Annotated in this window: 57 protein-coding genes (1 of these 57 cut by a window edge); 34 read left to right on the top strand and 23 right to left on the bottom strand. The window is 68.5% G+C overall.

Features of this window, described 5'->3' with window-relative positions:
- Positions 1–3, top strand: partial view of an efflux transporter outer membrane subunit gene (locus tag F3J10_RS09970; protein WP_167241976.1) — the 3' end only. 1464 nt of this gene lie to the left of the window's left edge; the window shows 3 of its 1467 coding nt (coding positions 1465–1467); the start codon falls outside the window, past its left edge; the stop codon is at positions 1–3.
- 135 nt (positions 4–138) lie between these two features.
- A complete protein-coding gene (locus tag F3J10_RS09965) occupies positions 139–675 on the top strand; it encodes a carboxymuconolactone decarboxylase family protein (RefSeq protein ID WP_036028655.1) in 537 nt (178 codons plus the stop codon).
- A 144-nt stretch (positions 676–819) separates the two neighbouring features.
- Here F3J10_RS09965 and F3J10_RS09960 read toward each other — a convergent pair whose 3' ends face one another.
- A complete protein-coding gene (locus F3J10_RS09960) occupies positions 820–1107 on the bottom strand; it encodes a hypothetical protein (RefSeq protein WP_025099366.1) in 288 nt (95 codons plus the stop codon).
- 298 nt (positions 1108–1405) lie between these two features.
- Here F3J10_RS09960 and F3J10_RS09955 point away from each other — a divergent pair, with 298 nt between their 5' ends.
- The 6 genes from F3J10_RS09955 to F3J10_RS09930 all read left to right on the top strand — a co-directional run bounded on the left by F3J10_RS09955 (position 1406) and on the right by F3J10_RS09930 (position 6839).
- On the top strand, positions 1406–2476 hold the full coding sequence (locus F3J10_RS09955; RefSeq protein WP_167241975.1) for a phytoene/squalene synthase family protein: 1071 nt from the start codon (positions 1406–1408) through the stop codon (positions 2474–2476).
- 277 nt (positions 2477–2753) lie between these two features.
- On the top strand, positions 2754–3140 hold the full coding sequence (locus F3J10_RS09950) for a VOC family protein (protein WP_167241974.1): 387 nt from the start codon (positions 2754–2756) through the stop codon (positions 3138–3140).
- Between the two features lie 75 nt (positions 3141–3215).
- On the top strand, positions 3216–4316 hold the full coding sequence (locus F3J10_RS09945; protein ID WP_167241973.1) for an alkene reductase: 1101 nt from the start codon (positions 3216–3218) through the stop codon (positions 4314–4316).
- Between the two features lie 67 nt (positions 4317–4383).
- Entirely contained in the window at positions 4384–4950 is a 567-nt protein-coding gene (locus F3J10_RS09940) for an ester cyclase (protein ID WP_167241972.1), read from the top strand.
- A gap of 67 nt (positions 4951–5017) precedes the next feature.
- Complete coding sequence (locus F3J10_RS09935) at positions 5018–5728, top strand: SDR family oxidoreductase (RefSeq protein ID WP_029950627.1); 711 nt, start codon at positions 5018–5020, stop codon at positions 5726–5728.
- A gap of 187 nt (positions 5729–5915) precedes the next feature.
- Positions 5916–6839, top strand: coding sequence for a LysR family transcriptional regulator (locus F3J10_RS09930; RefSeq protein ID WP_166912710.1), 924 nt, complete (start codon positions 5916–5918; stop codon positions 6837–6839).
- A 37-nt stretch (positions 6840–6876) separates the two neighbouring features.
- On the opposite strand, the gene F3J10_RS09925 is transcribed toward F3J10_RS09930, so the two are convergent.
- From F3J10_RS09925 to F3J10_RS09915, 3 genes are read right to left on the bottom strand one after another with little or no spacing between them, the layout of a single operon-like run.
- Positions 6877–7056 (bottom strand): hypothetical protein, encoded by a 180-nt coding sequence (locus tag F3J10_RS09925; RefSeq protein ID WP_025099359.1) that lies wholly within the window; start codon positions 7054–7056, stop codon positions 6877–6879.
- Positions 7028–8035, bottom strand: coding sequence for a cytochrome d ubiquinol oxidase subunit II (cydB, locus tag F3J10_RS09920; RefSeq protein WP_013691586.1), 1008 nt, complete (start codon positions 8033–8035; stop codon positions 7028–7030). Before cydB ends, F3J10_RS09925 begins: the two co-directional genes overlap by 29 nt.
- A 38-nt stretch (positions 8036–8073) precedes the next feature.
- Complete coding sequence (locus F3J10_RS09915) at positions 8074–9498, bottom strand: cytochrome ubiquinol oxidase subunit I (protein ID WP_013691585.1); 1425 nt, start codon at positions 9496–9498, stop codon at positions 8074–8076.
- Positions 9499–10120: 622 nt separating this feature from the next.
- On the opposite strand from F3J10_RS09915, the gene F3J10_RS09910 reads away from it, so the two are divergent.
- The 5 genes from F3J10_RS09910 to ltaE all read left to right on the top strand — a co-directional run bounded on the left by F3J10_RS09910 (position 10121) and on the right by ltaE (position 13712).
- Entirely contained in the window at positions 10121–10489 is a 369-nt protein-coding gene (locus tag F3J10_RS09910; RefSeq protein WP_013691584.1) for a hypothetical protein, read from the top strand.
- Between the two features lie 14 nt (positions 10490–10503).
- On the top strand, positions 10504–11100 hold the full coding sequence (locus F3J10_RS09905; protein WP_167241971.1) for a YMGG-like glycine zipper-containing protein: 597 nt from the start codon (positions 10504–10506) through the stop codon (positions 11098–11100).
- A 12-nt stretch (positions 11101–11112) separates the two neighbouring features.
- Entirely contained in the window at positions 11113–11331 is a 219-nt protein-coding gene (locus tag F3J10_RS09900; RefSeq protein ID WP_167241970.1) for a hypothetical protein, read from the top strand.
- A 738-nt stretch (positions 11332–12069) separates the two neighbouring features.
- The gene (locus F3J10_RS09895; protein WP_227742705.1) at positions 12070–12528 is read left to right on the top strand and encodes a MarR family transcriptional regulator; all 459 of its coding nucleotides are present in this window, start codon (positions 12070–12072) and stop codon (positions 12526–12528) included.
- 167 nt (positions 12529–12695) lie between these two features.
- Positions 12696–13712 (top strand): low-specificity L-threonine aldolase, encoded by a 1017-nt coding sequence (ltaE, locus tag F3J10_RS09890; RefSeq protein WP_103693638.1) that lies wholly within the window; start codon positions 12696–12698, stop codon positions 13710–13712.
- Positions 13713–13805: 93 nt separating this feature from the next.
- On the opposite strand, the gene F3J10_RS09885 is transcribed toward ltaE, so the two are convergent.
- The 6 genes from F3J10_RS09885 to F3J10_RS09860 all read right to left on the bottom strand — a co-directional run bounded on the left by F3J10_RS09885 (position 13806) and on the right by F3J10_RS09860 (position 18528).
- On the bottom strand, positions 13806–14633 hold the full coding sequence (locus F3J10_RS09885; RefSeq protein WP_167241969.1) for a heme ABC transporter ATP-binding protein: 828 nt from the start codon (positions 14631–14633) through the stop codon (positions 13806–13808).
- Between the two features lie 23 nt (positions 14634–14656).
- Entirely contained in the window at positions 14657–15745 is a 1089-nt protein-coding gene (locus F3J10_RS09880; RefSeq protein WP_167241968.1) for an iron ABC transporter permease, read from the bottom strand.
- Positions 15745–15969 (bottom strand): hypothetical protein, encoded by a 225-nt coding sequence (locus F3J10_RS09875; protein ID WP_167241967.1) that lies wholly within the window; start codon positions 15967–15969, stop codon positions 15745–15747. Before F3J10_RS09875 ends, F3J10_RS09880 begins: the two co-directional genes overlap by 1 nt.
- A 409-nt stretch (positions 15970–16378) precedes the next feature.
- The gene (locus tag F3J10_RS09870) at positions 16379–16780 is read right to left on the bottom strand and encodes a DUF6232 family protein (RefSeq protein WP_025099352.1); all 402 of its coding nucleotides are present in this window, start codon (positions 16778–16780) and stop codon (positions 16379–16381) included.
- A gap of 124 nt (positions 16781–16904) precedes the next feature.
- Entirely contained in the window at positions 16905–17165 is a 261-nt protein-coding gene (locus F3J10_RS09865; RefSeq protein ID WP_025099351.1) for a DUF2866 domain-containing protein, read from the bottom strand.
- A gap of 205 nt (positions 17166–17370) precedes the next feature.
- A complete protein-coding gene (locus F3J10_RS09860) occupies positions 17371–18528 on the bottom strand; it encodes a porin (protein WP_025099350.1) in 1158 nt (385 codons plus the stop codon).
- Between the two features lie 259 nt (positions 18529–18787).
- Between F3J10_RS09860 and F3J10_RS09855 the strand changes: the two genes are divergently transcribed.
- Complete coding sequence (locus F3J10_RS09855; protein ID WP_084152529.1) at positions 18788–19648, top strand: MetQ/NlpA family ABC transporter substrate-binding protein; 861 nt, start codon at positions 18788–18790, stop codon at positions 19646–19648.
- Positions 19649–19824: 176 nt separating this feature from the next.
- On the opposite strand, the gene F3J10_RS09850 is transcribed toward F3J10_RS09855, so the two are convergent.
- From F3J10_RS09850 to F3J10_RS09840, 3 genes are all read right to left on the bottom strand, one after another.
- On the bottom strand, positions 19825–20940 hold the full coding sequence (locus tag F3J10_RS09850) for a succinylglutamate desuccinylase/aspartoacylase family protein (RefSeq protein ID WP_013691574.1): 1116 nt from the start codon (positions 20938–20940) through the stop codon (positions 19825–19827).
- Positions 20941–21140: 200 nt separating this feature from the next.
- Positions 21141–21923 (bottom strand): ABC transporter substrate-binding protein, encoded by a 783-nt coding sequence (locus tag F3J10_RS09845; RefSeq protein WP_025099348.1) that lies wholly within the window; start codon positions 21921–21923, stop codon positions 21141–21143.
- 301 nt (positions 21924–22224) lie between these two features.
- Complete coding sequence (locus tag F3J10_RS09840) at positions 22225–23145, bottom strand: LysR substrate-binding domain-containing protein (RefSeq protein WP_167233025.1); 921 nt, start codon at positions 23143–23145, stop codon at positions 22225–22227.
- A gap of 552 nt (positions 23146–23697) precedes the next feature.
- Between F3J10_RS09840 and katG the strand changes: the two genes are divergently transcribed.
- On the top strand, positions 23698–25836 hold the full coding sequence (gene katG, locus F3J10_RS09835) for a catalase/peroxidase HPI (protein ID WP_167241966.1): 2139 nt from the start codon (positions 23698–23700) through the stop codon (positions 25834–25836).
- A gap of 133 nt (positions 25837–25969) precedes the next feature.
- Positions 25970–27145, top strand: coding sequence for a GDSL-type esterase/lipase family protein (locus F3J10_RS09830; protein WP_167241965.1), 1176 nt, complete (start codon positions 25970–25972; stop codon positions 27143–27145).
- A 37-nt stretch (positions 27146–27182) separates the two neighbouring features.
- Here the strand turns inward: F3J10_RS09830 and F3J10_RS09825 are convergent, their stop codons facing one another.
- Complete coding sequence (locus tag F3J10_RS09825; protein ID WP_167241964.1) at positions 27183–28667, bottom strand: carbohydrate porin; 1485 nt, start codon at positions 28665–28667, stop codon at positions 27183–27185.
- Positions 28668–28762: 95 nt separating this feature from the next.
- Positions 28763–28984 carry a hypothetical protein gene (locus F3J10_RS09820; protein ID WP_167241963.1) on the bottom strand — a complete coding sequence of 74 codons (222 nt, stop codon included), beginning with the start codon at positions 28982–28984 and terminating at the stop codon, positions 28763–28765.
- 1030 nt (positions 28985–30014) lie between these two features.
- Between F3J10_RS09820 and F3J10_RS09815 the strand changes: the two genes are divergently transcribed.
- On the top strand, positions 30015–31667 hold the full coding sequence (locus tag F3J10_RS09815; RefSeq protein WP_167241962.1) for an NRAMP family divalent metal transporter: 1653 nt from the start codon (positions 30015–30017) through the stop codon (positions 31665–31667).
- Positions 31668–31744: 77 nt separating this feature from the next.
- On the opposite strand, the gene F3J10_RS09810 is transcribed toward F3J10_RS09815, so the two are convergent.
- Positions 31745–32644: a LysR family transcriptional regulator gene (locus F3J10_RS09810; protein ID WP_025099341.1), complete on the bottom strand. Its 900-nt coding sequence runs from the start codon at positions 32642–32644 to the stop codon at positions 31745–31747.
- 249 nt (positions 32645–32893) lie between these two features.
- Between F3J10_RS09810 and tam the strand changes: the two genes are divergently transcribed.
- On the top strand, positions 32894–33673 hold the full coding sequence (gene tam / locus F3J10_RS09805) for a trans-aconitate 2-methyltransferase (RefSeq protein WP_167241961.1): 780 nt from the start codon (positions 32894–32896) through the stop codon (positions 33671–33673).
- A 39-nt stretch (positions 33674–33712) separates the two neighbouring features.
- Here the strand turns inward: tam and F3J10_RS09800 are convergent, their stop codons facing one another.
- Positions 33713–34183, bottom strand: coding sequence for an Lrp/AsnC family transcriptional regulator (locus F3J10_RS09800; protein ID WP_025099339.1), 471 nt, complete (start codon positions 34181–34183; stop codon positions 33713–33715).
- A gap of 115 nt (positions 34184–34298) precedes the next feature.
- Here F3J10_RS09800 and F3J10_RS09795 point away from each other — a divergent pair, with 115 nt between their 5' ends.
- From F3J10_RS09795 to F3J10_RS09785, 3 genes are all read left to right on the top strand, one after another.
- Positions 34299–35045: an AzlC family ABC transporter permease gene (locus F3J10_RS09795; RefSeq protein ID WP_167241960.1), complete on the top strand. Its 747-nt coding sequence runs from the start codon at positions 34299–34301 to the stop codon at positions 35043–35045.
- Positions 35038–35337: an AzlD family protein gene (locus tag F3J10_RS09790; protein ID WP_025099337.1), complete on the top strand. Its 300-nt coding sequence runs from the start codon at positions 35038–35040 to the stop codon at positions 35335–35337. The genes F3J10_RS09795 and F3J10_RS09790 overlap by 8 nt, the downstream gene beginning before the upstream one ends.
- A 161-nt stretch (positions 35338–35498) precedes the next feature.
- Positions 35499–35939 (top strand): hypothetical protein, encoded by a 441-nt coding sequence (locus F3J10_RS09785; protein ID WP_167241959.1) that lies wholly within the window; start codon positions 35499–35501, stop codon positions 35937–35939.
- A 49-nt stretch (positions 35940–35988) separates the two neighbouring features.
- On the opposite strand, the gene F3J10_RS09780 is transcribed toward F3J10_RS09785, so the two are convergent.
- On the bottom strand, positions 35989–36576 hold the full coding sequence (locus F3J10_RS09780) for a TetR/AcrR family transcriptional regulator (RefSeq protein WP_025099336.1): 588 nt from the start codon (positions 36574–36576) through the stop codon (positions 35989–35991).
- Positions 36577–36740: 164 nt separating this feature from the next.
- Between F3J10_RS09780 and F3J10_RS09775 the strand changes: the two genes are divergently transcribed.
- From F3J10_RS09775 to F3J10_RS09765, 3 genes are all read left to right on the top strand, one after another.
- Positions 36741–37358, top strand: a complete 618-nt coding sequence (locus tag F3J10_RS09775) for an NAD(P)-binding domain-containing protein (protein WP_025099335.1) — start codon at positions 36741–36743, stop codon at positions 37356–37358.
- Between the two features lie 18 nt (positions 37359–37376).
- Positions 37377–38153 (top strand): SDR family oxidoreductase, encoded by a 777-nt coding sequence (locus tag F3J10_RS09770; protein WP_025099334.1) that lies wholly within the window; start codon positions 37377–37379, stop codon positions 38151–38153.
- 86 nt (positions 38154–38239) lie between these two features.
- Entirely contained in the window at positions 38240–38995 is a 756-nt protein-coding gene (locus tag F3J10_RS09765) for an SDR family oxidoreductase (protein WP_166912695.1), read from the top strand.
- 99 nt (positions 38996–39094) lie between these two features.
- On the opposite strand, the gene F3J10_RS09760 is transcribed toward F3J10_RS09765, so the two are convergent.
- On the bottom strand, positions 39095–39739 hold the full coding sequence (locus F3J10_RS09760; RefSeq protein ID WP_167241958.1) for a MarR family transcriptional regulator: 645 nt from the start codon (positions 39737–39739) through the stop codon (positions 39095–39097).
- 182 nt (positions 39740–39921) lie between these two features.
- On the opposite strand from F3J10_RS09760, the gene F3J10_RS09755 reads away from it, so the two are divergent.
- On the top strand, positions 39922–40941 hold the full coding sequence (locus F3J10_RS09755; protein WP_167241957.1) for a catalase family peroxidase: 1020 nt from the start codon (positions 39922–39924) through the stop codon (positions 40939–40941).
- Positions 40942–40965: 24 nt separating this feature from the next.
- On the opposite strand, the gene F3J10_RS09750 is transcribed toward F3J10_RS09755, so the two are convergent.
- Both F3J10_RS09750 and F3J10_RS09745 read right to left on the bottom strand, forming a co-directional pair.
- Positions 40966–41523: an ureidoglycolate lyase gene (locus F3J10_RS09750; protein ID WP_167241956.1), complete on the bottom strand. Its 558-nt coding sequence runs from the start codon at positions 41521–41523 to the stop codon at positions 40966–40968.
- Between the two features lie 65 nt (positions 41524–41588).
- The gene (locus tag F3J10_RS09745; RefSeq protein WP_017918479.1) at positions 41589–42077 is read right to left on the bottom strand and encodes an Lrp/AsnC family transcriptional regulator; all 489 of its coding nucleotides are present in this window, start codon (positions 42075–42077) and stop codon (positions 41589–41591) included.
- A 117-nt stretch (positions 42078–42194) separates the two neighbouring features.
- On the opposite strand from F3J10_RS09745, the gene F3J10_RS09740 reads away from it, so the two are divergent.
- The 8 genes from F3J10_RS09740 (at position 42195) to F3J10_RS09705 (ending at position 50738) form a co-directional block, all read left to right on the top strand.
- Positions 42195–43232, top strand: a complete 1038-nt coding sequence (locus F3J10_RS09740) for a histone deacetylase family protein (RefSeq protein ID WP_167241955.1) — start codon at positions 42195–42197, stop codon at positions 43230–43232.
- 95 nt (positions 43233–43327) lie between these two features.
- Complete coding sequence (locus F3J10_RS09735; protein WP_167241954.1) at positions 43328–44431, top strand: ornithine cyclodeaminase; 1104 nt, start codon at positions 43328–43330, stop codon at positions 44429–44431.
- Positions 44432–44454: 23 nt separating this feature from the next.
- The gene (locus F3J10_RS09730; protein WP_166912690.1) at positions 44455–45585 is read left to right on the top strand and encodes a branched-chain amino acid ABC transporter substrate-binding protein; all 1131 of its coding nucleotides are present in this window, start codon (positions 44455–44457) and stop codon (positions 45583–45585) included.
- 246 nt (positions 45586–45831) lie between these two features.
- Complete coding sequence (locus tag F3J10_RS09725) at positions 45832–46392, top strand: FcoT family thioesterase (protein WP_166912689.1); 561 nt, start codon at positions 45832–45834, stop codon at positions 46390–46392.
- Between the two features lie 87 nt (positions 46393–46479).
- Entirely contained in the window at positions 46480–47514 is a 1035-nt protein-coding gene (locus tag F3J10_RS09720; RefSeq protein ID WP_166912688.1) for a TauD/TfdA family dioxygenase, read from the top strand.
- Positions 47515–47539: 25 nt separating this feature from the next.
- Positions 47540–48409: a TauD/TfdA family dioxygenase gene (locus F3J10_RS09715; RefSeq protein ID WP_166912687.1), complete on the top strand. Its 870-nt coding sequence runs from the start codon at positions 47540–47542 to the stop codon at positions 48407–48409.
- Between the two features lie 88 nt (positions 48410–48497).
- Positions 48498–49157 (top strand): FMN-binding negative transcriptional regulator, encoded by a 660-nt coding sequence (locus F3J10_RS09710; RefSeq protein WP_166912686.1) that lies wholly within the window; start codon positions 48498–48500, stop codon positions 49155–49157.
- 345 nt (positions 49158–49502) lie between these two features.
- Positions 49503–50738 (top strand): MFS transporter, encoded by a 1236-nt coding sequence (locus tag F3J10_RS09705; RefSeq protein WP_025099172.1) that lies wholly within the window; start codon positions 49503–49505, stop codon positions 50736–50738.
- 42 nt (positions 50739–50780) lie between these two features.
- Here F3J10_RS09705 and F3J10_RS09700 read toward each other — a convergent pair whose 3' ends face one another.
- Positions 50781–51995, bottom strand: coding sequence for an L-dopachrome tautomerase-related protein (locus tag F3J10_RS09700; RefSeq protein WP_167241953.1), 1215 nt, complete (start codon positions 51993–51995; stop codon positions 50781–50783).
- Positions 51996–52121: 126 nt separating this feature from the next.
- On the opposite strand from F3J10_RS09700, the gene F3J10_RS09695 reads away from it, so the two are divergent.
- Positions 52122–53069, top strand: coding sequence for a LysR family transcriptional regulator (locus tag F3J10_RS09695; protein WP_025099174.1), 948 nt, complete (start codon positions 52122–52124; stop codon positions 53067–53069).
- Between the two features lie 15 nt (positions 53070–53084).
- Here F3J10_RS09695 and F3J10_RS09690 read toward each other — a convergent pair.
- Positions 53085–55534: cellulose synthase subunit BcsC-related outer membrane protein (locus F3J10_RS09690; RefSeq protein WP_205200230.1), on the bottom strand; the 2450-nt coding region annotated here is incomplete at its 5' end.

The following is a 55534-nucleotide window of genomic DNA, read 5'->3' as shown; positions in this document are numbered from 1 at the left end:
TGATGTGACGTGAGGGTGGATGTGATGAGACGAACGAGCATGAATGTGCGAGATGCGAGCATTAATCAACTCGCCTGACGCGCCTAAACTGGCTTCACCGTCACAGCCGTGACGACCCACTGAAACCAGGAGCGCACCATGTCCCGTCTGTCCACCCTCGCCGTCGCCGATGCAACCGGCAGCACCGCCGAACTGTTCACGAAGATCCGCAAGGCCGTCGGCAAGGTGCCGAACGCTTACGCGACGATCGGCACCCACCATCCCGAAGCGCTGGCCGCCATGCTCGGCATCGACGCGATCCTGGCCGGCGGCACGCTGAGCAAGGCCGAGATCGAGACGATCAAGCTCGCCGTCAGCGAGAACGCCGGCTGTGACTACTGTATTGCCGCCCATACGCTGGCCGGCAAGTTCGCCGGGCTGTCGCCGGAAGCGATGCGCCAGATCCGCGCCGGCGAGCCGACCGGCGACGTGAAGCGTGACGCGCTGGTGACCTATGTGCGCAGCGTGGTGAGCACGCGCGGCACGGTGCCGGCCGAGCAGCTCGACCACTTCATCGCGGCCGGCTTCACGGAACGTCAGGTGATCGAGGTCAGCCTGGCGATCGCGTCGATCACGTTCACCAACCTCGTGAATCGCGCCAACGATACGACGCTGGATTTTCCGGCGGTGGCGTGAGGGGAGGTAAGCGCGGCGAGCCTGGCCGAAAGGGCCGTGCCGCGTATCGGAAGGCCGGGGCCGCGGCGCGAGGGGTGACTCGCGCGGGCCCGCAAGGGGCCGGTGCCCGGCAGCCAGGCTGGCTGCGGGCCGCCGGCTTCGGCCTTATTGCGCGCGTTGCGCGAGGCCGGCCGTCAGCAGCTCGGTCAACAGGCCGGTCATGCCTTCGGGATGATCGGCCGCTTGCTTCTGCAGGTCCGCAACCAGCTCGACATTGAGCTTGCAGGCGAACGGCACCAGGCCTTGCGCCTGCTCGATGCGACGGCGCTCGCGCCGGTCGAGCGCGGCCGTGTCGGTCGCGCCCTTGCCGAAGCGCTGCGAGCTCGATGCCTTCATCGATTGCGTCAGCTTCAGCGCCTTGTTCTTTTCCAGATCCGTCTTCTTCATTGCCATCGTCGGCACCACCTTGGGTTCAAATGGGTGCGATTGTACGCATCGCGGTGGGGGAGCGGAGCGATAGGTCGTGGCTTGCTCGTATTTATGCGCAGTGGGGCGCTTTTTTGTTGCGCGCGTGTCCGGTACCGGCAAATCGGATGACTGGTGGTTTGTCCGAAATTTGTAGTACTTTTTCGGACACACTAAAAAAATAAAACTTTTTGCGCATAAACCGTCAACGCCCTCCCGCCACAGCCCCGGCCGCATTGCCGGCTACAATGCGGCAGCCCGGAATTCACGACTGATCCCATATCGCATGACCCAAGCTTCCCGCGCGTTCCTGCTCGGCCCCCTGCTGAAAGGGGTATCGCGCTCGTTCTACCTGACGCTCGCCGTGCTGCCCGTCGGCATGCGCGATCCGATCGGCCTGGCCTATCTGCTGGCCCGCGCGGCCGACACGATCGCCGACACTTCGCTGCTGCCGCCAGCGCGGCGCCTCGAATGGCTGCTGTCGCTGCGCGCGCAGGTCAATGGCCGGCCCGACGAGGCCGCGCTGCGCAGCATCGCCGCCGAGGTGGCGGGCCAGCAGACCGATTCCGACGAGAAGGTGCTGCTCGAGTCGCTGGGCCCGGCGCTCGGGATCCTGGCGCAGCTCGACGACGCCGATCGCGCGGCCGTGCGCGGCATCGTCACGACGCTGAGCGAGGGCATGGAGTTCGACCTGGTCACGTTCCCGGACGAAACCTCGGGGCAACTGGTCGCGTTGCCCGACGATGCCGCGCTCGATCGCTACACCTACATGGTGGCCGGCTGCGTCGGCGAGTTCTGGACCACCATGACCTTCCTGCACGAGCCCGGCGTGGTGAAGCGCGATGCCGACGAGATGAAGGCGCTCGGGATCCGCTTCGGCAAGGCGCTGCAGCTCACCAACGTGCTGCGCGATGCGGCCAAGGACCTGCGGATCGGCCGCTGCTACCTGCCCGCCGATCGCCTCGCGCGCGGGCGCATCGCGCCCGGCGACCTGCTCGGCCAGGATGCCTCGCAGCTCGCGCGTCCGGTGATGTTCGACCTGGTGCGCGTCGCGCTGGCGCATTACCGTGCCGGCATCGACTACACCTTCGCGATCCCGCCGCGCGCGATGCGGCTGCGGCTGGCCTGCATCTGGCCGATCGTGATCGGCTTGATGACCTTGCGGCTGCTGGTGTCGAACCCGAACTGGATCGAGCCGGGCCGCGCCTCGAAGGTGCGTCGCAACGAGGTCTACAAGGCGGTGGCGTGTTCGATCCCGCGTTCGCTCTCGAATGGCTCGCTGCGCCGCTGGTTCGATCGCCTGCTCGGCGATATCGAGCGAGTGCTCGACGCCGCCGTGGTCGCGCGTCACCGTTGAGACGAGGCGCGCCGGCGCAGTGAGCCGGCCGGTCTCGATATCGTCGAACAGCGGCGCGCCCTGCGCCCTGCATCCTCGCCTGCCTCGATCTCGAGCGCTTCGGCATTCGCCCGAAGCCTCGCTCCTCCCTCCCGCTTTTCCCTTCCGTCGCCCGTCGCTTGCTCGGCCTCCGCGATCTTTCCAAAAAATTTGAAAATACTTCAAGCGTTGGCCTAATTATCAATATCGACCGCCGTATTCAGAATGGGCACCAGTTCTTCACCGCCCAGGGCGAATCATGCAACTCGATCACGCGACCATCGTCACCGACCAGCTCGACAGCACCTGCCGCTTCCTGGCCGAGGTGGTCGGCCTGACGCGCGGCGCGCGTCCGCCGTTCGCGGTGGACGGCGGCTGGTTCTATGCCGCCGGCCGCCCGGTGATCCACGTGGTGCGCGCCACCGTGGCGGCCACGGCCGCGCGCAGCGTGCCGCGTATCGATCACGTCGCGCTGCGCATCGAGGATCGCGGCGAATGGCATGCCCTGGTCGAACGCCTGGACCATCGCGGCATCGGCTACCAGCTCAGCGAAGTGCCGCTGTCGAACGAGTTGCAGTTGTTCGTGGCGCTCGCGCCCGGCGTCGCCTTCGAATTCGTCACCGCGCTGGGCCCGGCCGCGTATTGAGCCCCGCGCAGGCCGCTTCCGTTTTCCCAAACCCGAATCCAGACCGATCCACTTCTCACCAGGAACACATCGATCATGAGCACTGCAGAACTTTTCAATCCCGCCAGACTGGCCGGTCGAGACACCGCCCACCGCATCGTGATGGCGCCGATGACGCGTGCCCGCAGCACCCAGCCCGGCGACATCCCGAACGCGATGAATGCGCGCTACTACGCGCAGCGCGCCTCGGCGGCGCTGATCGTGACCGAGGCCAGCCAGATCACGCCGCAGGGCAAGGGGTATTCGTTCACGCCCGGCATCCACAGCGATGCGCAGCGCGAAGGCTGGCGCCTGGTGACCGATGCCGTGCATGCCGAGGGCGGCCGCATCTTCCTGCAGCTGTGGCACGTCGGGCGCATGTCGCATCCCGATTTCCACGGCGGCGAACTGCCGGTGGCGCCCTCGGCGGTGCCCTTCGACGGCCAGATCTGGAAGGTCGATCCGGCCACCGGCATCGGCGCGATGGTGGAATGCCCGACGCCGCGCGAGCTGCGCCATGAGGAGATCCGGCAGATCGTGCAGGACTTCCGCCAGGCCGCGCGCAGGGCGATCGAGGCCGGCTTCGACGGCGTCGAGATCCACGGCGCGAACGGCTACCTGGTCGATCAGTTCCTGCGCACCACCTCGAACCGACGCGAGGACGAATACGGCGGCTCGCGCGAGAACCGCCTGCGCTTCCTGCAGGAGGTGGTCGACGCGGTGGCCGCGGAAGTGGGCGCCGAGCGCACCGCAATCCGCCTCGCGCCGTTCCTGACCGCGCGCGGCATGGCCTGCCCCGACATCCTGCCGACCATCCTCGACGCGGCGGCCTGGCTGCAGGCGCGCGGCATCGCCTACCTGCACCTGGTCGAGGCCGACTGGGACGATGCCCCGCAATTCACCGAAAGCTTCCGCCGCGAGATCCGCGAGCGCTTCGCGCGGCCGATCATCGTAGCGGGCAAGTACGACCTCGAGCGCGCCAACTGGGTGCTGGCGAACGGTTATGCCGATTTCATCGCGTTCGGACGCAAGTTCGTCGCCAATCCGGACCTGCCGCGACGGCTCGCCGAAGGCCTGCCGCTGGCCGATTTCGACGGCGCCACGCTGTTCGGCGGCGACGAGCGCGGCTACAGCGACTACCCGGCGCTGGCCCGCTGAGCGGCGCGCGGCTCTCGAATCACGATTCGCGAAGTTCACGAGCGATGGAACAAGGAGGGAATCCAGGATGAAAACCCGATCGATACCTGCCCGCGCGGGGCTGGCAGCCGCGGCCCTGGCGTTGACGACGACCTTCGCGTCGCCGGCCATCGCCGCCTCGAACGGCGACGATCAACTGGTGCAGCCCAGGCAGTTGATCGTCGACCATAGCCTGCCGCCGCAACAACTGGCCGCGCAGATTCGCGCGGCCCGGCTCTACGACACGTTCTGGACCACCGGCGACGAGGCACAGGCACGCGAGGCGCTTGCCCCCGACTTCATGGACCGCACCTTGCCGCCGGGTCGGCCGCAAGGCCTGGCCGGGCCGCTGGCGGCCTCGAAGGGGTTTCATGCCGCGGTGCCCGACGTGCATGCCGAGGTCGAGCAGATGATCGTGGCCGGTGACCGCGTGATCACGCACCTGCGCTTTCGCGGACACTTCAGCGGCAGCTTCCAGGGCATGCAGGGCAAGGGCCAGCCGGTCGACTTCATCGCCACCGACATCTACCGGATCCGCGACGGCCGGATCGCCGAGAACTGGCATCTGGAGGACAACCTGACGTTCCTGCGGCAACTGGGCGTCGTGAAGCCCTGAACCGGGGCGCATCGCGTGGGCGCCCGGGCGGGCGTCCATCGGCAATCATCGAAGGGAGGAAGGCATCATGAATTTCGACGGCAAGCAGGTACTGGTGGTGGGCGGCAGCTCGGGCATCGGCGAGGCGGCGGCGCGCGCCTTCGTCGAACGCGGCGCGACGGTGACCATCGTCTCGCGCGACAGCGGCAAGCTGGCCGCCAGCGCGGCGCGCATCGGCCAGGGCGTGCGCACCGGCGTGATGGACATCACCGACGAGGCGAGCGTGCGCGCCTTCCTCGATGCGGCGGGCGAGTTCGACCATGTGGTGGTGTCGGCGGCGCAGACGGCCACCGGCCCGGTGCGCGGTCTCGAACTGAAGGACGCGCAGGCCGCGATGGACAGCAAGTTCTGGGGCGCCTATCGCGTCGCGCGGGCGGCGCGGATCCGCGAGGGCGGCTCGCTCACGCTGGTTTCGGGTTTCCTCAGCGTGAGGCCGAGCAGCGCGTCGGTGCTGCAGGGGGCGATCAATGCCGCGCTCGAGGCGCTGGCTCGCGGCCTCGCGCTGGAGCTGTCGCCGGTGCGCGTCAATACCGTTTCGCCGGGGATGATCGCGACGCCGTTGTGGTCGAAGCTCGACGAGGCCGCGCGCGAGAAGATGTACGCGGGCGCGGCGGCGCGCCTGCCGGCGCGGCGCGTGGGGCAGCCGGAGGATGTCGCGAACGCGATCGTCTATCTCGCCGCGACGCCTTATGCGACCGGCTCGACCGTGCTGGTCGACGGCGGCGGCGCGATCGCCTGAGGCGAGGCAAGGGCGAAGGGCGGGCCGCGCATGAATGCGAGGCCCGCCCGATTTCTCCCGCGCGCCCGTTCGTGTGGCGCGCGCGTCGCGTTACCATGCCCCTGCCGCGCCGAAGCGCTGCGCGGCGCCGCCCGGGCGCTGTCGTGCCCGGCCCGATCACGCTCCCGCCATCACGCGACCCGCCAGCATGGACAATCTCGGCGACATCCGTCTCTTCGTGGAAGCCGCGAACCTCGGCAGCCTGTCGGCGGCCGGCCGCAAGCTCGGCCTCTCGCCGGCGGCGGCCAGCGCGCGGCTGATCAAGCTGGAGGGAGCGCTGAGCACGCAGTTGTTCGAGCGCTCGACGCGCAAGCTGCGCCTGACCGACGAGGGGCGGCTCTATCTCGCGCATTGCCAGCACGCGCTGCAGACGCTCGACGACGCGCGCAGCGCGCTGCAGCTCGGGCGCGCCTCGATCGGCGGCGCGCTGCGCGTGTCGGCGACCTCGGATTTCGGTCGCGTGGTGCTGCGCCGCTGGCTCGACGAATTCAACGACCTGCATCCGCAGGTGGCGCTGAGCCTGGTGCTGGCCGATTCGCTGTCGAACCTGCTGCACGACGACATCGACCTGGCGATCCGCTTCGGCGTGCCGGCCGACAGCGGCATGGTCGCCAAGCGCCTGGCCGACAACCGCCGCGTGCTGTGCGCCTCGCCCGCCTACCTGGCCGAGCATGGCGCGCCGCGCCATCCCGAGGAACTCGGCGAGCATCGTTTCGTGCTGCTCAGCTCCTCGGCGGGGGTGGCGAACCAGTGGAAGTTCTCGCGCGAGGGCGAGACGGTGCAGGTGAGCGCGCCGCTGGCGCGCGCCCGGCAGACCAACGACGGCGCGCTGGCGCGCGAATGGGCGATCGAGGGACGCGGTGCGGTGATGAAGTCGATCTGGGATGTGGGCGCGGATCTGCGCGCGGGGCGGCTGGTGATGCTGCTGCCCGAGTGGCGCTGCCCCGAGATGCCGGTGCACGCGTTGTTCCAGCGCAGCCAGTACCTGGCGCCGCGGGTGCGCGCGCTGCTCGACTTCCTGCAGGAACGGTTCGGCGAGGCCGCCGAGGAGATCGCGCCGTTCCTGCGTTGAGCGGCGCGCCGCGGCGTCGGCGCCGAAGCGCCCGGGCCTACCTGGTGACGGCGAACAGCGTCAGGTTCATGAAGATCTTGAAGGCGTAGCCGAGCGCGACCGCGCCGGCCACGCCGCCCATCCAGAGCAGGACGAACCACAGCCAGCCCGGCAGTCGGCGCTTGCCGCCGGCTGCGGCGGCGCGGTGTTCAGTGGTGGTAGTAGTGCTGGTCTTCATGGCGGATCTTGCCCCGGAATACCCAGTAGCCCAAGGTCGTGTAGGCGATGATGATCGGGATGATCACGGCCGCGCCGACCAGGGTGAAGACCTGGCTCGAATGCGGCGCGGCCGCCTGCCAGATCGTGACGCTGCGCGGGATCGCATACGGGAACAGGCTCACCAGCAGGCCGATGTAGCCGAGCGCGACGATCGCCAGCGCGAGCACGAAGGGCAGCGTATCACGGCGCTGGCGCACCGCGCGAACCATCCAGGCCCCGCAGGCCACCACCAGGAACGGCACCGGCATCAGGTAGACGAACAGGCCCGAGCCGAACCAGCGCTGCGCCACGGCGGGCTCCTGCAGCGGCGTCCACAGGCTGACGATGCCGATCAAGGCCAGCAGCACCAGGGTCAGCGGCAGCACCACGCGATGCAGGCGGCGCTGCAGGTCGCCCTCGGTCTTCGCCACCAGCCAGCAGCAGCCGAGCAGCGCGTAGGTGGCCACCAGGCCCAGCCCGGTCAGCAGCGAGAAGGCGCTGAGCCAGCCGAACGGGTCGCCGGCGAACTGGCCGTCGCGCACCGGGATGCCCTGCAGGTAGGCGCCCAGCGCGATGCCCTGGAAGAAGGTCGCGCCGGCCGAGCCGCCGATGAAGGCCAGGTCCCACAGATGCTTGGTGCGGCGCGCCTTGGCGCGCAGCTCGAAGGACACGCCGCGGAAGATCAGGCAGACCAGCATGAAGATCAGCGGCAGGTAGAGCCCCGACAAGACCGTCGAGTAGACGACGGGGAAGGCCGCGAACAGCCCGGCACCGCCCAGCACCAGCCAGGTCTCGTTGCCGTCCCAGACCGGCGCGACGGTGTTCATCATCAGGTCGCGCTCGCGTTCGTCGGGAAAGAAGGGGAAGACGATGCCGATGCCGAGGTCGAAGCCGTCGAGCACCACGTACATGAAGAGGCCGAGCGCGATGATCGCTGCCCAGATGACGGTGATGTCCATGATGGTTCCTTGTGCGTGTTCTGTCGTGGCCGAGGCGTTCAGGCCGCGTCGATCATCTGCTCGGGCGCGGACAGCGGGCGGCGGCCCGATTGCTCGCCGTGGCGCTTGCCGCCGTCGTCGCCGTGCGGGCCTTGCGGCGCATCCGGCAGCGCCGGGCCGGCATTGATCAGCTTCAGCAGGTAGTAGATGCCGGTGCCGAACACCAGGAAGTAGACGCAGATGAAGGTCAGCAGCGACAGCCCGACCTGCTGCGTGGTCAGCGGCGAGGCGGCGTTGGCGGTGCGCATCACGCCGTACACGACCCAGGGCTGGCGGCCGGCCTCGGTGGTGATCCAGCCGGCCAGCAGCGTGATGAAGCCGGTCGGCCCCATCACCAGCGCGAGCTTGTGGAACCAGCGCGCCTCGTAGAGGCGGCCGCGGCGGCGCAGCAGCCAGCCGGCCAGTGCCAGGCCGATCATCGCGAAGCCCAGGCCGACCATCACGCGGAAGGTCCAGAACACCAGGGTCGAGTTCGGCCGGTCCTCGGCCGGGAAGCTCTTCAGGCCGCGGATCTCGCCGTCCCAGCTGTGCGTGAGGATCAGGCTGCCGAGGTGCGGCACCTTGAGCGCGTAATGGGTGGTTTCGGCCTGCATGTCGGGGATGCCGAACAGGTTCAGCGCGGTGCCGCCCTGCTCGGTTTCCCACAGGCCCTCGATCGCGGCGATCTTGGCCGGCTGGTACTTGAGCGTGTTGATGCCATGCTGGTCGCCGACCACCGCCTGGATCGGCGCGAGGATCAGCAGCAGCCCCAGCGCCATCGAGAACATGGTGGTGACGGTCTTGTCGCGGCGGCCCTTGAGCAGGTGCCAGGCGCCCGTGGCGGCCACCACCAGCGCGGCGACGATGAAGGCCGCGATCGCCATGTGGGCGAGCCGGTACGGGAACGAGGGATTGAAGATGATCTTGAGCCAGTCGGTCGGCACCACGCGGCCGTCGACGATCTCGAAACCCTGCGGGGTCTGCATCCAGCTGTTGGAGGCGAGGATCCAGAAGGTCGAGATCAGGGTGCCGATCGCCACCATCAGGGTCGCGCCGAAGTGGGCGCGCGGGCTCACGCGGTTCCAGCCGAACAGCATGATGCCGAGGAAGCCGGCCTCGAGGAAGAAGGCGGTCATCACCTCGTACATCAGCAGCGGGCCGGTGACGGCGCCGGCGAAGCTAGAGAAGCCGCCCCAGTTGGTGCCGAACTCGTAGCTCATCACCACGCCCGATACCACGCCCATCCCGAAGGCCACCGCGAAGATCTTCGACCAGTAGAGGCAAAGCGTCTTGTAGTGCGGCTCGCCGGTCTTCAGCCATCGATACTCGAGTACCGCGATGAAGCTCGCGAGGCCGATGCTGAGGGCGGGGAAGACGATGTGGAACGAGACCGTGAAGGCGAACTGCAGGCGGGCCAGATCCAGGGCAGACAGGGCGGTTTCCATGAGCGTGTGACCGATCGTGCGACGGCCGCGGGCGGGTGCCGGGCGGCCCTCCCTTCGCCGCGCGATACGTCGCGGCACCGGGGATGTGGGCAGTATCGGGATCGCGATTCCTCGGTGAAATGTGCCAACTCGTCGCACTTTGCGCGCGCAGTTTTCCTGCTCTCGATCAATATCGAGATAACGCTTTGATAAGCATCAAAAAAATGGCGGCCGATCAGCGAGGGCTTGGGTGCGGTGGCGCGCCGCACCTGCGGCAATCAACCGCTATATCCGGGAGGGTGGAGGGGCAAGGCGCGAGGCTGCGACAGCGCGGCATCGGGCGAGCCATATGCAGTGCGAAGCGGCGGCGGCGGGCGGGTATTTTCGCTTGCCTGTCGTATCGCTTCCACTGCGCTGACGAAGCCGCCGAGCTGGCATGCCAGGTCGCCTTCCCAAATATTTCCGCGCGTTACCGGGTAATGCGGATCGAACGATGAAAGACCGTTCCGCCATCATCTCGACACGCTTGTAACGACCGGCAAAATCCTTGCGCAGACTCGTAATTGAAGTCGCGGCACGCGCGAGTAGCGTCTCGGGTATCGACAATCGCGGGGCCAGTGCCCCGTGTATCCCGGAGCGTGAAGTGAGCAAACTGAAGATCGTGCTCGGCGTCGCGGCGATCGCCGCCGTGACCGCCACGAGTGCCGCCCATGCGGCGCGGGTGGGAGTGTTCATCGGCCCAGGCTGGGGTCCCGGCTGGGGGCCGTATTGGGGGCCGCCGCCCATCTACTACGCGCCGCCGCCGCTGGTCGCGGTGCCGGTCGAGCCGGCGCCGCCGCCCGAGTATGTCGAGCAGGGCCAGCCCGAACCGGCGCCGCCGCCGCCCGAGGCCGGCGCGCCGCCGCTGCAGCCGGGTTATTGGTATTACTGCAACGCCTCGCGTCGCTACTACCCCTATGTGAAGACCTGTTCGTCGGGCTGGCGTGAAGTGCCGGCCCGGCCGCCGCAATGATGACGAGGCGAGCCATGAGATTCGAAATTCGCAATGGCGGGCGCTGGGCGTTCGCCGCGGCCGGCGTCGGCTTGCTGAGCGCCTGCGCGGTGATGCCGCCCGGACCCAGCGTGATGGCCTTGCCCGGCACCGGCAAGAGCTTCGACCAGTTCCAGGTCGACGACGGCAACTGCCGTCAGTACGCCGCCAACCAGGTCGGCGGCGTGTCGGCCAACCAGGCGGCCACCGCGAGCGCGGTCGGCAGCGCGGCGATCGGCACCGCGCTCGGCGCGGCGGCCGGCGCAGCCTTCAACGGCGGACGCGGCGCGGCGGTCGGCGCGGGTGCCGGCCTGTTGGCGGGCAGCGTGGTCGGCATGGGCACCGCGCAGGGCTCGGCTTACGACGTGCAGCGTCGCTACGACTACGCGTACATGCAATGCATGTACGCGGCCGGCGATCGCGTGCCGGTGCCGGGCCGCGTGCGCGACGGGGCCTATGGTGGCAACGGCGGTGGCTATGGTGGCGGCGCGTATGGCGGACCGCCGCCGAACGCGGGCTACCAGGGCGGTGCTTATGGCGGCAATCGCGGATATACGCCGCCTCCGCCGCCCGACATGCCGCCACCGGATTGATTGACCTGTCGCATGACCCAGCATGATGTGATGCATGCGCGCCGCGCATCGCATCACATCGCGTCGAATCGCTGCGGCGGGTTCGACGGCATCATGCGGGGCGACGCATCTCGCATCGTCACGCGCTTTCCTCCGACCACGACAAGCGACGATACCCTCGACGAGGCACCTCGTCCGAGCGCTTCCACGCATTTCCCCGCCTCTTCATCTCCCCTCGGTAATTTTTCGTAATCCGGTCTTTTATCGTGCCGGCATTAGCTTCTCACGCTAGTAATCACGAACTTCGAGATTTCGGCGAGAGGCCTTCGCAAGGTCCCGCGACCTATCGTGTCGAATTTCGGAACGCATGTATGGTTTATGTCTTCTTTCCGGGAATATCAGTTGCGCGCGCAACTGATATTGCAACCCATTCGCATTTTTCGCCATCATCCATCCCGCCGGCTTGCCAATTTCCGCTGAAGCCTGGGCAGTCGTGAGCGCATGCGGATGGCCACGAATCCGATAAACCTCGGGATAAACCATGCATATGCAATGTTTTCGAAGCACGGGTTGGCTCCGACCCCGAGGGTTCGCACGTCAAGACTTTGATCAAGCTCAAGTTGTCTGCAAATAAGGAGCTTTAGCGTAAGGGGCACGTGTCGATATTGCGGGTATTCGTAGGCGGGAACGCGCCGTGCGTCCGCTCACGGTATCGTGCGGCGTCGATGCGCTGCGCGGCCCGACGTTTTGAATCGGTGCACCTCCGGTGCGGGCGGATGCACTGCGATCGTGCGAGGGCCGGCGTGGCGCGGTTCGAATCGGCCGGCATTTTTGGCGGCAGCGGCTAATCCTCGTTTCACACATTTCACGGTTTTGGTAACGGTTATTTACAGTCGTATATGGGAAAAGCCGGGACGATCGATTACCATTTTTTAATCAACTAATTTCCGAGAGATGCTCCGCGAGATGGAAGATTCATCGACACCTCCATTGAAACTGGTAGGCCTCACCACGCGGCTCTATACGCGCGTCGTCGACAGGCCCTTGCGCGAACTCGGTTTCGCGCTCAGCCAGGTCCCGGTGCTGGGCCTTTTGAAGGTTTCCGGTGCCTTGTCGCAGGCCGAGCTTGCCCGGCGCATGCAGGTCGAGCAGCCGAGCATGGCGCAGTTGCTCAACCGCATGGAGCGCGACGGCCTGGTATGTCGCGTGCCCGATCCGGCCGACAAGCGCAGCCGCCTGATCTCCCTGACCGAGGATGCGATGCGCAAGCTGCCCGAGGGCAAGGCCGTGCTCGACGAGGCCGGGCGCATCGCGCTCGACGGCTTCAGCGAGGACGAGCGCGCGCAGCTCGCCACCCTGCTATGCCGCGTCAACGCGAATCTCGAACGCGCGGTGCAGGCCGATGGCACGGGCCGCGACCTGCATGTCTGTTGCGAGGAAAACGCCTGATCGTTCGCGATCGCCGGTTTCATCGCGAGGGATACCGGTCTGTATTGTTTCTGGGTTCACTGCCCGTTTTCATGCCTCGGCACGCAAGCGCGCAGTGAATTGCGTACACTCGGATTTTTTCCAGGTTCACGCGTCGGCGATGCCGACGCTTCTCCGAGGACGCCCCGATGATCGATCTACGTAGCGATACCGTGACTCGCCCGAGCCAGCCGATGCTGGCCGCGATGACTGCCGCCGAACTCGGCGACGACGTCTGGGGCGATGATCCGACCGTCGCACGATTGCAGGCCGCGGTGGCCGAGCGGGCCGGCAAGGAAGCCGGCCTGTTCTTTCCGAGCGGCACGCAGAGCAATCTCGCGGCGCTGATGGCCCATTGCGGGCGCGGCGACGAATACCTGGTCGGCCAGCAGGCTCATACCTACAAATATGAAGGCGGCGGCGCGGCGGTGCTCGGCAGCATCCAGCCGCAACCGATCGACAATGCCGCCGACGGCACGCTGCCGCTCGAGCGGATCGCCGCCGCGATCAAACCCATCGACAACCACTTCGCGCGTACGCGCCTGCTCGCGCTCGAGAACACCATCGGCGGCAAGGTGCTGCCGGCCGGTTATGTCGACGAGGCCACCGCGCTGGCGCGCGGCAAGGGCCTGGCCACTCACCTGGACGGCGCGCGCGTGTGCAATGCGGCGGTGGCGAGCGGCAAGCCGCTCGCGGCGCTGTGCGCGCCGTTCGACACCATCTCGATCTGTTTCTCGAAGGGGCTCGGCGCACCGGTCGGCTCGGTACTGGTGGGCAGCCGCGCGCTGCTGGAGAGCGCCGCGCGCTGGCGCAAGGTGCTCGGCGGCGGGATGCGCCAGTCGGGCGTGTTGGCGGCAGCCTGTCTGTACGCGCTCGACCATCATGTCGAGAGCCTCGCCGAGGATCACGCGAACGCCGCGCGCCTGGGCGAGGGCCTGGCGCGCATCGAGCAGGTGAAGGTGCTCTCGCAGGCCACCAACATGGTGTTCGCGCAATTCCCCGAGGCCGACTGCGCGCCGCTCGAAGCCTGGCTGAAGGCACGCGGGATTCTCACGCAGATGCTCTATGCCTCGCGCTTCGTCACGCATCGCGACGTGTCGGGCGATGATATCGATACCTTCGTCGAGGCGGTGGGCGCGTACTTCGCGCAGAAGGGGCGCGGCTGAGCGATGCGCTTCGCGGCCCGTGCGCGATGCGCGGGCCGTTGCGTTGCCCTGCCGCTTTCCCGATCCCGCTTCCTATTCGCCTCCACCGGCCCCTCAGGCCGGCACCATCACCGGCGGCGCCCCGTCGCCCGTCTCGACCATCTTCACCGCGAAACCGAAACAGCGCTCGATCAGCGCCGGCCGCATCACCTCGGCCGGCGTGCCTTCGGCCAACACCTCGCCGTCGGCCAGCAGCGCGACGCGATCGGCATGGCGCGCGGCCAGGTTCGGATCGTGGACGATCGTCAGCACGCCGAGCCGCCAGTCGCGCGCCAACTCGCGCACCGTGCCGAGCAGATGGTGCTGGTGCGCAAGGTCGAGCGCCGCGGTCGGCTCGTCCAGCAGCAGATAGCGCGGCGCGGCGCCGGCGTCCCGCGCGTCGTGCTCGGGCCAGAGCTGCGCGAGCACGCGCGCGAATTGCACGCGCGCAAGCTCGCCGCCCGACAGGGTCGTCACGTCGCGGCCGGCCAGTGCGCCGGCGCCGGCCAGCACCATCGACTCGCGCACGATCTCGTGGTCGCGCGCGGCGATCGCGCCGGCGCGTCGCGTATGCGGATAACGCCCGAGCATCACCAGTTCGTCGGCGACGAAGGGAAAGGCCGGCTGCGCGGCTTGCGGCAGCACCGCGCGCAGGCGCGCCAGCGCGGCGGCGCTGAGATGCTCGAGCGCTTCGCCGTTCAGCGTCACGCGCCCGCCCAGGCGCACCTGGCGCGCGGCGCCCGCGCCGTGGAATTCACCGGCCAGGGCCTTGAGCAAGGTGCTCTTGCCGGCGCCGTTGCGGCCCAGCAAGGCGGTCACGGCGCCCGGCACGAGCCGCAGCGAGAGCCCGCGCAGCACTTCGGTGCGGCCGCGGGCGATGGAGAGACGATCGGCGATCAGCATGGGAGGACTCGAAGTGCGCCGCGTCAGCCGCCGAGCGCGTCGCGGCTCTTGCGCAGCAGCGCGAGAAAGAACGGCGCGCCGATCAGCGCGGTCAGGATGCCGAGCGGAATCTCGACGGGCGCGACCACGGTGCGCGCGACCAGGTCGGCCACCACCACCAGCAGCGCGCCGAGCAGGGCCGCGCCCGGCATCACCACGCGCTGGTCGGGCCCGCAGACGAGCCGCACGCAATGCGGCGCGACCAGGCCGATGAAGCCGATCACGCCGGTGCAGGAAACCAGCGCGCCGATGCCGAGCGCGGTGGCGATCAGCACGCCGCGCTTGACGCGCTGCACCGGCACGCCCAGGTGCAAGGCCTCCGCCTCGCCGAGCTGCAGGGCATTGAGCGCGTCGCGTTCGCGAGCGAGCCAGGCGGTGCCGGCCAGCGCCAAGGGCGCTACCGCCGCCAGCGTCGACCATTGCGCGCCGCCCACGCTGCCGAGGCTCCAGAAGGTCAGCGAGCGCAGTTGCGCGTCGCTGGCGATATAGGTGAGCAGGCCGATCGCCGCGCCGGCCAGTGCATTGATCGCGATGCCGGCCAGCAACAGCAGCGGCAGCGCGAGCCGGCCGCGCGTGGCGGCGAGCCGATAGACCAGCGCGGCCACCGTCAGCGCGCCGGCGAACGCGGCCAGCGGCAGCCAGCCGGCCGGAATGGTTGTGGACGCAAGCATCGGGCCGAGCACGATCAGGCCGGCCGCGCCAAGGGCCGCGCCGCTCGATACGCCGACCAGGCCAGGATCCGCGAGCGGATTGCGGAACAGCGCCTGCATCGCCGCGCCGGCCGTGCCGAAACCGATGCCGACCAGGGCCGCGAGCACCACGCGCGGCGCGCGGATCTCGAGCAGGACCGCGCGCGCCTGCTGCAGCGAGGCATCGGGCGCGAACAGCGCGGCCAGCAGTTGCGCGGGCGTCAGGCGGTAGGCGCCGATGCAGCAGGCAGCCAGCATCGCGAGCAGCAGCGCGACGGCGGTGGCGGCCAGCATCGCGCGCGCGATCGTGCGACGCCGCGCGATCGCCGAGGTGCCGGCGTGAGCGGCCGGGCGGCTGCCGGCGAGCGTGGAGAGGCCGGACATCAGGTGGTGGTCGGATCGGTGACGACAGCGGTCGAGGCATCGCGCCCCTGGCCGGTGGTCGCGCTGGACGAGGCGCCGCCGGCCTCGAGCGGATCCTGATGCACATCGACCGCGAAGGCGGAGCCGGAAGCGGAGTTCGCCGCGGCGGTGCCGGGCTGCTGGAGGTCGAAGGCGCCGGCCGGCGCCACGCGGCGCAGTCGGCGGAACAGCGGATGTCGGTGCATGGGATCTCCCGTTGAGGCGTCGAGCTTGGCTGGCTCGGTGGCAGATCCACCTGGCTGGCGTGCCGCCGGCCTGCCGGGCCGGCGAAAGACAGTCGTAAAGCTGCGATCTTAGATGAGAATGATTATCAGTACAACGCCGGATAACCGTATTTCGTGGGCAAAGGCACGAGTTGATCGACTTGATGAGCAACTAACGGTCAGTCGCGATGCACCACTTCAAGCCGGGGCGCGGCCTGGCGCCAGCCCGTCGTCCCCGTTGCCGTCCAGCCGGCAAGGACGGGGAAAATGCCGGGCATAAACGAAGATAAGCGGACGTAAACGACACATGGCCCGGATCGCTCCGGGCCATGCAAAGGCAAAACCAAACCGCTCACGCGGTCAATCGAGCCCGCAGGCCCGACGTTCCGGCCTATTTCGCGGCCGCCGCCGTGGCGGCCGGCTGCGCGGCCTTGGCGTCGCGCACCACCTGGGCGACCCGTTCGACGAACTCGCGCTCGACGCTGACCACGGCCTCGCGCTTGCCCTCGGCGGTATCGACCATCAGCCGGTAGGTGACGTCCTGGGTGATCCAGGTCAGGTAGCCGACCACGGCCAGCATCGCGCCGACGACGATGCCGCCGCTGACGGCATAGACCGCGCCGGCCGCGATCGCGGCCACGCCGATCAGCGAGATCAGGATCGGCACGACCGCGTTCTTGTTGACGGTGACCACGGCCAGGTCGCGAATCTCGCGCAGCGGGAACACCAGCCCGGCGCAGGACAGGCCGTTGCGGGTCACGCTGACGCCACGTTCGTTGAATGCGTTTTCCATGGATGAGATGCGTAGCGGAAAACGGGGAGGGTAGCAGAATTCCCGCCGCGCCTGCCCGTGACGGCCGGCTGGCGGGATGATGACGATCAGGAAACCTGAATGCCGCGCGGCCGCGAACGACGCGTCAGAACAGCGAGGCGCCGTCCTCGTAGAGCCGGCCCGGCACGTGCGAGGCGACCGCCTCGGCGATCTGCTCGTCGGTGCTTTCGGCGGGGACGATGCGTCGTCGCGCGGGAGCGTCGAGGTGCATGGTCCACTCGACCAGCCGATAAGGTCGGCCCCAGGGACGTTGCATGGCCACCGAGACGCGGCAGCTCTGGACCGGGAACGCGTGCTCGCGCGTCAGAATCGTGGGGAGGTGGCTGAAAACAATATCTTCGATCATCGTTTCCTCCGGTCCTGTCTCGTCCGGTGGCGGCTGCCGCCCGGCATACGATCAAAAAAAAAGCCGCCGATGCTCAGGCGGCCAACAGGGGGGGTGAGAGGATGCTCTCAATCCAGAATTAAATGAAACTTAAAAGACGAAAAAAAACGCCCCGCCGGATGGCGGGGCGTTTCTGCCGTAGTGTCTTCGCGAGTGAAGCGCTTGCTTAGAACTTGTGGCGGATGCCGACGCGAGCAGCGATCTGGTTCTTCGAACCCGTGCCCGACGTGTTGAAGTAGCTGGTGCTCGAGCCGATCTGCGCTTGCACGCCCTTGCCCGAAGCCTGCTGGTAGACAGCCAGGGCATACACGTCGGTACGCTTGGACAGCGCGTAGTCGACCGTGCCGTTGACCTGGTTCCAGTGGTACGAGTTGCTGCCTTGCGTGGCGCTCGAGTACGTGTAGCCGACAGCGCCCGACAGGGCCGGCGTCAGCGCGTACTTCAGGCCTGCTTCGTACGCGTTGTACTTGGTGCCGGCCAGGTTGATCGCGTCGAACTGCGTGTTCGTCCACAGCAGCCATGCCGTTGCCGGGCCCCAGATGTAGCGGCCGCCGACGCCGAACGTGCGCAGGTCACGCACCGTGCCCGTGCCGATGTTGGCGATCGTCGTCGAGAACGACGGCGTTGCCTGGCCCGGGAAGCGGATGTCCGTGTAGGCCGCGCCGATCGATGCCGGGCCGTTCGCGTAGTTCACGCCGAAGCTGTAGGCGCGCGACGAGCCCGCCGTGGTGGTCGTGCCGACCGTCGTCGAGTTCGCGCCGGCGAACGCGCCAGCCTGGTTCGAGAAGCCGTACAAGGCGCCGAACGTGAAGCCGTAGTAGTTCGCGCTCTGGTACTTGACCGAGTTGTTGATGCGGCTCGAGGTCAGCTGGTCGATGTCGTTGACGTGGTAAGCGTAGTTACCGACGACCGTGTTGCCACCCGTCGAGTAGTTCGAACCGAGGATGTCGGTCGAGAACGAGTACTGGCGGCCGAACGTGACCGTGCCGTATTGCGTCTGGCTCAGGCCGACGTAGGCTTGACGGCCGAACAGCGCGCCGCCCTGGCCCAGCGTGCCGTTGCCGCTGTTGAAGCCGTTTTCGAGCACGAAGATCGCCTTCAGGCCACCACCGAGGTCTTCCGTGCCGCGCAGGCCCCAACGGCTGCCCTGGGCAACGCCGTCGTCGTACTTGAACAGCTTGTCCGAACCGCCGGCGGCGTTCTTGCTGTGGTTAACGTAGCTGATACCGGCGTCGATGATCCCGTACAGCGTGACGCTGCTTTGTGCGTGGGCAGCGCTGGCCGTGGCGGCGAGCACGGCGATGGTCAACAGTTTCTTGTTCAAGGCAATCTCCGAGCGAAATAAGGTTGTGCGGTTCCGCGCTCTTGAAGGCGTTTGGAAGGAACGGACCGCACTTTATCGGCGGGGCAGGTAATGAATGTGACAGTGATTGTCATAGTTCAGAATGTAGCGCCCGCACCACAGCAGACGATATGACGGTTGCGCCCGCAATCGATATGACGATTCCGCGTTTGCTTTTCGCGCAACAGCATCGATGCCCATCAGCAATGCTTGGTTGGACCGACCGGCCGGTCATGCGAGCATGCGCCGCTCGTTCATGACAGAAGAGGGGATCGCAATGCGGCGTTTTTCGGGGTGGTTCGCGCAGGTTTCGCGTCTTGCCGTGGTCGGCGGGACCTTGTCGGTCGCGCTGATGTCGGCGGCCCGGGCGGATGGCACGCCGCTGCGGATCGGCACCATGAGCGGACCGGATGCGCAGATCTGGACGGAAGTAGCGAAAGTGGCCGCTCACGACGGATTGCCGATCAAGGTGATCGAATTCAACGATTACGTGCAGCCGAACGCGGCGCTCGACTCGGGCGATCTCGACGCCAACGGCTTCCAGCACCAGCCCTTCCTCGACAGCCAGATCAAGCAGCGCGGCTACAGGATCGTCAGCGTCGGGCTGACCTATACCGCGCCGATGGGCTTCTATTCACGGAAGATCAAGTCGCTGAAGGACCTGCCGGTGGGCGCCAAGGTCGGCATCCAGAACGACCCCTCGAACGGCAACCGAGCCTTGCTGCTGCTGCAGAAGTACGGCGTCATCAAGCTGAAACCGGGCGTCGGCAGCAACGGCGTGAACGCCACGCCGCTGGACGTGGCCGAGAACCCGAAGAAGATCCGCATCGTCGAGCTCGATTCGGCCCAGTTGCCGCGCGCGCTGCCCGACCTGGACGCCGCCTCGATCAATACCGACTACGCGGTCAAGGCGGGCCTCACGCCGGTCAAGGACGCGATCGCGATCGAGGATCTCAAGGGCCCCTACGCGAACCTGATCGCGGTGCGCGCGCAGGATCGCGACAAGCCCTGGGTGAAGAAGCTGGTGGCGGCCTACGAATCGGACGACGTGCGCAAGTTCATCGACGCGAAGTTCAACGGCGCGATCGTGCCGGCGTTCTGAGCGGCTGGCTTGCCGGGCAAGGCCGGCAGGGGAAAGCGGCCCGAGTGACGGGCCGCGACGGGGAGGATCGACCGTGGGTCATGACGGCCGTCCGCGCGTAGCGACGCGTTGCCGGCCGTTTTGCATCGCGGCCGCCGAGGATGGCGGCAAACCCGGGCGCGAGAGGCTGCCGGAGCTCAGGCCGACAGCAGCGAGCCGCTGCGGAACGGCGTATTGCCGGCGATCCGCGCCACTTCCATGCCGGCGGTGGCGAAGCGCACCACCTGGCGCGCATAGAGCACGCCGCGCACGCTGGCCTTCAGCGTGACCACCCGGTCGGTCAGCGGATCGACGATATCGGCGATCTCCTGGCCCGGCTCCACCACGATGCCCACCGGCGTGCGGAACACCAGCACGCCCGATACCGGCGCCACCAGCGGCTCGGTGCCGGCCAGCGGGGTGGCGGGATGGGCCAGCGGCGGCAGCGGCGCCGGCGTGCCGTCGATCGAGCCGCGCAGGGTCAGGTAATCGACGATCGCCTGCGCGTCGCGCTCGGCGAATTCGTAGGACACGTCGCGCTCGCTGCGCAGCTCGACCGTCACCGAGATCGCGCCGTTCGGGATCGGGAAGCGGCTGCCGAAGCGCTCGCGCAGCTCCGACCAGCAGAAGCTGTGCACCTCGTCGAACGGGTTGCCGACCGAATTGAGCGCGAGCAGCGAGGCCTGGGCGTCCAGGTAGCGCGCCAGCGGCTCGACGTCCTCCCACAGATCGGGGTTCGTATAGAGATGCATCACGGCGTCGTTGTCGCAATGCAGGTCGAGCACCACGTCGGCGTCGAACGACAGGCGCTGCAGCGCGAGCCGCTGCGATTCGAGCTCGGTGCGCGGTTTCTGCTCGTCGAGCGCCTCGCGCACCGCCGCGCGCACGGCCAGCAGGTTCTGCGCCGCGTCCTTGCCCAGCCGGCCCTCGATGCGCGGCATCACCAGCGCGGCCAGGTCATGGAAGTTGCGGTTGAAGTTCTGCATGGTGTTCAGTTCGAAGCGGCCGAGATGGTCGCCGAACACGTGCTGGGACAGGCCGATCGGGTTCGGCACCGGCACCACCACGATTTCGTCGCGCAGCCGCCCGGCCGCCTCGAGCGCGGCGAAATGGCGGCGCAGCAGGGTCGCGACGAGCATGCCGGGCAGTTCGTCGGCATGCAGCGACGACTGGATATAGACCTTCTTCCCGCTGCGCGGACCGTAATGGAAGCTGGTGATGTGGCGTTCGGTGCCGAGCGCGGGGGAAATCAGCGGATGGGTCAGCGTTTGCATGATCGGGGGGCGGGCGGCCTGGGCCGCCGAGCGGAGTCGTCAGGAACGGGGAAACGACGATTGTACGTTGCGCGCGGCAAGCGGGGGCGCCGGGCGGACGATCCCGGCCCGGCGGCCCGGGCGCGCGCTCGCGCGGGCACCTGCCGCACCAATGACAACGGGCCCCGAAGGGCCCGTCGGCTGCCGCGTCGCGGCGGGATTTACTTGCCGTAGACGTCGAAATCGAAGTACTTCTTGGCGATCTTGTCGTACGTGCCGTCCTTGCGCATCGCGGCGATCGCGCCGTCGATCTTCGCCTTCAGGTCGGTGTCTTCCTTGCGCAGGCCCACGCCGGCGCCTTCGCCGAGCGTCTTCGGATCGTCGATGTCGCCACCGGCGAACGCATAGCCCTTGCCGCGCGGCGTCTTCAGGAAGCCGATCTCGGCCTGCACGGCATCCTGCAGCGTGGCGTCGAGGCGGCCCGACAGCAGGTCGGCGTAGACCTGGTCCTGGTTCTGGTAAGGCACCACCGTCACGCCCTTGGGCGCCCAGTAGGTCTTCGCGTAGGTTTCCTGGATCGTGCCCTGCTCGACGCCCACCGTCTTGCCCTTGAGCGAATCGGCGGTCGGCAGCAGCTTGGCGCCGGACTTGGTGACCAGGCGCGTCGGCGTGTTGAACAGCTTGGCCGAGAAGGCGATCTGTTCGGCGCGCTGCGGGGTCATCGACATCGACGACAGCACGCCGTCGAACTTGCGAGCCTTCAGCGCCGGGATCATCCCGTCGAAGTCGTTTTCGACCCACACGCACTTCGCGGCGATGCGGCGGCAGATTTCGTTGCCCAGGTCGACGTCGAAGCCGACCAGCTTGCCGTCCGCGCCCTTCGATTCGAACGGCGGGTAGCTCGCGTCGACGCCGAAGCGGACCGTCGACCAGTCTTTTGCGTAGGCGCCGCCTGCCGACACGGCAAGCAGGGCAACCGTCAGGGCCGCCAGAACTTTTTTCACTATGACTCCTCGTTGTACGGTGGTTTGCGCGCGGTCGTGCCGCAGTGCGCTCCGCCCGGTGCGGCTGCTGCCGGGCTGACTGGAAACGCCCGCCCGATGCGGACGAGCGTTCGCGGAACATTATCAAGACAAAAAGCCCAGCGGGTGCCTAGTGGAAGCCCGGATAGCGGGACGCGCCCGCGAGAGGCGGTTTTTATTGAGGTTTTCGAAAGAATGTAAGGAAGCTTTCGGTAATTGATGCCGAAACCGGTTTCGGCGCGAGCGCGTGCACCGCGCGGGTGCATGGCTCGTAGTTCGGCCTTCAGCCCAGCGTATCGGCCGCCGCCTGCTTCAGGCAGGCGATGAACTGCGTGACGGCCGGCGTCGGCAGCAGGTCGCGGCGCGACAGGATCGACAGTTCGTAGTTCGGCAGCGTCTCCTCGACGGCGGCGATGCGGATTCCCAGCGGCGCGACCATCTCGGCCAGCGGCTTGGTGAAGCAGCCGATCACGTCCGAGCGCGACACCAGGCCGAGCGTGACCGAGAACGAGGAGGGCGCGCGCAGCAGGCGGCGGGGCAGCGGCAGCCCGTGGGTGGTGAACATCGCCATCATGACGCTGTGCGGAAAATCCTCGGCGTCCACCGTCACGATCCATTCGGCGTCGAGCAGCTCGGCGAGGCTGCGTGCCTTGGCGAGCGGATGGCCGGCGCGCATCACGATCACGAATTCGGTGGACAGCAGCGGCGTCTGCACGAACTCGCGATCGAGCGCCGGGATGTGATGGATCGCGGCCAGGTCGAGCGTGCCGTTGCCGAGCTGCGTCATGGCCTCGGGCACCGACAGCTCGGCCAGGTGCAACTGCACGCTCGGCATGGTGGCGCGGAATTTCTGCACCGCGCGCGGCAGCGCGGTCAGCGCGATCGAGGGCATGGTGGCGACCGCCACGCGCCCCGACATTTCGCCCTTCACCTGCTCGACCGCCTCCACCGCGCGGCGCATGTCGCCGAGCAACTGCTCGGCGCGCGGCAGCAGGGCATGGCCGCAGGCGGTCAGCTCGACGCCGCGCACGCTGCGCACCATCAGCTCGGCGTTCAGCGCGTGCTCGATCTCGCGGATCGTGTGCGTGATCGCCGGCTGCGTGACGCCGAGCTCGCGCGCGGCGGCGCGCAGGCTGCGATGATGCGCGGCGGCCACGAAGGCCTGCAACTGCGCGAGATTAAGAGGATTGCGAATACGGGTCATCGAGGCGGTCCGGAGTGAAGACATCACGCGAGCATCATGGCGCATCGCGCCGCGATTTGGTTGCGCGCGGGAACATATTGCCGTGCGGCAAGCGCAACGCGAGGCGATCCGAGCGGCGACGGATCGGCCGGCCAGGGCATCAAGGCGAGCAATGATCGCGGCGCGCGACGCCGTCATTGTTGCGGCGATTGTTGCCCCTCGCAATGCAATGCTGGGCAGGCGCGCCCGCCTCGCGGCACGATTTCGCCGGATCCGTCATGCTGCACGTCCGTGCTTCGTTGCACCGTCGATCGTGCTTTGATGCATCGCCGCAAAACCTCGACCCTCATCGTTTCGACATGAAGCGCGGCTACGCTGCGCGGCACGTGCGGGTTGCAGGGTCCCAGATGCCGGGTGTTAGTTTTTTCGATTCCCGTCGATCAAATAATCCAATTTCCGCTCGGCAAATGCAGCGTTTAGTATTCACCAGCACGATGATTGACGAGCACCTGGCATTCCCGGCTCCTCCTCCCCCACGAGCCGGGCAAGCGTTAGCGAACAAGGAGAATACAGATGTCGAATGAGGCGAAGTGTCCGTTCAACCACTCGGCCGGCGGCGGCACCACCAATCGCGATTGGTGGCCCAAGCAGCTGCGCGTCGATCTGCTGAATCAGCATTCCAATCGTTCCAATCCGCTTGGCGAGAGTTTCGACTATCGCAAGGAATTCAAGCAACTGGACTACAGCGCGCTCAAGGCCGACCTGAAGAAGGTCCTGACCGACTCGCAGGCATGGTGGCCGGCCGACTGGGGCAGCTACGCGGGCCTGTTCATCCGCATGGCCTGGCACAGCGCCGGCACCTACCGCATGGTCGACGGCCGCGGCGGCGCGGGGCGCGGCCAGCAACGTTTCGCACCGCTGAACTCGTGGCCCGACAACGTCAGCCTGGACAAGGCGCGTCGTCTGCTGTGGCCGGTCAAGCAGAAGTACGGCCAGAAAATCTCGTGGGCCGACCTGATCATCCTGGCGGGCAATGTCGCGCTGGAAAATTCGGGTTTCCGCACCTTCGGTTTCGCGGCAGGTCGCGAAGACGTGTGGGAGCCGGACCTGGACGTGAATTGGGGTGACGAGAAGGCCTGGCTGTCGCACCGCAATCCGGAAACGCTCAAGGACAATCCGCTGTCCGCGACCGAAATGGGCCTGATCTACGTGAACCCGGAAGGTCCGAACGCCAGCGGCGATCCGGCTTCCGCGGCGCCGGCGATCCGCGCGACCTTCGGCAACATGGCGATGAACGACGAGGAAATCGTCGCGCTCATCGCCGGCGGCCACACGCTCGGCAAGACGCACGGCGCGGGCTCGGCGGACCACGTCGGTGCCGATCCGGAAGCTGCCTCGCTCGAAACGCAGGGCCTGGGCTGGACCAGCAGCTTCGGCAGCGGCGCGGGCGCCGACGCCATCACCTCCGGCCTCGAGGTGGTCTGGACGCAGACGCCGACGCAGTGGAGCAACTACTTCTTCGAGAACCTGTTCAAGTACGAATGGGTGCAGACGCGCAGCCCGGCGGGTGCCATTCAGTTCGAGGCGAAGGATGCGCCGGACCTGATTCCCGACCCGTTCGATCCGTCCAAGAAGCGCAAGCCGACGATGCTGGTGACCGATCTCACGCTGCGCTACGACCCGGAATTCGAAAAGATCTCGCGTCGTTTCCTGGGTGATCCGCAGGCGTTCAACGAAGCCTTCGCGCGTGCATGGTTCAAGCTGACCCACCGCGACATGGGCCCGAAGGCACGCTACCTCGGCCCGGAAATCCCGAAGGAAGACCTGCTGTGGCAAGACCCGCTGCCGGCTGCCACGCACCAGCCGAGCGCCGCCGATATCGCCGATCTGAAGGAAAAGATCGCCGCGTCGGGGCTGTCGGTCGGTGAGCTGGTTTCGGTCGCATGGGCCTCGGCCTCGACCTTCCGCGGCGGCGACAAGCGCGGCGGCGCCAATGGCGCCCGGCTTGCCCTGGCGCCGCAGAAGGACTGGGCGGTCAACAAGGCCGCCGTCGACGTGCTGCCCAGGCTGCAGGCCATCCAGGCCGCGTCGGGCAAGGCATCGCTGGCCGACGTGATCGTGCTGGCCGGCGTGGTTGGCGTCGAGCAGGCCGCGGCCGCCGCGGGCGTGAAGATCGACGTCCCGTTCGCACCGGGTCGTGTCGATGCGCGCCAGGATCAGACCGATGTCGAATCCGTGTCGGTGCTCGAGCCGGTTGCCGACGGCTTCCGCAACTATCGTCGCGTGGAAGGCGGCCCGTCGACCGAGGCGCTGCTGGTCGACAAGGCGCAGTTGCTGACCTTGACGGCGCCGGAATTGACCGTGCTGGTCGGCGGCCTGCGCGTGTTGGGCGCCAACTTCGACGGCAGCCAGCACGGCGTGTTCACCGATCGCGTCGGCGTGCTGAGCAACGACTTCTTCGCGAACCTGCTGGACATGGGCACCGAGTGGAAGGCTGCCGATGCGAGCGCCGAAGTGTACGAAGGGCGCGACCGCGCGAGCGGCGAGGTGAAGTACACCGGCACCCGCGCGGACCTGGTGTTCGGCTCCAATGCGGTGCTGCGGGCGCTGGCCGAGGTGTACGCGAGCGGCGACGCGAAGCGCAAGTTCGTCGAGGACTTCGTCGCGGCCTGGACCAAGGTGATGAACCTGGATCGTTTCGATCTGGGCTGATCCGGTCTCGCGAGCGTGAAGTGAGCGTATGATCCGCCGGGCCGACTGGCCCGGATCTAAGCCGAGGACGGCCGATCGCAAGATCGGCCGTTTTCTTTTGGTGCCGCCGGGCCGCCATCGATGGAGCCACCAGATGACGAATGCCGAAATCCTGCCGATCGCGACGCCGATCACCGACGCCCTGGTGCAGGGCGCGCTCGAACTCGAGACCACCGCGCGCGGCGTGCTGGTCCATCGCCTGCCGGCCTGGGCGCGCTCGCGCGGGCTCGACGCGCAGTTCGCGATGGTCGAGGCGCAGCCCTCGGGCGTGCGCCTGGTGTTCCGCACGCGTGCCAGCGCGATCGAACTCGATACGCTGCCGACGCGTTATCGCTATGCCGGCGTGCCGGCCCGGCCGCCCGGCGTCTACGACCTGCTGGTGGACGGCGCGCGGGTCGCGCAGGCCAGCGCCGAGGGTGGCGACACCGTGGTGATCTCGCTCGGCACGGGCGCGGCCAGCCACGAACCCGGCGCGGCCGCCACGCTGCGCTTCGCCGGCCTGCCCACGCACGACAAGCGCGTCGAGCTCTGGCTGCCGCACAACGAGGCCACGCTGCTGGTGGCGCTGCGCAGCGACGCCGCCCTCGAACCGGTCGGCGACGACGGCCGGCGCGTCTGGCTGCATCACGGCAGCTCGATCAGCCAGGGCTCGAACGCGGCGAGCCCCTCGACGATCTGGCCGGCGCTGGCCGCCGCGCGGGCCGGCGTCAGCCTGCTCAATCTCGGCTTCGGCGGCAGCGCGCTGCTCGATCCCTTCGTGGCACGCACCATTCGCGACACGCGCGCCGACCTGATCAGCCTGAAACTCGGCATCAACCTCGTCAACGCCGACCTGATGCGCCAGCGCGCGTTCGCGCCGGCCGTGCACGGCTTTCTCGACACGATCCGCGACGGTCATCCCGACACGCCGCTGCTGGTGGTCTCGCCGATCCATTGCGAGATCCACGAGCGCACGCCGGGCCCCGGCGCGTTCGATCTGGAGGCGCTGGCGAGCGGCAAGGTGCTGTTTCGCGCCACCGGCGAGCCGGGCGAGCGCGCGGCCGGCAAGCTCACGCTCGAAGTCATTCGCGAGGCCTTGCAGCGCATCGTGGCGCAGCGCGCGGCCACGGATCCGAACCTGCACTATCTCGATGGCCTCGCGCTGTACGGCGCCGAGGACGAGGCCGAGCTGCCCTTGCCGGATCGCCTGCATCCCGATGGCGAGGCGCATCGGCGCATCGCCGAGCGCTTCGTGGCGCGCGCCTTCGAGGGCGGCAGCGCATTCCGTTGAGCGCGAATCGCCGGCGGCTCGCCGGCGATGACCCGACTCAGAAGTTCACCACGGTGCGCAAGCCCGCCACCACCTCGTTGCCGATCCTGCGCGCCGAGCCGCCGTTCGCGGGCAGGTAATAACCGCCGCTGGGCCGCACGATGTATTGCAGGTCGCCCTGCAGCATCCACCATGGCGCGACCTGGTACTGGTAGGTCGCCTCGAACACCGTCTCGTTGATGCGCTTCGCGCCGGCGATGCCCAGCGTCGCGCCGGCCGCGGCGTCCACGTTCAGCGTGGCGTTGGTGTAGCCGATCGCGAGGCCCGCCGTGTCGTTGTCGCGGCCGTCGAACGGCGCCTTCAACGCGATGCCGGCCTGTGCCGAGAAACTCACCGAATTGCGATCGTCGGGCGCGCCCATCACGCGCGTGAACACGCCGAGCGAGCGCGCCGCGTTGCCGGTCGAGCGCCACACCATCTGGTCCGCCACCGCGTAGGCGCCGTAGTTGCCGCGATGGGTTCGCGCGATGCCGTTCGAGGCCGGCGAGTCGAGCGGCAGGCCGCTGCTGTCCTGGCGCGGATCGTCGAAACGTCCCGAGAGATACCAGAAGCCGAGCCGGTAGGTGCCGGGCAAGCCGCTCGGCCTGGCATCGGGCGCCTCGCCCTGCGCCTGGTTGAGCGCGTATTGCAGCTCGCCGATCCATAGCGCGCCGTCATGCAGGTTGAAGCGCGTGCCGTGTGCATTGCCTTGCTGCGCGTCGTTCTGCGCGCTGCCGCCCGGGTAGCCGTCGAACACGCCGGCTAGCACCGTGATCGCCGGGGTCGGCTTGAGCTTCAGGCGCGCGCCGAGCGAGGAGAGCGGATAGGCGGGGCCGCCGCCGGGCATGTCGACCGAGGGCAGTACCGGCCAGCCGAAGGTGGCATTGGCGAAGCTGCTCGCGTACTGGCTCAGCATGAATTCCTGGTCGAGACTCTGCTGGCCGATGCGCAGGTCGGCCGCGCCGCCCGCGAACTGCTGCCCGTACCAGAGCTCCCAGAGCCGCGTGCCCGCGTTCGCCTCCACGCCGCTGACGGCTTGTTGGGCGCCCAGCGCGCGCGCGCTGAGGTTGCTGCCGTGTATCTGCAGCGCGCTGACATTGAAGGTGCCGCCGGCCAGGCCGAACAGCTTGCCGGTATCGACGCTGAGGGTGCCTTGCGTGAGGCCGTCGTAGGCGCCGATCCGCTGCGTGCCGCCGCTGGCGTTGCGGAAGTATTCGCTGGTCTCCTGCAGCGCCAGCGTGATGCCGAGCGTGTCGAGCGCGGGGCGCAGCCCGCCCATGTCGCCGAACAGGGCGGCGCGTTGCCAGAGCCCGGCAGGCGAGGCGTCGTCGCCGCCCGGCGCGGCGGCGGGCGCCTCCTGCGCATGCGCCGACGCGGCGGCGAGGATCGAGACGGTGGCGGCGAGCATCGCGAACGGCCGAGGCTGGCAGGACGTGGCCGAAGCGAAGGACTTGGATGCGCGCGGCGAACGCGTGGGCTGCTGCTTGAGGGCGAGTGTTTTCATCGGCTTGCAGGGAGTGTGGTTGTCGACGACGAGGGGACGCCGCGCATCGCGGGCATGAATCGGCTGAGGCGCCCGCGAGGCGCGTAACGCGGGATTCAGTTGCGCCGGGGCGCGTCGGCTGCGGTGCCGTCCTGCCTGTCCGCCTGGCGGGAATCCTGCACCGGTTCCGATACGGCTTGATGACGGCGCGGCGCCGGGCCCGGGGCCGGGGCGGCATAGGCTCGCGGATCGGCGGCGGGCGGCAGGTAACCGCCGAGCACGTCGTCGCGGTTGGTAAAGTAGGAATGCGAAACGAAAAGGAATTGCTGCACGTACATGATGCACCTCCGCTTCGCCCGCGTCGGGCGAAAGCGATCCATGGCCGAGGCGGGCGGGCCGCATCGGGTGTTCGAGGCAGGGGAGCGTGCTGGGGCGGCCGTGATCGGGCCGGGGAGGCGCGCTGCACCGTCAATACGGGCAGCGGCTACGGGAAAGGCAGGCGCTAGCGCGTATTGGTCCTGGGGTCGCCGGGCAGGGCCGGCGAACGACTGTCGCTACTAGGCTGGGGTTCCATGATGAATCGGCTTGGGTTCGAGACAGGGCGGATTCTATGCCGCGTCTGTCACGCGGCGCAACAAAAAAATGCTTCGCAGTGCAGGGGATATTCGAATCGTCGGCGGCGCGCCGCGCGGCGGCGGCTTCATGCCTCGAAGGCGGCACGAAGCGCGTAAGAAGGGCGTAATAAAAATCCTGCGAAAGACGGTTGACGCCTCGAATCCGACCGCGCAGAATTCGCCCGTTTTCCGACTGAAGGTCATCCATCTTGGACAGTAGCAGTAGTCGATCTCCGATCTCTCTTTCCGCCTGACCGGCGGGACTCCACGCGCTGATTCCCATCTCGCCGCCGTCCCGCCAGCAGGCAGGACGGTGCGCGCCGAAGTTCCCCTTGCTTCCCGTGCACCCTCATTGGTGCGGCCTCGAGCCGTTGCCGACGCACGTCCGTTGCCGGATGCCTGCGTTCGCGACGTCCCGGGCCGTATGGATCAACACGCCCGTATCGATGCCGGTACGAAGGGAGGGTTCGATATCGCGCGCCGCTTCATGCCGATATCCCGCAGCACAGTGATCCACGACGAGCCGCGCCGATCCCCGTGATCCGGCGCCGGCCGGCGCGTGCCAGCGCCGGCCCATCCGACGACCGAAACGGCAGCCCGCCGCGGCCTGCCGCCTTGCGTATCCGCATCCGTCATCGCGTGCGGGGCATGCCGTTTTCGTCGTCCATCGATCCATCGTTTTCGCGACCTCCCGAGGCGGCATGCATTCCCGGCATGCCGCCCGCGTCGTCGCGTCCTTTCGACGAGACACCACATGTCCACTTCCTCGCAATTCCCGCCGACGCAGGCCAACCACGCGGTCCTCGACGAGGCCCATCTGGGCGACATCCGCGGCGCGCTCGGCACCATCGAGCGGCACGACACCGCGCCGCGCAAGGGCTGGCTCGCGCGCTGGCGCACCCTGCTGGCGATCCTCGGCCCCGGCCTGATCGTGATGGTCGGCGACAACGATGCCGGCGCGTTCGGCACCTACACGCAGGCCGGCCAGAACTACGGCACCACCCTGCTCTGGACGCTGATGCTGCTGATCCCCGTGCTCTACGTGAACCAGGAGATGGTGGCGCGGCTGGGCGCGGTGACCGGCGTGGGCCATGCACGCCTGATCTTCGCGCGCTTCGGCCGCTTCTGGGGAGCGTTCAGCGCGATCGACCTGTTCGTGCTCAACGCGCTGACCATCGTCACCGAGTTCATCGGCGTCACCTTCGCGCTGCATTATTTCGGCCTGCCGAAGGTGCCGGGCGTGGTCGGCGCGGCGCTGATCACCATCGCGGCGGTCTGCACCGGCAGCTTCCGGCGCTTCGAGCGTTTCGCGCTGGTGCTGGTGGCCGGCAGCCTGCTGCTGGTGCCGGTGCTGCACGCGGTGCACCCGCCCGCCTCGCAGATGCTGCATGACTTCCTGGTGCCGGGCTGGCCCGCGCATTCGAAGCTGGCCGACGTGATGCTGCTGGTGATCGGCATCGTCGGCACCACGGTGGCGCCCTGGCAGTTGTTCTTCCAGCAGAGCTACGTGGTCGACAAGCGCATCACGCCGGCCTTCAGCCGCTACGAGAAGCTCGATCTCTGGCTCGGCATCGGCCTGGTGATGATCGGCGCGGTGGCGATGATCAGCTTCTGCGCGGCGATGTACGCCGGCAAGCCCGAGTTCGGCAACTTCACCGATGCCGGCGCCGTGCTCGCCGCGCTCGACAAGTACGTGGGCAGCTACCCGGCCACGGTGTTCGCGATCGCGCTGCTCGATGCCTGCGTGATCGGCGCGGCGGCCGTCTCGCTGGCCACCGCCTACGCGGTCGGCGACGTGTTCGGCGTGCGTCACTCGCTGCATCGCCCGGTGCACCAGGCGAAGTGGTTCTATGTCGCCTATGCCGGCCTGATCGCGCTGGCCGCCACCGTCACCCTGGTGTCGAGCGACGCCTTCCTCGGCTTCCTGACCAATGCCGTGCAGGCGCTGGCCGGCGTGCTGCTGCCCAGCGCGACGGTGTTCCTGCTGCTGCTCTGCAACGATCGCTCGGTGCTCGGCCCCTGGTGCAACGGCAAGTGGCTGAACCTGTTCACCGGCGCGGTCGTGTGGGTGCTGGTGATGCTGTCGATCGTGCTGACCGCCGCCACCGTGTTCCCCGACATCAGCGGCGAGACCATCGTCGACATCCTCGCGGGCGGCAGCGCGCTCGGCGTGGTCGGCTTCGTCTGCACGCTGTTCTATCGCAACAGCCGCTTCCCGCTGCGCGCGATCGGCGCGCCGCGCTGGAGCGACGAGGAGAAGCGCGTCTGGCGGATGGCGCCGATCGAGCAACTGCCCGCGCCCTCGATGCCGATGGAGAGCAAGCTGTGGATGGCGGTGCTGCGCGGCTACCTGGTGGTGGCGGTGGCGATGATCGGCTACGAGATCGTGCGCTCGGCGCTGAACTGATCGCGTGCCGATGCGAGGCGGCCGGCGCGACCCTGGCGGGCGCGCCGGCCGTTTCCTGTTTCAGCGGCGTGGATCGATCAGGCGCGCACGGCGCGGCGGCTCGCCAGCAGCGCGTCGAGCAGCACGCGCACGCGCAGCGGCACGTGGCGCTGGCTGGGATAGACCAGCGAGATCGGCAGCGGCGGCGCGCGATGGCGCTTGAGCACCTCGACCAGCTCGCCGTTCTCGAGCGCCCGGGTGGCCAGGTAGCGCGGCGTCTGCACCAGCCCGAGCCCGGCGACGGCCGCCTCGATCAGGGCCTCGCCGTCGCCGAGATACATGCGGCTGTCGGGCGTGAGCGAACGCTCGCGGCGGCCGCTGCGGAAGTGCCAGGCGCGCTCGCGGCCGGTCGAAGGCACGCGAAACAGCAGGCAGGTGTGCTCGCCGAGCTCGTCGGGCGAGGCCGGTTCGCCGTGCTGTTCGAGATAGGCCGGGCTCGCGTAGGTGCAGAAGTATTGCGCGTCGAACTGCCGGCCCACCAGGCTCGAATCGGCCAGCGGGCCGATCCGGATCGCGGCGTCGAGCCCGTCCTTGACGACGTCCACCGTGCGATCGGAAAAGCGCGCGTCGATCGTCAACGCAGGATGCCGCGCGTTCAGTTGCCTGAGCACCGGCATCACCACCTGCTTGCCGTAGCTGAGCGGCATGTCGATGCGCAGCGTGCCGCGCACTTCGCCGCGCGCCTCGATGGCGGCGGTCTCCAGCGACTCGACTTCTTCCAGGATCAGCCGGCAGCGCGCGTGGATTTCCTCGCCTTCCTTGGAGAGCGTGACCTGCCGCGTGGTGCGATGGAACAGGCGCACGCCGAGCCTCGCCTCGAGCCGCGCGATGTTCTTGGCGATGGTCGACGGCGAGAGCCCCAGCTCGCGCGCGGCGGCCGCGAAACTGGCGTGACGGGCCGCGGCGGCGAACGAGGCGAGCAGGTCGAGACCGATCATGGGCGCTCCGGCGATTGAGGACAGGCAGTCATGAATATTGTGGCCGCGCGGGGCATGCGCGGCCCGATTTGCCGCGACTATACTGCAGCCCATCGAATCCGGCGAACCCGGCGGAGCGCGGCCGAGGCGAGATGGCGAAGGCGTTCGCGAGACAGGGCGATCATGCCGCCGGAAGCCCCTCGTTCGCGCCGCTGCTGCATGCTCCGCCCGCTTGCCGATCCTTCCCATCCGCCGAGACAGGAGCCGATCATGAGCACCAGGCACGACCAACACTACGCATCGCAGTACCGGAAGTTCGAGGACGAACGCACGCGCCCGGTACGCGACCTGCTGTTCGCGGTGCCCGACATCGCGGTGCGCGAGGCGGTCGACATCGGCTGCGGCCCCGGCAACTCCACCGAGATGCTGGCCGCGCGTTTTCCGCAAGCGCGGGTGAGCGGCCTCGACAGCTCGGCCGACATGCTGGCCTCGGCACGCCAGCGCCTGCCCCGGCTGAACTTCGAGCAGGTCGACATTTCCGCCTGGGACGCGCCCGGGCCGTTCGACCTGATCCTCGCCAACGCGGTGCTGCAGTGGGTGCCCGACCACCCGGTGCTGTTCCCGAAGCTGCTCGGCCAGCTCGCCGAGGGCGGCGTGCTGGCGGTGCAGATGCCCGACAACCTCGACGAGCCCGCGCATCGCATCATGCGCGAGGTGGCCGCCGACGGCCCCTGGGCCGCGAAGCTCGGCGGCGCCGAACGCACCATGCGCTTCGGCGCGGATTGGTACTTCTCGCTGCTCCGGCCGCTGGCCGCGCGTGTCGACGTCTGGCGCACCGTCTATCACCACCAGCTCGAGGGCGGCGCCGACGCGGTGGTCGAGTGGTTCAAGGGCAGCGCGCTGCGGCCCTTCCTGGCGCGGCTCGACGAGCAGGAACAGGCCGCCTTCCTGGTTCGCTATCGCGAGGCGATCGCGGATGCCTATCGCATCCACGAGGACGGCACCGTGCTGCTGCCGTTCCCGCGCCTGTTCATCGTCGCGACGCGCTGAAACGACCCGGCCCCCGAGCGCGGCCGCCCGCGCTCGGGCTCACATCGGGATTTCCGAGGTCAGCTTGATCTTCTGCGTCGGGATCTCGGTCTTGACGCTCTGCACGCCGGGGATTCGCGTCAGGTGCTCGGCCTGGAAGCGCCGGTATTCCTCCAGGTCGGCCACCACCACGCGCAGCAGGAAATCGCAGTCGCCCGCCATCAGGTGGCACTCCACCACGTCGGGCAGCAGGCGCACCGCGTCGGCGAAACGGTCGACCGTCTCCGAATCCTGCGCCTTGAGCCAGACGCGCACGAACACGCTGAGCGCCTTGCCGACCTTCGAGGCATCCACCACCGCCACGTACTTCTCGATCACGCCGGCTTCCTCCAGCAGGCGCACGCGCCGCAGGCAGGGCGAGGGCGACAGCCCGACCTCGTCGGCCAGGCGGATGTTCTGCATGCGCCCGTCGCGCTGCAGCGCCTGCAGGATGCGCCGATCGATGGCATCGAGCTTGAATTGGCCTTTCATTCCAATATCTCCGTATTCATTGGCATCCAGTGCCAAATTATTGGGTTTGTCTGGCAACTACGCAACCCGATTTCATGGCGTTTGGCGGAGAATGCTACCCCGCAAGGAGGTAGTGATGAGTCGTTTGCTTACGTCGGATGCTGTATTGAAGGGGCCGGTGGCCGCGTCGGAATTTGCCCGCGGGATGCGGGCCGCGGTGCCGGTGATGATGGGTTTCATTCCGTTCGCGCTGGTGCTCGGCGCGCAGGCGGCGCAGAAGGGCCTGAGCGTGCTCGAGGTGCCGCTGATGGCGGGCATGAATTTCGGTGGCGGTTCCGAGTTCGCGGCCGTGCGGCTGTGGACCTCGCCGCCGCATATCGCGCTGATCGTCGCGATGTCGTTCCTGGTCAACGCGCGCCATATCCTGATGGGCGCGGCGCTGGCGCCGCTGCTGCGCCACGTGCCGCTGCCGCGCGCGCTCGCCGCGCTGTTCCTGATGTGCGACGAAAGCTGGGCGATGGCGCTGGCCGATGCCGGCGCGCGCCGCTCGGATCGCGTCAGCATGCGCTATTACGCGGGCGTCGCGCTGTGCCTGTGGGGTACCTGGGTGTCGTTCACGGCGCTGGGCGCCGGCCTCGGCCCGGTGCTCGGCGATGTCGAGCGCTACGGCTTCGACATGGCCTTCACGGCCGTCTTCCTGGTGCTGCTGCGCGGCATGTGGAAGGGCGTGCGCGCCTGCCATCCCTGGCTGGTCAGCCTGGTGGTGGCGGCGGTGGTCTACCGGCTGGCGCCGGGCGCGGCCTGGTACGTGCCGGCCGGCGCCTGCGCGGGCCTGGTGGCCGCCTCGATCGCGGCCTGGCGCATGGAGGCGCGCGATGCTTGACTGGCCCACCCTGCTCACCATCGTGCTGATGGCGGCCTCCACCTATCTGACGCGCATCCTCGGCTACGTGGCGCTGCGCGATCGCACGCCGGGGCCGCGCCTGCGCGCCGTGATGGAGAACGTGCCCGGCTGCGTGCTGATCTCGGTGATCGCGCCCGCCTTCGTGGCGCGCGACCCGGCCGACCTGCTGGCGCTGGCCATCACCTTGCTCGCCTCGATGCGCTTGTCCCTGCTGCCGACGGTGCTGGTCGGCATCGCCAGCGCCGGTTTGCTGCGGCACCTGATGGGCTGACGGCGCTTGCGCGGCGCGTTCGGGCCGCACCGGCCGCGCGCCGCGGGTGACCGCCCCGGCATCCACGCGCCAGGTTCATGACAGCGATCGGGTGTACGCTCGCCCGGCTGACGCCCGGGCCGCGTATCCCGCGCGGCCCGCTTCGACCCAGGAGCGAGAACATGCCGTTTATTGCAGGATTGAATCGCCGCATCCGTCTGCTTGCCCTCGGCGCCGCCGCCATGGCCGCGCTGCTTCCCGCCGTCGGCCATGCCCAGCCCTCGGGCACGCCGCCCGTCGGCACCCAGGTCGCCACGCCCGACAACGCGGTCCTGCTGACCATCTTCCTCAAGCACGACCAGTCGCGCCCGCTCAGCGAGCTGAACGCGCAACTGGCGAAGCAGGGTTTCTACAAGGCGTTTCCGCCGCCGGGCGTGGAGGTCGTGAGCTGGTACGTGGCGATGGGGATCGGGCAGGTGATCACGCTGCGCCTGCCGGCCTCGCGCGTGCGCGAGGTGAACCGCGTGCTCGAGGACACCGCCTGGGGCGCGTATCGCACCGAGTTCTACCCGACCTACGACTACAAGGCGATCGGGCTGGCCGAGCACGACAAGGGGAAGTGAGGACGGGGAAGGCCGGCGCGTCGCGATTGCCGGCCTTCGCGAACCGGCTTCAGCTCGATCCCGGCCAGCCGTCGAGCACATGCGCGGCCAGTGCCTCGAGCGTCTTGCGCGATGCGCCGGCCTTGGCCTGCACCGCCATCCCTTGCGTGACGGCGGCCACGTATGCGGCCAGCGTCGCGCAATCGGCCGACGCGGGCAGGTCGCCCTCGCGCTGGGCACGCTCCAGGCGCTTGCGCAATGCCGCTTGCGAGGCGTTGCGGCGCCGGTTCAGTTCGTGCTGGATCGATGCGGCGTCGTCGGAGCAGGCCAGCGCACCATTGAGCCCGAGGCAGCCGGCATGGGCATGGCTCATGGTATGCAGCCGGGCGCAGCCGTGCAGGATCCGCTCGACCACCTCGCGCGAGCTGGCCGCGTCGAGCGCCGCGCTCATGAAACCCAGGTAGCGCGTCTCATAGAGATCGAGCGCCTTGAGGAACAGCGCCTCCTTGTTGCCGAAGGCCGCATAGAGCCCGGGGCGCGCGACGCCCGTGGCCTGCGTGAGATCGTCGAACGAGGCACCCTCGTAACCCTTCTGCCAGAACACCAGCAAGGCGGCTTCCAGCGCCTCGTCCTCGTCGAATTCCCTGCGGCGTCCCATCGCCTGCTTCCCTGTTTCGATTTTCAAGAACGATCAGTATAAAACGCTTGACGCTCGTCTCGCAAATAAAGTACCGTCCGTTATCGTAATGATCGGTATTTTATTTGCGAATGAACGCCTCGTGCCGGCGCAGGCCGTTCGATCGCGCTTCAGGGAGAGCAGGCATGAGAATCGGCATCATCGGCGCCGCGACGGTCGGCGCGACACTGGCTGCGCGTTTCGCGGCCGCGGGACATGAGTTGCGGGTCGCGAACCGCCGGGGCCGCGAAGCGGCCATCGCGAGCCTGGCCAAGGCGGGTGCACCGCCAGCGGCGGCGGATCTCGGCGACGCGCTGGACAGCGAGGTGGTGGTGCTGGCCTTGCCATGGACCGGCGTGCGCGACCTGCTCGCGGCCGGAATCGATTGGCGGGGACGTGTCCTGGTCGACGCGACCAACATCTTTCTCAGTTATGCGCCCGATTTTCGTATCGACGATCTCCACGGCGATTCCGGCAGCGAGCTGATCGCGCGGCTCGCGCCTTCGGCGCGCGTCGTGAAGGCCTTCAACACGCTGCCGTTCGCCAAGCTCTATGCGCCGGTGCCGGCGGGCTACCGGCGCGTGCAGTTCGTGGCCGGCGACGATGACCACGCCCTGGACGTGGCCGCCTCCCTGGTGTCCGATGCGGGGCTGCACCCGATCGTGCTCGGCCCGCTCGCGACCGCCGGCCGCCAGATGGAGCTCGGCGGCCTGTTCAGCGGCGTCGATCTGCTGGCGCCGCTGCCCGCGGCGGACGCGGCTTGAGCAGCGGGGGCAGCCATCATGACTGACACCATCAAGGCCGTGCCCTCGCTGGCCGGCAAGATCGCGCTCGTGACCGGCGGCGCGCGCGGCCTCGGCCTCGAAGTCTGCCAGCGCCTGGCCGAACTCGGCGCCCACGCGATCGTCGGCGCGCGCGATGCGGCCCAGGGCGAAGCCGTCGCCGCGACGCTGCGCGAGCGTGGCCTCGCGGCCTCCTCGCTGCGGCTCGACATCACGCGCGAGGCGGACCGCCTGGCCGCGCGCGAGGCGATCGAGCGTGCCCATGGCCGGCTCGACATCCTGATCAACAACGCCGCCGTGCTGCTCGACAGCCCCGACGGCGGCACGCCGGCCACGCGGCCGCCGAGCCAGGCCCTGCCCGACGTGCTGCGCGACAGCTTCGAGGCGAATTTCTTCGCGCCGGTATTCCTCACCCAGACGCTGCTTCCGTTACTGAGAAGCGCCGATGCCGGCCGCGTGGTGAACGTGTCGAGCATTCGCGGATCGCTCGCGCACCTGTCCGACCCATCATCGCCGGTGTACCCGATCCGCGCGCTCGGCTACGACAGTTCGAAGGCTGCGCTCAATGCCTTCACGATCCTGATCGCCGGGGAACTGCGCGACACGCGGATCAAGGTCAACGCCGTCCATCCCGGCTGGCTGCGCACCGGGATGGGCGGCGAGCGCGCGAACCTGAGCGTCGAGGACGGCGCGATCACGGTGATCCGCTACGCGAGCCTCGACGAGGATGGCCCGAGCGGCGGCTTTTTCTTCCTCGACGAACGCCTGCCCTGGTGAGCGTCGAGTCACCCATTCACTGCGTATCGACCGGCGCCCATCGTGGGGATGGGCCGCGGCCGGCGCATTTCGACCAGGAAATAGACATGGACAAGACATTGCAAGGCAAGGTAGCGCTCGTCACGGGCGGCTCGCGCGGGCTCGGCGCGGCCACGGCGGCGGCGCTGGCCGCGCGCGGCGCCGACGTGGCGATCAGCTACGTGGCATCGAAGGAGAAGGCCGAGGCGGTGGTGGCGCGGCTGCGCGAGACCGGCGTGCGCGCCGTCGCGATCCGCGCCGACCAGGGCGACACCGGCTCGGCCGAACCGCTGGTTCGCGAGGTGCTCGCCGCGCTGGGCCGGCTCGACATCGTCGTCAACAACGCGGCGATCGCCGTGATGGGCAGGACGCTCGACGATCCCGCCATCGACAACGCCGCGATGGACCGCCAATGGGCCGTCAACACGGCCGGCGTGATCGCCGTGATCCGCGCGGCCGCGCGGGTGCTGCCCGAAGGCGGGCGGATCATCTCGGTGGGTTCCGGGGTGGGCACGCGCGTGCTGTTCGCCGGCGCCACCGACTATGCCGCCACCAAGGCCGCGATCGTCGGTTATACGCGTGGCGCGGCCCGCGATCTGGGCGCGCGCGGGATCACCGTCAACGTGGTGCAGGCCGGCATCATGGATACCGACATGGCGGCCGGCGCGCGCGATGCGCTGCCGAGCGCCGTGCTCGATTCGCATGCGATCCGGCGCATCGCGGAACTCGACGAGGTGGCCGCCGCGATCGTGTTCCTGGCCGGCCCGGATGCGGGATACATCACCGGCTCGGTGATCGACGTGAATGGCGGTTATACCGCCTGAGACAGCCCGGGGCGGATCCGCCCGGCGCCGAAAACGAACAGGCCGCTGCCATCGGAACGGCAGCGGCCTGTGCTTTATCCGTCGCGTGCCGGAGGTGCTTCAGGCGCCGCGCTTGCGCCTCGCGGCCGACTTACGTTCCGGCTTGACCTGCACCAGGTACTGGCAGATCAGCCGATCCTCGCGCAGGCAGCATTCCGTCACCGGGTTGCCGGTCGCCTCCGAGAAGAAGGCGGCCAGCGCCTTGCAGACGCAGGGCTCACTGCGCGTCGCGCCGCCCAGCGGGCAACTGTAGTTGCGCACCATCACGCCGTCCTCGACCGGCACCGCCTCGGTGCTGGCGCCGAGCGAATCGGCCGCGCCCATCGCGCGCGCCAGGTCGGCCGCGAAATCGGCGCCCGGCGCGAGGCCGCCCTCGCGCGCCAGCCGCCGGCCGGTTTCTTCCATCAGGCTTTCCAGCTCCTTGCCCGACAGGCGCTCGCCCAGCACGCCGAGCAGCCCCAGCAGGAACACGCGATAGGCGCTCGAGGCGCTGTCCTCGCTGCCCGGCGCGGCCTCGAACAGCGCGGCCGGCTTGCCGGGCAGGCCGGTCTGCAGCACCTTGCGGCGCCGTACGCGACCTTCCGCTTCCAGCTGCTTCAACTGCACGTTGATGGCATTGCGCGTGAGCCCGAGGCGCTCGCAAAGCTGCACCACCGTCAGCGGTTCGCGCTGGAGGGCACTGAGGATGTCGTTCTTGGTCGTCACGCTGGCGTCCTGAATCTCAAGCGGCGAATTATAGAACGGGTGCTCCGGCCGTGCTCCGATAATAATGACAATTGTAGTTGTTGTTATTGGTATTAGACGGTAAGCTGGCGCCGCTGCTCATCTCGTCGAGCGGCACCGGCTTCACCCCTCACCCATCGAACGGTCCCCAAGGAGCTCCCGTCATGAAACGCCCGAATTCCCTGCTGCGCGCGGCCTGCCTCGCCGCCACCCTGTCCTGGCTGGCCGGCACCGCCGCCGCGCAGGTGCCGGCCTCGTCCGCCGAGCCTCGCGAAGGTTCGACGCCCACCCAGCTGGTCGACGCGCTGAACGGCGTGTTCGGCAAGCATGCCGGCGCGCGCGCCGTGCATGCCAAGGGCATCGTGTTGGAGGGGACCTTCACGCCGGCGCCCGGCGCGCATGCGATCAGCAAGGCGCCGCACCTGCAGAAGGCAAGCGTGCCGGTGGTGGTGCGTTTTTCGAATTTCGCCGGGATTCCCGATATTCCCGACAATCATGCGCTGGCGTCGCCGCGCGGTTTCGCGATCAAGTTCCTGCTGCCCGACGGCAGCGCGAGTGACATCGTCGCGCATTCCTTCAACGGCTTTCCTTCGCGGACCGCCGACGACTTCCGCGACTTGCTGATCGCGCTCGGCAAGAGCGGCCCCGATGCGCCGAAGCCGACGCAGCTCGATGCCTACCTGGCCGATCACCCGGTGGCGAAGGCCTTCCTCACCGCGCCGAAGCCGGCGCCGGTCAGCTACGCGAGCCTGCCTTATTACGGCGTGAACACCTTCAAGTTCACCAATGCGGCGGGCAAGATCACCTACGGGCGTTACCAGTTCGTGCCGGTGGCGGGCGCGCATTACCTGGACGACGCGCAGACCGCGAAGGCCGCGCCGGATTACCTGCAGAAGGAGATCGCCGAGCGCGTGAAGCAGGGGCCGCTGCGCTTCCGGCTGATGCTGCAGCTCGCGCAGGCCGGCGACAAGCTCGACGATCCGTCGATCGCCTGGCCCGATACGCGACGCCGCGTCGAGCTCGGCACCATCACCATCGACAAGCTCGACGAGGACAACGTGGCCGCGCAGAAGCGCCTGCTGTTCCTGCCGGCGGCCTTGCCGGCCGGCATCGAGCCGGCCGACCCGATGATCACGGCGCGTTCCGCCGCGTACCCGGTGTCGTTCGCGTGGCGCCAGAAGTAAGGCGCCGCGCTCGGCGGCCGGGCTTCAGCCCGGCAGCGGCGGCGTGACGAGCAGCGGCTCGATCGCGCGAATCTCGCTTTCGGCGGCCGGCTGCCCGGCGCTCAGATGCGCGATCAGGTCGAGCGTGGTGGAGGCGCGCGTCAGCATCAGGCAGCTCGCCTCGCGATCGCGCACGCGCGTGGCGTGCCAGGTGCCGGGCGCCATGCAGACGCCTTCGCCGATCGGGATCTCGAAGGCGCGCAGGGTGGCCGGATCGGGCGCGCCGCTCGCGTCGGAGCGCGCCACCACGTGCACCACGGGGGCGGTGAGCGGCACGATCGCCTGCTGCGTCACGCGATGCAGTTCCAGCGAGGCGATCCGCATCTCGCGGTTGCGATAGCTCACCCACAGGATCTCGGGCTGGCCGCCGGCGCCGGCATCGAACAGATGCTCGCGCCAGAAATCGGAAGCCGGGCTCAGGAAGGCCGGCGCGTCGCCGTTCGCGCGCACCGGCTTGCCGAGTTTCCAGCCATAGGGTTCGAAGCGGGCGGCGTCGAGCGTTTCGACGTGGATCGGGCGCGGCTGGGCGGCGGAGCTGGGCATGGAAGGGTTCAGGATCGAAAGGAAGGGGTGAGTTCGCGCGAAGCCCGGGGTTGACGACGCGCCCCTCAAGCCTCCGGAATCGGCAACCGCGACGAGAACTTCACCTCGCGCAGCGCCAGGCTCGACTGGATCGAGGCGATGCCGGCCTGGCGGCGCAGCACGCGCTCGACGAACTCGCCATAGGCATCCAGGTCGGCCGCCACCACCTGCAGCAGGTAGTCGGCATCGCCGGTGATCTTGTGGCAGGACAGCACCTCGGGCCGGCTGCGGATCACCGCCTCGAAATCGTCGGCGGTGTTGTCCGAGTGAATGTGGAAGCGCACGTGCACGAAGGCCAGCAGGTTCAGGCCGACCGCGCGGCGATCGATATTGGCCTGGTAGCCGGTGATCACGCCCTGGTCCTCCAGCAGCTTGCGGCGCCGCCAGCAAGGCGTGACGCTCAGCGCGAGTTGCTCGCCGAGCGCGGCGTTCGACAGCGCGCCGTCGTCCTGCAGCAGACGCAGCATGGAACGATCGACGGCATCCATTTCGGTTTTTGGGCGATTTGTGCTCATGGTGGTCGATAGGTAGGCGTTTTTTCCAGAAGTGTAGACTTACGCGCAAGCGAAAGCAAAATCATTGCGGTGCCGGATGCGTAGACTGTTTCGCAGCCTTTTCACCCGGTTGCCTCCATGCTCACCATCTACAGCAGCGCCCACGGCCTGCACCGCGGCGTCGAACTGAAGGACGGCGCGATCACCGAATCCTTCGAGAAACCCCTGCGCGCCGAGACGGTGCTGGCGCGCGTCAACGCCACCTCGCTCGGCGACGTGATCGCGCCGCGCGACTACGATCCGTCGAGCTACGTGGGCGCCCACAGCGCGCGCTACGTCGATTTCCTGTCCCGCGCCTGGCGCGACTGGCTCGCCACCGGCCGCGACTGCCAGGCCCTGCCGCTGGTGTGGCCGGTGCGCGGCCTGCCCTCGGCGCGCATGCCGGCCTTCATCGACGGCCAGCTCGGCTTCTTCTCGGTCGATGCCGGCTCGCCCATCAACGCCGGCACCTGGGAGGCCGTCCGCTCCAGCGCGAACAGCGCGCTGACCGGCGTCGACACGCTGCTCGACGGCGAAGGCGCGCGCTCGGCCTTCGCGCTGTGCCGCCCGCCCGGCCATCATGCCGGCCACGAAACCATGGGCGGCTACTGCTACCTCAACAACGCGGCGATCGCCGCGCAACGCGCCATCACGCGCGGCGCGAAACGCGTGGCGATCCTCGATGTCGATTTCCATCACGGCAACGGCACGCAGGACATCTTCTACGCCCGCGACGACGTGCTGTTCGCCTCGATCCACGGCGACCCTTCGGTGTCCTTCCCGTACTTCTCGGGCTACGCCGACGAGCGCGGCAGCGGCGCCGGCGAGGGCTTCAACCTGAACCTGCCGCTGCCCAGGGGCACCGCCATCGACGGCTTCGCGACGGCGCTGCAACAGGCCGGCGAGCGAATCGCGCGGCACGCGCCCGAGCTGCTGGTGGTGTCGCTCGGCGTGGACACCTTCGAACACGACCCGATCAGCCATTTCCGCCTGCGCAGCGCCGACTATCCGCGCGTGGGCGGGATCATCGCGCGCCTCGGCATCCCGACCCTGTTCGTGATGGAAGGCGGCTACATGGTCGACGAAATCGGCATCAACGCCGTCAACGTGCTGCTGGGTTTCGAGGCGCGCGCCTGACGCGCCCCGGGCCCGGAACGCGGGCCCGCCCCATGAAGCGCGCGCCGCTCGCGCGGGCGCGCCCCGGCAGCCGCCAACCAGGAGGAGCAGGAACCATGACGCGATATCTCGACGTCGCCGATGTTGCAGCACTGATCCAGGACGCGGGCATCGCGCGCGTGCTGGGCTCGATGGCCAGCTATATCGAGCAGGACTACCGCCGCTGGCACAGCTTCGAGAAGACCGCGCGGCTCGCCAGCCATTCGAGCGAGGGCGTGATCGAGCTGATGCCGACCGCCGACGCGCGCCACTACTCGTTCAAGTACGTGAACGGCCATCCGGGGAACACACGCGCCGAGCTGCCGACCGTGATGGCCTTCGGCGTGCTGGCCGAGGTCGCCACCGGTTATCCGCTGCTGTTGAGCGAGATGACGCTGACCACGGCGGTGCGCACCGCCGCCACCTCGGCGCTGTTCGCGCGCTTCCTGGCGCGGCCCGATTCGGTGTCGATGGCGCTGGTCGGCAACGGCGCGCAGGCCGAATTCCAGGCGATCGCCTTCCACGAGCTGCTCGGCATCGAGGAGCTGCGCGTGTTCGATGTCGACGCGGCCGCCACCGACAAGCTGGTCGCGAACCTCGCGCCGTTCCGGCGCCTGCGCATCGTGCGCTGCGGCTCGACCGCCGAGGCCGTGCGCGGCGCCGACATCGTCACCACCGTGACCGCCGACAAGACCAACGCCACCATCCTGAGCGCCGACATGATCGAGGCCGGCATGCACGTCAACGCGGTCGGCGGCGATTGCCCCGGCAAGACCGAGCTCGATCCCGAGCTGCTGCGCCGCGCGCGCGTGGTGGTCGAGTACGAGCCGCAGACGCGCATCGAAGGCGACATCCAGCGGCTCGAGGCCGACTTTCCGGTGATCGAGTTCCATCGCATCGTGTCCGGCGAGCAGAAAGGGCGCGAATCCGAGGCGCAGGTGACGGTGTTCGATTCGGTCGGCTTCGCGCTGGAGGATTTCTCGGCGTTGCGCTACCTGCACGCGGCCACGCGCGAGCGCGGCATCGGCACCGATCTCGAGCTGGTGCCGGCCCTGCGCGATCCGAAGGATCTGTATGGCCACGCGACGGCATCGATACAGGCCGGCGACGTCGCGCGCGAGCGCCATGCCGCGAACTGGACGGCGCCGGCGGCGCGCGCCGAAGCGATCACCCGACAATGACCAGCCCGATGGGAGACAGCAAGATGCCATACCTGAGAACCACCCTGGCCGTCGCGGCCCTGTCGTGCGCGGCCGGCGCCGCCCAGGCCGACGACGTGGCGAGGATCGGCCACGTCGCGCCGCTCACGGGCGGCATGGCCCACCTCGGCAAGGACAGCGAGAACGGCGCGCGGCTCGCGATCGACGAGATCAACGCGAGCGGCCTCATCATCGCGGGCCGGCGCGTGACGCTGCAGCTCGATGCGCAGGACGACGCGGGCGATCCGCGCACTGCCACCCAGGTCGCGCAGAAGCTCGCCGACGACAAGGTGGTCGGCGTGGTCGGCCACCTGAACTCGGGCACTTCGATCCCCGCCTCGCGCATCTACAAGGAAGCCGGCGTGGTGCAGATCTCGCAGGCCGCCACCAATCCCAGCTACACGCAGCAGGGTTTCAGCACCACCTACCGGGTGGTGGCCACCGACGCGCAGCAGGGGCCGGCGATCGCCAGCTACGCGGCCAGGGCGATGGGCGTGAAGACGGTGGCGATCGTCGACGACGCGACCGCCTACGGCCAGGGCCTCGCCGATTCGTTCGCGAAGGCCGCGCAGGCGGCCGGCATCAAGGTGCTCTCGCGCGACGCGACCAACGACAAGGCCGTCGACTTCCGCGCGATCCTCACCCGCATCAAGGGCGAGAATCCCGATGCCGTGATGTACGGCGGGATGGACGCGACGGGCGGGCCGTTCACGCGCCAGGCTCGCCAGCTCGGCCTGCGCGGCAAGATCCTGAGCGGCGACGGCGTGTGCTCGACCGACGTGATCAAGCTGGCCGGGCCGGCGGCCGACAACATCGTCTGCTCGGTGGCCGGCATGGCGCTGGAGAAGATGCCGGGCGGCGCCGAGTTCGCGCGCAAGTACGAGGCGCGCTATCACCAGCCGATGCAGGTGTATGCACCGTTCTCGTACGACGCCGTGCAGATCATCGTCGCCGCCATGAAGCGCGCCAACTCGACCGATCCCGCCAAGGTGCTGGCGGCGATGCCGGCCACCGACTATCACGGCGTGATCGGCGAGACCAGCTTCACCGCGCAGGGCGATCTCAGGCACGGCGCGATCTCGATGTTCACCTATCGCGACGGCAGGAAGGTGCTGCTCGACGTGGTGAAGCTGTAGGTCTTTTCGGTGACGAGCCAATCCGGGCGGCGCGAATTTCGCGCCGCTTTTTTCATTTGTGTACCGCGAGTCACATCCGGGACTGCCTGGGAATTGTGCGTAACAGGATTCGACGACAATGGGATGTCGTTCATAATTTTATGCGGTTTTTCATATCCGGGATCCGCTAACAAAATCAACGACGATTAAACTTCGGAACAGTTGCATATGAAACTATCCGTCGTTCATCCCGATAAGGAGGTACCCATGTCGAGCACGACGATTTCGCAGGAAAGCGAAATCGGTATTCCAGGTGTGGCTGATGAGTATTTGCAGCTGATTCCGCTTTCCTTGATGGATTCAGTGTTGTCGGTCTATTTTCCGGATTGCCGGTATCTGAAGCAGGCCTGGTCCCACAAGACCCTGGGCAGCATCACGACGAGCGGGAAGTTCTCGATCGGCGAATCGTTCTATATCGATTCCACCGGCCATTTCAACGCGGTCGAGGCGAATATCTGCCTGAACCAGATCGCCTATGTGACATTTGCCGATTTTCTCAATCGGCGCGATTCGCATCCGTTCTGGGCGGATGTCGGAGATTTCGCCTTCGAGGATTTCGGCCCGAATCAACTGGCCAATATGTTTATCGTGTCGTTGTCCACCAAATTCCGCAAGGCGATCGATGGCGCCGGTTTCTTCGGTCAATTCCGGATTCGGAAGATTTCGTCGAAAATGGGCTTGATTTTCTTCGATTGCGATTTTTCCTTTTCCCAGGTCGACGACAAGTCGTTCTACGGCAACGTGACCTTCGCCGTCGCGCGCGACTGAGCGCCGACACTTTTCCCCGCGCTTCCACGTTCGCGACTCGCCTTGCCGAGGGCGGCGATGCGAAGCCTATCAATCAGGACTGCAAATATGTTGACCCATGCAAGCGATGCCGCCGCGTCGGCGGCCGCGCTCGAGACGGAGATCCTGCGCCCCGAGCACGATTTCATGATGATGGTGCGGGCCGAGGCCGGCACGGGAACACCTGCCGACTGGGCGCGGCAGCATCGCGATTTCCTGCGCGAGAACCTGCTGAAATACGGCGCCGTGCTGATCCGCGGCCTGCAATGCGACCGCGATTCGTTCAGCGAGGTGTCCCGCGTGCTGGAGCCGAAGGCGATCGACTACAAGGGCGGCATCGGGCCGCGCCGCATCGTGGCCGAGGAAGTGTTCACCTCGACCGACCTGCCGCCCGAGGCCAGCCTCGCCTCGCACAACGAGATGTCCTACGGCGGCTACTGGCCGATGCGCGTGCTGTTCTTCTGCGAGCAGCAGCCCGAGGATCGCGGCCAGACCACCATCTGCGACGCGCGCCGCCTGCTGAAGAGCCTGCCCGCGGCGCTGCGCACGCGGCTCGCCGAAACCGGCGTGCAGTACACGCGCAATATCTCGCCGCGTGGCCCGGTGAAGTCGATCGAGCAGACCTTCGGCACCACCGATCATGGCGAGATCGAGGCGTTCTGCGCCGAGCGCGGCATCCGCGCGACCTGGCTGGCCGACGATCACCTGCAGCTGCGCCAGCACACGCCGGCGATCCGGCGCCATCCGCTGACGGGCGACGAGGTGTTCTTCAATACGCTGGCGCTCTGGCATCCCGTCTACTGGCGCGACGTGCTCAAGCGCGCCTTCCCCGACGCGGCCGACCCCAGCGACGAGGACGAGATGTGGCAGAACTCGCACTTCGGCGACGGGAAGCCGTTCGACGACGAGGACATCCGCACCGTGCTGCGCGCCTACGAGGAGCAGGAGTTCGCGGTGGAGTGGCAGCCCTCGGACATCGTCTACATCGACAACATGCTGGCCTCGCACGGGCGGCGCGTGTTCTCGGGCAAGCGCTCGATCCTCGCCTCGTTCCGCGCGCCGATGACGGCGCAGCAGTTGAGCGACGGCAGCCATTCCCTCTGATCCCTTTCACGAGATCCATCCCCTCATGCAAATCCAGCATCCCGCCGAGCAGCGAATCGGCGCCGTGGTCGACGATTTCAACGGCGTCGCCCCTTCGGCCCAGGACATCCAGACCCTGCGCGAGCTCGTCTATCGCCACAAGCTCGTGATCCTGCGCGGCCAGCATCTCGACAAGCAGCAATACGTCGATTTCACGCGCGCGCTCGGCCGTCCGCAGGTCTACCTGCAGAGCAACTACCATCATCCCGAGTTTCCGGAAATCTTCGTGTCCTCGAACGTGCCCGAGGACGGCAAGAAGGTCGGCGTGGCCGGCACCGGCCGCTACTGGCACACCGACTGCCAGTTCCTGACCGATCCGCTGCCGCTGACCACGCTGCTGCCGCAGGTGCTGGCCAAGGGCATCCGCGCGACCAAGTACATCGACATGGTGCGCGTCTACGAGGCGCTGCCGGCGCATCTGCGTTCGCTGGTCGACGCACGCGACGCGATCCACGAGGGCAAGTGGCGCTACAAGATCCAGGCCGAGGACATCGACCGCGCCGTGATCGACATCCTGGAGGAGAAGTCCAGGCTCGCCCCGCCGGTGCGCCACCCGGCCGTCATCACGCATCCGGTGACGGGCGCGAAGGCGCTCTACGTCAGCCGCGGTTTCACCACCGGGCTCGAGGGCATGTCGCACGAGGAAGGCCGCGACGCGCTGGAGCAGTTGTTCGCCTTCGTGGAGCAGCCGGAACATATCCACGAGCACTTCTGGAGCCATGGCGACATGCTGGTGTGGGACAACCGCACGCTGATCCACCAGGCTTCCGAGACGCCGAAGGGCGAGAGCAGCGTGAGCTACCGGATCGGCGTCTACGACGGCCTGGCGTTCTACCCGGGGCTCGCCGCCGCCTGAGGCGGCGGTCATCGCATCGCACCTGAAGCGCGGCGCGCGCCCGCCTGGCGCGCGCCGCTTTCCGAGAACGGTTTGCCATGGAATCGCCATGTACCTCCCTCCGCTTTTCGAAGAACGCAATCTCGACACCATCCACGCGACGATCCGCGAAGTCGGGCTCGCGACCCTGGTGACCGTCGAGGCCGACGGCATCGATGCCAACCACGTGCCGCTGTTCCTCGCGCCCGGCCCGACCGGGCACGGCACGCTGCGCGGACACGTATCGCGCAACAACGCGCAATGGCGGCGCCATACCGGTAGCAGCCAGGCGCTGGCGGTGTTCCTCGGGCCGCACAGCTACATCTCGCCGAGCTGGTATCCCAGCGCGGCCACCACCGGGCGCGTGGTGCCGACCTGGAACTACCTGGCCGTGCATGCCTATGGCCGGCTCGAGTTCTACGAGGATCGCGAGCGCGTGCTCGACGTGATCACGCGCATGACCGAGCTGCAGGAAGCCGGGCGCGCGCAGCCCTGGTCGGTCGAGCAGGCGCCGCCCGATCATGTCGATACCATGCTCAAGCACATCGTCGGCTTCGACCTGCATGTCGAGCGCATCGAGTGCAAGCGCAAGATGAGCCAGTACGCCTCGCTGCAGGACCATGCCGGCGCCATGGTCGGGCTGCGCGAGGCCGGGTCGGCGGCGGGCCGGGCGGTGGCCGGCATCATGGCCGAGCAGCCGCCGCAAGGCGAGCCGGTGGTGTTGAGCTGAGCCGGAGCGCGGGCCGCCTTTGGGGCGGCCTGCCTTGCATCGATTGATCGATCCCACAGATTGATCCATCGATAAAAAGCATTTCCTTCCCCGCCACGCCGCTGGCAGAGTGTGACGCTCGATGACCAAACGTCGGGAGCGCACTGCCGCCGTCGCTGCACCGGCAAGGTGCAGCCGCCGCGAGCCCCGGCACCTGATGCGTGTCCTCCCTTCGAGCCCGGCCGCCTGACACGCGGATCTCACCCGCCTCGTGTACAGTGCCGACCTCGCGCATCGCTGCGCCCCGGCGTGTCCGTCCCGCCCGCGCGTCCTTCTTCAACCCCGAGTTTCAGTCCTGGATTCCCTATGTCTGGCAGTTCCGACGTCGCCGGCGACGTCATTTCCGTTTCCGCCGAGCTTTCCCCGCGGCACACGCGTCGCGCCCTGTTCGCGCTCGGCGTGGGCGGTTTTGGTATCGGTACCGGCGAATTCGTGATCATGGGCCTGCTGCCCAACGCGGCCAGCGACCTGGGCGTGTCGATCCCGAGCGCCGGCTACCTGATCAGCATCTACGCGCTCGGCGTGGTGATCGGCGCGCCGGTGTTCGCCGTGCTCGGCGCGCGCTGGCCGCGCCGCTCGCTGCTGATCGCGCTGATGCTGTTCTTCGCGCTCGGCAATCTCGCCAGCGCGATCGTGCCGGGTTTCGCCGGCGTGGCCGCGGCGCGCTTCCTGAGCGGGCTGCCGCACGGCACCTATTTCGGCGTCGCGGCGCTGGTGGCGGCCGGGCTGGTGCCGCGCGAGAAGCGCGCGCAGGCGGTGGCCAGCGTGTTCCTCGGGCTGACCATCGCGACCCTGCTCGGCGTGCCGTTGGTGGCGGCGATCGGCGAATGGCTGGGCTGGCGCGCAGCCTTCGCGATCGTCGGCGCGATCGGCGCGCTGACCGCCGTGCTGGTGCGCTGCTGGGTGCCCTTCATGCCCGGCGACGCGGCCGCCAACCCGCTGCGCGAGCTGGGCGCGCTGCGGCGCAAGCAGGTGCTGCTCACGCTCGCCACCGGCGCGATCGGCTTCGGCGGGCTGTTCTCGGTGTTCAGCTACGTCAAGCCCACCATGACCGAGCTCGCCCACCTGCCGGTGGCCGCCGTGCCGATCGTGCTGGCGCTGTTCGGGATCGGCACCGTGGCCGGCAACCTGCTCGGCGCGCGCTTCGCCGATCGCGCGCTCGATCGCACCGCGCGCTACGTGCTGGTCTGGACCGTGCTGGTCACCGGCGCGTTCTGGTTCACCGCGCACTACGCGGTGGCGGGCTCGATCAACGTGCTGCTGGTGGGCACCGTGATGGCGCTCGGCGCGATCCTGCAGACGCGCCTGATGGACGTGGCCGGCGACGCGCAGACGCTGGCCGCCGCGCTCAACCATTCGGCCTTCAATATCGCCAACGCGCTGGGCGCCTGGCTCGGCGGCCTCGCCATCGACGCCGGCATGGGCTGGTCCTCGACGGGCTGGGTCGGCGCGCTGCTGGCGATCTGCGGGCTGGCCGTGCATCACTGGGCGGTGGTCGACATGCGCCGGCATCCCGAGCATCATCCGGCCCCGCCGATGTGAGACAAGGGGCGCGCCGGCCGCGGCGCGCCCCTCGCGCGGGCTTCAGCGCGTCGGCGCCGGCCCCGCGCCGATGCGCGTGCGCAACAGCACGTAGGGCTTCTGCCGCTGGTCCTGGCCGCCATGGAAGCCGGGCTGCCGCGCCAGCTGGTTGGCCGTGAAGTACAGGTAGCCGTCCGGGCCGACCGACAGCGTGTCGGGCCACAGCACGCGCGGGTCGTGCACGATGGTGGTCCACTCGCCGCCGGGCGCGAGCTTGCGGATCGAATCGTGCTCGTAGTCGCCCGCGTAGATCACACCGTTCGCATCGACGGCCAGCCCGTCCGAGGCACCCTTTTCCCCGAGATCGACCACCGCCGCCGCGACCTGCGCCTCGCTCGTCGCGGGATCGCGCAGCAGCGCAGTGGGCACCGCGTACAGGCGCCGGCTCGACAGCGCGCAGTAGTAGAGCGTCTTGCCGTCGGGCGACAGGGCGATGCCGTCCGAGGCGATCGCCAGCGGCGTGCTGCTGCCGTCGGCCTGGCGCAGCTTTATGGTCTCGCCGTCGAACACCGGCGAGAATGTCGGATCGGCCGAGGTCGAAGGGTCGCCCGTGAGACGGCGCAGCGCGCTGCCGCTGGCGAGATCGACCACGATGATGCCGCCCGTGCCGCTCAACGAGGAATCCGTCACATAGGCCACCCCCGCACGGCCGACGCGGAAGTCGAAGCGCACGTCGTTCACGTAGGTGCGCGCGCGCATCACCTCGGCCGGGAACACGATGGTCTTCGCGATGCGATTGGTCTTCAGGTCGATCGCGACCAGCTTCGCGCCGCCGGCCAGCGGGTTGGCGAAATTCGGCGCGGCCGTGTCGAGCACCCACAGCCGGCCCTGGCCGTCGGCCACCACGCTCTGCACGCTGAGGAAGCTGTCGGCGGGGCGATGCGGATCGGCGCGATTGATCTCGGCGTCGGGGTAGGGCAGCACCTTGCCGTCCTTCAGCTCGCCGACCGTGAACGGCACCTCGTCGCCCCAGCGCGGGTAGTTGACGAAGATGCGGCCGGTCTCGGTGACGGTCACGCCGGTCGGCATCGCGTCGTGGAAGGTGGCGACCGTCTCGAGCGCGCCGTAGCTGCGCTCGACGGCCAGCGAGGCGGCGGCCGGCGCGGGAGTCGCCGCAAGCGCCGCGGCCGGCAGCGCGCCGAACGCGGTCGCGCAGGCGAATGCGAGGGCGCCCAGGACGTGGCGCAGGCGGGGGAAGGTCGAAGGCATGGCTGGCACGAGGATTCTCCGGGTCGAAATCGAGGGATGCATGAAGCGGGGAAGCAAGACGGAACGCATTGTCCGTCGTGCCGCTTTCCTCAAAAACGGGGAAAATCGGGCAGCACTTTCACTGTGGCAATGAAAATGATCCGGATCGACGACCTTGGCCTGTTCGTGCGCACCGCGGCGCTGGGCAGCTTCTCGAACGCGGCGCGCGAGGCCGGGCTGCTGCCGGGGCAGGTCAGCGCGGCGATCCAGCGGCTCGAGCGCGAACTCGACATCCGCCTGTTCGCGCGCTCGACGCGCAGCCTGAAGCTGACCGCCGAGGGCGAGCAGTACCTACCCTATGCGCAGGAGGTGCTCGCCACGCTCAGCGAGGGCCGCGACCGCCTGCACGGCGAGCGCCAGGTGCTGCGCGGCAGCCTGCGCATCTCGGCGCCGTCCGACCTCGGGCGCAACGTGCTGCCGCGCTGGCTCGGCGAGTTTCGCGAGGCGCATCCGGGGCTGGTGCTGAAGCTGTCGCTGTCGGACGAGCTGGCCGACGTGTTCCGCGATCCTGTCGACGTGGCGCTGCGCTACGGCGTGGCCGAGCACGGCAGCTTCGTCGCGCTGCCGCTGGCCGAGCACAACCGGCGCGTGCTGGTGGCCTCGCCCGACTATCTCGCGCGACATGGCCGGCCCGCCTCGCTCGACGAGCTGGGCGCGCATCGCTGCCTGCTGTTCGTGCGCGGCGGGCGCGTCTACGACCGCTGGGTGTTTCCGGAGGGCGAGGGGCGGCGGCTGGTGGCGGTGGGCGGCGGCCTGCATTGCGACGACGCCGACCTGGCGCGCCGCTGGGCCGTCGACGGCTTCGGCGTGGCCTACAAGTCCTGGCTCGACGTGCATCACGACGTGCGGGCCGGCCGCCTGGAGGTGCTGGTGCCGAACCAGCCCGGCGAACCCGCGCCGCTCAACCTGGTCTGCCCGCATCGCCGGCAGTTCTCGCCCGCGGTGCGCTACCTGCACGCGATGCTGCGCGAGCGCATCGCGCCGATGGCCGAGGCGCAGCGCGCCCACGTCGGCTACCAGGAGCCGGCGCGGCGCGCGCCCTGAGCGCCGCCGCGCGCCTTATTGCAGGTCGGCCAGGAAGGGCGACTTGAGCGTCCTGGGCGGGAAGCTCGGCGTGCCCGTCTGCGAGGTGAAGCTGTAGCGCAGGTAGACGGCCCCCAGCCACTCGCGATACTGGTAGGCGTTGCCGTAGGAGGCCATCGCGCCTACCGCGAGCTGCGGGGCGAGCTGGTACTCGCCGCTGGCGAACAGTGAGTAGGCCACGCCGGTCTTGCTCTGGCCCGGGTAGATCGCGTTCTGGTCGAGCACCAGGGAGGTGGTCGAATTGGCCACCGCCGCGTTCATGTTGGCCGCCGCGCTGCCCTGCAGGCCCGCGTCGAGCGGGAAGTAGGGCACCGAGTTCTGGCGATAGTGCTGCATGCCGATCGAGCCCTTCACATCGTAGGAGAAGGGCCCGTTGCGGCCCGCGTATTCGAGCGGGATGTTCAGGATCACGTACTGCTGCGGGCTGAAGTAGCCGCCCTGGCCGTAGGTGAAGTACGACTGGTTGCGCGCGAAGCTCATCCAGGTGCCGTTGATGCCGGCCGTCAGCGTCTGCTGCGCGTCCTTGTAGAGCCGCGTGTAGAAGCCGCCGCCCACCTTGCCCTCGATGTTGCTGCGCACGTGGTGGCCGTTGTAGTACATCAGCTCGCCGTTTACGTAGAGGCCGTTGGTGCCGTCGTCCCAGGCCAGCGCCGAGCGCGCGCCGCTCTTCACCACCCCGCCCCAGTCCAGGCCCGTACTCAGGTCGTGCGCGCCGGCATAGGAGGCCAGGCTGTCGGTCACCGCCTGGCGCGTGACCGCCAGCGAATACGAGACCTTGTCGCTGGCCTGGCCGGTGTAGCGCAAGTCGCCGATCACGTTCTGGTAGCGGAAGCCGACCGGCGTGGTGCCCACGCTGGCCTTCAGCGAAGGCGTCTCGTAGCCGATCGACAGGCCCACGCCGGTATCGGTCTGCGAGCCGAAGCTGGTGCCGCTGCGCGCGAGGTTGTTGGCCAGGCCCGCGCCGAAGCGCGCGTGGGTCTGCACGTCGTTGGTGGCCGAGCCGGCGTCGAGCGTGACGGGCGTCGCCGTCACCACCACGTGGCCGTTGCCGGCCTTGATGCGGCCTTCGATCGGCGCCTCGATGTCGGTCAGGCTCGACAGGCCTTCCTCGCCGGCGCGATTGCGGAACACCAGGCCGCTCGACACGGTGCTGGCCTCGTCGCGGTTGATCGCCGCGAGTTCGTCGGCTACGCCGAGCGTCTGCGGGTTGGCTGCCGCCGGCGGCACGCCGCCCGCGCCGTTCGCGGCCACGGCCGCCGCCGCGTAGGGCTGCGCGTAGCCGGCGGGCGGCGGCGGGATGTAGGCGGGTGCCGCGTAGGCGCCTGCCTGCTGCTGCGGATAGGGCGGCTGCGGCGTATAGGGCTGCGGCTGGTAGGCCGGTGGCGGATAGGCGCCCGGTGCATAGGGCTGCGGCGCATAGGCTTGCTGCTGCGGATACGGGGCCTGGCCGTAATAGGGCTGCTGCTGTGCGTAGACCGGTTGCGCGGCGGCGCGCGTGGTGTTCTTGCGCGCGGTGCCGCGTCGTGCCGGCTGCGGGCGGGCCGGCGCGGCCGGGGCGTCATAACCGGGCGCATAACCGGACGAAGCCGCCTGCGCGGCCGGCGACATCGGCCAGGGCGTGGTGCCGTAGGGCTGCTGCGTGTAGGCCGGGGCCGGCGGTGCATAGCCCTGCTGCGGCTGCTGGGCATAGCCTTGCGGCGCGTAGCCCTGCTGCGGATAAGCCTGGGGCGCGTAGCCGGCTTGCTGCGGATACGGCTGCTGCTGCGCGTAGCCCTGCGGGGCATATCCCTGCTGCGGATACGGCTGCGGCGCATAGCCTTGCTGCGGATAGCCTTGCGGCTGCGCATAGGCTTGCTGCGAATAGCCCTGCGGCTGTGCATAAGCCGGTTGCTGCGCATACCCTGCCTGTGCATAAGCCGGCGCCGCCGCCGCGTTCGGTGCCTCGGGCGCGTACTGCGCATAGGGCTGCAGCGGCCGCGCCGGGCCGCCCGATTCGCCGCCGCCATAACCGTCGGGACCATAACCGCTGCCCGTATCGACGCTCGCGCGCGGGCGCGACGCCGGGGCGGGCGCGACGTAGGGCGCGGGTTGCGCCGGGGGCAGGTAGGCAGGCACGGTCGGAACGGATGACGAAGGATTGAACGAGGAGGGGAGCGCCGGGCCGGCCGGCGCGAAGAAATTCACGGCGCTGCCGCTGGGCGCATCGGGGTCGCGCGCCACGTCGACGGCGGTCTTGCCCTCGAACGGATTGGTGCCGGGCAGCGGATTCGCGCCGATCGGCCGGCTCAGCGCCTCCCAGCCGCGCGGCACGGGCAGCCCGCCCGGCAGCGTGACGGTCGCCGCGCGCGCGCCGACCGGCGTCGAGCTCGCCACCAGCGAGCGCTTCAGGTATTGCGCGGCCAGCGGCAGCTTGCCTTCGGCGCGGT

The organism is Burkholderia sp. Cy-637 (genome assembly GCF_011753175.1).
GTDB classification, from domain to species: Bacteria; Pseudomonadota; Gammaproteobacteria; order Burkholderiales; family Burkholderiaceae; genus Burkholderia; species Burkholderia gladioli.
Note: the sequence above shows the minus strand (reverse complement) of the source record. Positions and strands in the feature narration are given on the sequence as shown.

Coding starts and splice junctions, on each gene's coding strand:
- F3J10_RS09715 (WP_166912687.1), top strand. CDS start 47,540: ATGCAAATCCAGCATCCCGCCGAGCAGCGAATCGGCGCCGTGGTCGAC.
- katG (WP_167241966.1), top strand. CDS start 23,698: ATGTCGAATGAGGCGAAGTGTCCGTTCAACCACTCGGCCGGCGGCGGC.
- F3J10_RS09750 (WP_167241956.1), bottom strand. CDS start 41,523: ATGCCCAGCTCCGCCGCCCAGCCGCGCCCGATCCACGTCGAAACGCTC.
- F3J10_RS09745 (WP_017918479.1), bottom strand. CDS start 42,077: ATGAGCACAAATCGCCCAAAAACCGAAATGGATGCCGTCGATCGTTCC.
- F3J10_RS09810 (WP_025099341.1), bottom strand. CDS start 32,644: ATGATCGGTCTCGACCTGCTCGCCTCGTTCGCCGCCGCGGCCCGTCAC.
- F3J10_RS09725 (WP_166912689.1), top strand. CDS start 45,832: ATGTCGAGCACGACGATTTCGCAGGAAAGCGAAATCGGTATTCCAGGT.
- F3J10_RS09885 (WP_167241969.1), bottom strand. CDS start 14,633: ATGCTGATCGCCGATCGTCTCTCCATCGCCCGCGGCCGCACCGAAGTG.
- F3J10_RS09875 (WP_167241967.1), bottom strand. CDS start 15,969: ATGCACCGACATCCGCTGTTCCGCCGACTGCGCCGCGTGGCGCCGGCC.
- F3J10_RS09950 (WP_167241974.1), top strand. CDS start 2,754: ATGCAACTCGATCACGCGACCATCGTCACCGACCAGCTCGACAGCACC.
- F3J10_RS09955 (WP_167241975.1), top strand. CDS start 1,406: ATGACCCAAGCTTCCCGCGCGTTCCTGCTCGGCCCCCTGCTGAAAGGG.
- F3J10_RS09905 (WP_167241971.1), top strand. CDS start 10,504: ATGAGATTCGAAATTCGCAATGGCGGGCGCTGGGCGTTCGCCGCGGCC.
- tam (WP_167241961.1), top strand. CDS start 32,894: ATGAGCACCAGGCACGACCAACACTACGCATCGCAGTACCGGAAGTTC.
- F3J10_RS09785 (WP_167241959.1), top strand. CDS start 35,499: ATGCCGTTTATTGCAGGATTGAATCGCCGCATCCGTCTGCTTGCCCTC.
- F3J10_RS09730 (WP_166912690.1), top strand. CDS start 44,455: ATGCCATACCTGAGAACCACCCTGGCCGTCGCGGCCCTGTCGTGCGCG.
- F3J10_RS09850 (WP_013691574.1), bottom strand. CDS start 20,940: ATGCAAACGCTGACCCATCCGCTGATTTCCCCCGCGCTCGGCACCGAA.
- F3J10_RS09825 (WP_167241964.1), bottom strand. CDS start 28,667: ATGAAAACACTCGCCCTCAAGCAGCAGCCCACGCGTTCGCCGCGCGCA.
- F3J10_RS09820 (WP_167241963.1), bottom strand. CDS start 28,984: ATGTACGTGCAGCAATTCCTTTTCGTTTCGCATTCCTACTTTACCAAC.
- F3J10_RS09740 (WP_167241955.1), top strand. CDS start 42,195: ATGCTCACCATCTACAGCAGCGCCCACGGCCTGCACCGCGGCGTCGAA.
- F3J10_RS09765 (WP_166912695.1), top strand. CDS start 38,240: ATGGACAAGACATTGCAAGGCAAGGTAGCGCTCGTCACGGGCGGCTCG.
- F3J10_RS09695 (WP_025099174.1), top strand. CDS start 52,122: ATGATCCGGATCGACGACCTTGGCCTGTTCGTGCGCACCGCGGCGCTG.
- F3J10_RS09855 (WP_084152529.1), top strand. CDS start 18,788: ATGCGCCGCTCGTTCATGACAGAAGAGGGGATCGCAATGCGGCGTTTT.
- F3J10_RS09900 (WP_167241970.1), top strand. CDS start 11,113: ATGACCCAGCATGATGTGATGCATGCGCGCCGCGCATCGCATCACATC.
- F3J10_RS09775 (WP_025099335.1), top strand. CDS start 36,741: ATGAGAATCGGCATCATCGGCGCCGCGACGGTCGGCGCGACACTGGCT.
- F3J10_RS09840 (WP_167233025.1), bottom strand. CDS start 23,145: ATGACCCGTATTCGCAATCCTCTTAATCTCGCGCAGTTGCAGGCCTTC.
- F3J10_RS09965 (WP_036028655.1), top strand. CDS start 139: ATGTCCCGTCTGTCCACCCTCGCCGTCGCCGATGCAACCGGCAGCACC.
- F3J10_RS09710 (WP_166912686.1), top strand. CDS start 48,498: ATGTACCTCCCTCCGCTTTTCGAAGAACGCAATCTCGACACCATCCAC.
- F3J10_RS09930 (WP_166912710.1), top strand. CDS start 5,916: ATGGACAATCTCGGCGACATCCGTCTCTTCGTGGAAGCCGCGAACCTC.
- F3J10_RS09790 (WP_025099337.1), top strand. CDS start 35,038: ATGCTTGACTGGCCCACCCTGCTCACCATCGTGCTGATGGCGGCCTCC.
- F3J10_RS09735 (WP_167241954.1), top strand. CDS start 43,328: ATGACGCGATATCTCGACGTCGCCGATGTTGCAGCACTGATCCAGGAC.
- F3J10_RS09705 (WP_025099172.1), top strand. CDS start 49,503: ATGTCTGGCAGTTCCGACGTCGCCGGCGACGTCATTTCCGTTTCCGCC.
- F3J10_RS09880 (WP_167241968.1), bottom strand. CDS start 15,745: ATGTCCGGCCTCTCCACGCTCGCCGGCAGCCGCCCGGCCGCTCACGCC.
- ltaE (WP_103693638.1), top strand. CDS start 12,696: ATGATCGATCTACGTAGCGATACCGTGACTCGCCCGAGCCAGCCGATG.
- F3J10_RS09940 (WP_167241972.1), top strand. CDS start 4,384: ATGAAAACCCGATCGATACCTGCCCGCGCGGGGCTGGCAGCCGCGGCC.
- F3J10_RS09925 (WP_025099359.1), bottom strand. CDS start 7,056: ATGAAGACCAGCACTACTACCACCACTGAACACCGCGCCGCCGCAGCC.
- F3J10_RS09755 (WP_167241957.1), top strand. CDS start 39,922: ATGAAACGCCCGAATTCCCTGCTGCGCGCGGCCTGCCTCGCCGCCACC.
- F3J10_RS09795 (WP_167241960.1), top strand. CDS start 34,299: ATGAGTCGTTTGCTTACGTCGGATGCTGTATTGAAGGGGCCGGTGGCC.
- cydB (WP_013691586.1), bottom strand. CDS start 8,035: ATGGACATCACCGTCATCTGGGCAGCGATCATCGCGCTCGGCCTCTTC.
- F3J10_RS09780 (WP_025099336.1), bottom strand. CDS start 36,576: ATGGGACGCCGCAGGGAATTCGACGAGGACGAGGCGCTGGAAGCCGCC.
- F3J10_RS09870 (WP_025099352.1), bottom strand. CDS start 16,780: ATGGAAAACGCATTCAACGAACGTGGCGTCAGCGTGACCCGCAACGGC.
- F3J10_RS09945 (WP_167241973.1), top strand. CDS start 3,216: ATGAGCACTGCAGAACTTTTCAATCCCGCCAGACTGGCCGGTCGAGAC.
- F3J10_RS09720 (WP_166912688.1), top strand. CDS start 46,480: ATGTTGACCCATGCAAGCGATGCCGCCGCGTCGGCGGCCGCGCTCGAG.
- F3J10_RS09815 (WP_167241962.1), top strand. CDS start 30,015: ATGTCCACTTCCTCGCAATTCCCGCCGACGCAGGCCAACCACGCGGTC.
- F3J10_RS09865 (WP_025099351.1), bottom strand. CDS start 17,165: ATGATCGAAGATATTGTTTTCAGCCACCTCCCCACGATTCTGACGCGC.
- F3J10_RS09960 (WP_025099366.1), bottom strand. CDS start 1,107: ATGGCAATGAAGAAGACGGATCTGGAAAAGAACAAGGCGCTGAAGCTG.
- F3J10_RS09915 (WP_013691585.1), bottom strand. CDS start 9,498: ATGGAAACCGCCCTGTCTGCCCTGGATCTGGCCCGCCTGCAGTTCGCC.
- F3J10_RS09935 (WP_029950627.1), top strand. CDS start 5,018: ATGAATTTCGACGGCAAGCAGGTACTGGTGGTGGGCGGCAGCTCGGGC.
- F3J10_RS09800 (WP_025099339.1), bottom strand. CDS start 34,183: ATGAAAGGCCAATTCAAGCTCGATGCCATCGATCGGCGCATCCTGCAG.
- F3J10_RS09770 (WP_025099334.1), top strand. CDS start 37,377: ATGACTGACACCATCAAGGCCGTGCCCTCGCTGGCCGGCAAGATCGCG.
- F3J10_RS09830 (WP_167241965.1), top strand. CDS start 25,970: ATGACGAATGCCGAAATCCTGCCGATCGCGACGCCGATCACCGACGCC.